Source organism: Pedobacter sp. KLB.chiD, from assembly GCF_047040275.1.
In the GTDB taxonomy this organism is placed as follows: Bacteria; Bacteroidota; Bacteroidia; order Sphingobacteriales; family Sphingobacteriaceae; genus Pedobacter.
In genome coordinates, this window is the sequence record NZ_CP178207.1 from 5,131,545 (window position 1) to 5,189,215 (window position 57,671).

At 40.1% G+C, this 57,671-nt stretch carries 35 protein-coding genes (2 of these 35 cut by a window edge); 28 read left to right on the plus strand and 7 right to left on the minus strand.

The genetic code is table 11. The features are described 5' to 3' along the window. The 13 genes from ACK1I8_RS21290 to ACK1I8_RS21350 form a co-directional block, all read left to right on the plus strand. Positions 1–176 carry the 3' end of a SulP family inorganic anion transporter gene (locus tag ACK1I8_RS21290; protein WP_412467258.1) on the plus strand. It extends 1,360 nt beyond the left edge of the window, so the window shows 176 of its 1,536 coding nt (coding positions 1,361–1,536); its start codon lies off the left edge, out of view; its stop codon occupies positions 174–176. A gap of 533 nt (positions 177–709) precedes the next feature. After that, positions 710–3,724: a SusC/RagA family TonB-linked outer membrane protein gene (locus ACK1I8_RS21295; protein WP_412467259.1), complete on the plus strand. Its 3,015-nt coding sequence runs from the start codon at positions 710–712 to the stop codon at positions 3,722–3,724. Between the two features lie 34 nt (positions 3,725–3,758). Then, complete coding sequence (locus tag ACK1I8_RS21300) at positions 3,759–5,276, plus strand: RagB/SusD family nutrient uptake outer membrane protein (RefSeq protein WP_412467260.1); 1,518 nt, start codon at positions 3,759–3,761, stop codon at positions 5,274–5,276. Between the two features lie 11 nt (positions 5,277–5,287). Continuing rightward, positions 5,288–6,397, plus strand: coding sequence for a discoidin domain-containing protein (locus ACK1I8_RS21305; RefSeq protein ID WP_412467261.1), 1,110 nt, complete (start codon positions 5,288–5,290; stop codon positions 6,395–6,397). Between the two features lie 36 nt (positions 6,398–6,433). Further along, on the plus strand, positions 6,434–7,525 hold the full coding sequence (locus ACK1I8_RS21310) for a DUF5007 domain-containing protein (RefSeq protein WP_412467262.1): 1,092 nt from the start codon (positions 6,434–6,436) through the stop codon (positions 7,523–7,525). 55 nt (positions 7,526–7,580) lie between these two features. Next, positions 7,581–10,694, plus strand: a complete 3,114-nt coding sequence (locus tag ACK1I8_RS21315; RefSeq protein ID WP_412467263.1) for a SusC/RagA family TonB-linked outer membrane protein — start codon at positions 7,581–7,583, stop codon at positions 10,692–10,694. An 11-nt stretch (positions 10,695–10,705) separates the two neighbouring features. Beyond that, positions 10,706–12,226, plus strand: a complete 1,521-nt coding sequence (locus ACK1I8_RS21320; protein WP_412467264.1) for a RagB/SusD family nutrient uptake outer membrane protein — start codon at positions 10,706–10,708, stop codon at positions 12,224–12,226. Positions 12,227–12,242: 16 nt separating this feature from the next. After that, positions 12,243–12,983, plus strand: a complete 741-nt coding sequence (locus ACK1I8_RS21325; RefSeq protein ID WP_412467265.1) for a hypothetical protein — start codon at positions 12,243–12,245, stop codon at positions 12,981–12,983. Positions 12,984–13,014: 31 nt separating this feature from the next. After that, the gene (locus ACK1I8_RS21330; protein WP_412467266.1) at positions 13,015–14,634 is read left to right on the plus strand and encodes a DUF5008 domain-containing protein; all 1,620 of its coding nucleotides are present in this window, start codon (positions 13,015–13,017) and stop codon (positions 14,632–14,634) included. Positions 14,635–14,669: 35 nt separating this feature from the next. Beyond that, a complete protein-coding gene (locus ACK1I8_RS21335) occupies positions 14,670–16,367 on the plus strand; it encodes a DUF4983 domain-containing protein (protein WP_412467267.1) in 1,698 nt (565 codons plus the stop codon). Between the two features lie 31 nt (positions 16,368–16,398). Then, positions 16,399–17,835: a PA14 domain-containing protein gene (locus ACK1I8_RS21340; RefSeq protein WP_412467268.1), complete on the plus strand. Its 1,437-nt coding sequence runs from the start codon at positions 16,399–16,401 to the stop codon at positions 17,833–17,835. A 13-nt stretch (positions 17,836–17,848) separates the two neighbouring features. Next, positions 17,849–18,682 carry a PKD domain-containing protein gene (locus ACK1I8_RS21345; protein ID WP_412467269.1) on the plus strand — a complete coding sequence of 278 codons (834 nt, stop codon included), beginning with the start codon at positions 17,849–17,851 and terminating at the stop codon, positions 18,680–18,682. A 301-nt stretch (positions 18,683–18,983) separates the two neighbouring features. Further along, positions 18,984–21,458 carry a glutaminase domain-containing protein gene (locus ACK1I8_RS21350; protein ID WP_412467270.1) on the plus strand — a complete coding sequence of 825 codons (2,475 nt, stop codon included), beginning with the start codon at positions 18,984–18,986 and terminating at the stop codon, positions 21,456–21,458. A 634-nt stretch (positions 21,459–22,092) separates the two neighbouring features. Here ACK1I8_RS21350 and dinB read toward each other — a convergent pair. After that, on the minus strand, positions 22,093–23,193 hold the full coding sequence (dinB, locus tag ACK1I8_RS21355; protein ID WP_412467271.1) for a DNA polymerase IV: 1,101 nt from the start codon (positions 23,191–23,193) through the stop codon (positions 22,093–22,095). Between the two features lie 65 nt (positions 23,194–23,258). Here dinB and ACK1I8_RS21360 point away from each other — a divergent pair, with 65 nt between their 5' ends. After that, positions 23,259–23,636 carry a DUF6717 family protein gene (locus ACK1I8_RS21360; protein WP_412467272.1) on the plus strand — a complete coding sequence of 126 codons (378 nt, stop codon included), beginning with the start codon at positions 23,259–23,261 and terminating at the stop codon, positions 23,634–23,636. 145 nt (positions 23,637–23,781) lie between these two features. On the opposite strand, the gene ACK1I8_RS21365 is transcribed toward ACK1I8_RS21360, so the two are convergent. Together ACK1I8_RS21365 and ACK1I8_RS21370 are read right to left on the minus strand one after the other, a co-directional pair. Then, a complete protein-coding gene (locus ACK1I8_RS21365) occupies positions 23,782–24,141 on the minus strand; it encodes a response regulator (protein ID WP_412467273.1) in 360 nt (119 codons plus the stop codon). Positions 24,142–24,328: 187 nt separating this feature from the next. Continuing rightward, positions 24,329–24,742: a LytR/AlgR family response regulator transcription factor gene (locus ACK1I8_RS21370; protein WP_412467274.1), complete on the minus strand. Its 414-nt coding sequence runs from the start codon at positions 24,740–24,742 to the stop codon at positions 24,329–24,331. Between the two features lie 113 nt (positions 24,743–24,855). Here ACK1I8_RS21370 and ACK1I8_RS21375 point away from each other — a divergent pair, with 113 nt between their 5' ends. The 13 genes from ACK1I8_RS21375 (at position 24,856) to ACK1I8_RS21435 (ending at position 47,941) form a co-directional block, all read left to right on the plus strand. Then, positions 24,856–26,901: an ATP-binding protein gene (locus ACK1I8_RS21375; protein WP_412467275.1), complete on the plus strand. Its 2,046-nt coding sequence runs from the start codon at positions 24,856–24,858 to the stop codon at positions 26,899–26,901. Between the two features lie 196 nt (positions 26,902–27,097). Beyond that, a complete protein-coding gene (locus ACK1I8_RS21380) occupies positions 27,098–28,108 on the plus strand; it encodes a LacI family DNA-binding transcriptional regulator (protein WP_412467276.1) in 1,011 nt (336 codons plus the stop codon). A gap of 437 nt (positions 28,109–28,545) precedes the next feature. Then, on the plus strand, positions 28,546–31,512 hold the full coding sequence (locus ACK1I8_RS21385) for a SusC/RagA family TonB-linked outer membrane protein (RefSeq protein ID WP_412467277.1): 2,967 nt from the start codon (positions 28,546–28,548) through the stop codon (positions 31,510–31,512). A 23-nt stretch (positions 31,513–31,535) separates the two neighbouring features. Then, positions 31,536–33,125, plus strand: a complete 1,590-nt coding sequence (locus ACK1I8_RS21390; RefSeq protein ID WP_412467278.1) for a RagB/SusD family nutrient uptake outer membrane protein — start codon at positions 31,536–31,538, stop codon at positions 33,123–33,125. 20 nt (positions 33,126–33,145) lie between these two features. Further along, entirely contained in the window at positions 33,146–34,162 is a 1,017-nt protein-coding gene (locus ACK1I8_RS21395) for a SusE domain-containing protein (RefSeq protein WP_412467279.1), read from the plus strand. 58 nt (positions 34,163–34,220) lie between these two features. After that, positions 34,221–36,134: a glycoside hydrolase family 13 protein gene (locus ACK1I8_RS21400; protein ID WP_412467280.1), complete on the plus strand. Its 1,914-nt coding sequence runs from the start codon at positions 34,221–34,223 to the stop codon at positions 36,132–36,134. A gap of 70 nt (positions 36,135–36,204) precedes the next feature. Further along, positions 36,205–36,903 (plus strand): beta-phosphoglucomutase, encoded by a 699-nt coding sequence (gene pgmB, locus ACK1I8_RS21405; RefSeq protein WP_412467281.1) that lies wholly within the window; start codon positions 36,205–36,207, stop codon positions 36,901–36,903. 99 nt (positions 36,904–37,002) lie between these two features. After that, positions 37,003–39,321: a glycoside hydrolase family 65 protein gene (locus ACK1I8_RS21410; RefSeq protein ID WP_412467282.1), complete on the plus strand. Its 2,319-nt coding sequence runs from the start codon at positions 37,003–37,005 to the stop codon at positions 39,319–39,321. A gap of 182 nt (positions 39,322–39,503) precedes the next feature. Then, positions 39,504–41,183: an alpha-amylase family protein gene (locus tag ACK1I8_RS21415; RefSeq protein WP_412467283.1), complete on the plus strand. Its 1,680-nt coding sequence runs from the start codon at positions 39,504–39,506 to the stop codon at positions 41,181–41,183. Between the two features lie 178 nt (positions 41,184–41,361). Next, complete coding sequence (locus ACK1I8_RS21420) at positions 41,362–42,738, plus strand: MFS transporter (protein ID WP_412467284.1); 1,377 nt, start codon at positions 41,362–41,364, stop codon at positions 42,736–42,738. A 148-nt stretch (positions 42,739–42,886) separates the two neighbouring features. After that, positions 42,887–44,818, plus strand: coding sequence for an alpha-amylase family glycosyl hydrolase (locus ACK1I8_RS21425; protein WP_412467285.1), 1,932 nt, complete (start codon positions 42,887–42,889; stop codon positions 44,816–44,818). A gap of 173 nt (positions 44,819–44,991) precedes the next feature. After that, entirely contained in the window at positions 44,992–46,551 is a 1,560-nt protein-coding gene (locus tag ACK1I8_RS21430) for a S10 family peptidase (protein WP_412467286.1), read from the plus strand. Positions 46,552–46,978: 427 nt separating this feature from the next. Continuing rightward, positions 46,979–47,941: an acetyl-CoA carboxylase carboxyltransferase subunit alpha gene (locus ACK1I8_RS21435; protein WP_412467287.1), complete on the plus strand. Its 963-nt coding sequence runs from the start codon at positions 46,979–46,981 to the stop codon at positions 47,939–47,941. 365 nt (positions 47,942–48,306) lie between these two features. Here ACK1I8_RS21435 and ACK1I8_RS21440 read toward each other — a convergent pair whose 3' ends face one another. From ACK1I8_RS21440 to ACK1I8_RS21455, 4 genes are all read right to left on the minus strand, one after another. Continuing rightward, the gene (locus tag ACK1I8_RS21440) at positions 48,307–48,861 is read right to left on the minus strand and encodes an REP-associated tyrosine transposase (protein WP_412467288.1); all 555 of its coding nucleotides are present in this window, start codon (positions 48,859–48,861) and stop codon (positions 48,307–48,309) included. Positions 48,862–49,232: 371 nt separating this feature from the next. Continuing rightward, the gene (locus tag ACK1I8_RS21445; RefSeq protein ID WP_412467289.1) at positions 49,233–50,564 is read right to left on the minus strand and encodes an IS4 family transposase; all 1,332 of its coding nucleotides are present in this window, start codon (positions 50,562–50,564) and stop codon (positions 49,233–49,235) included. Between the two features lie 290 nt (positions 50,565–50,854). Then, positions 50,855–53,893 carry a protein O-mannosyl-transferase family gene (locus ACK1I8_RS21450; RefSeq protein WP_412467290.1) on the minus strand — a complete coding sequence of 1,013 codons (3,039 nt, stop codon included), beginning with the start codon at positions 53,891–53,893 and terminating at the stop codon, positions 50,855–50,857. A 214-nt stretch (positions 53,894–54,107) separates the two neighbouring features. After that, positions 54,108–57,134, minus strand: coding sequence for a DUF2723 domain-containing protein (locus tag ACK1I8_RS21455; RefSeq protein ID WP_412467291.1), 3,027 nt, complete (start codon positions 57,132–57,134; stop codon positions 54,108–54,110). A 368-nt stretch (positions 57,135–57,502) separates the two neighbouring features. Here ACK1I8_RS21455 and ACK1I8_RS21460 point away from each other — a divergent pair, with 368 nt between their 5' ends. Beyond that, positions 57,503–57,671 carry the 5' portion of a ribose-phosphate pyrophosphokinase gene (locus tag ACK1I8_RS21460; RefSeq protein ID WP_293785480.1) on the plus strand. It continues 773 nt past the right edge of the window, so only the first 169 of its 942 coding nucleotides appear in the window; it begins with the start codon at positions 57,503–57,505; its stop codon lies off the right edge, out of view.

Below are 57,671 nucleotides of genomic sequence, written 5' to 3' on the forward strand. Positions count from 1 at the left end.
ATATGTCGGGCATTGATGCCCTGAATAAACTAACTGAGCGCTACCGGGCTGTTGACAAAAAACTTCAGTTAAAGCATTTAAGTAGCGACTGCAGGCGCTTGTTGAAAAATGCTGATCAGATTATTACAGTAAATATTATAGAAGATCCTACCTACCGGGTGGCAACCGAAAAATAAATTGTATAGATTTTCTTTTAGGCGTAGCTCCTTTTTCGGTTATATTAATTTCTTAAGCGCAATATAACCAGGGCTATACTAATATTCAAGCTATAGAGAAGCAATTAACGTTATCGCTTTTCTCAGATTTCCGGTTTTTTAATAAAACGTTTAAGTATTTCAAGTAAAAAGTAACAGAAAAATGTTCTGTATATTGTGTCTTCAGAAAAAAAAAGCCTTACATCCTGTTTTTTAAGATGTTACTTTTGCAAGATATGCTGATAATATTTATTTTTTTACCTGTCTGTTTGACAATTATTTTGATAGAATTAAATATTATTGTGGTGTTTTATAAAAATTTCATAAAAATGACAATTTGCTATTAAAACGTTTTAGCAAATTATATATTTGAATTAACCAAATACTAAATTTTATGAGAATCCCTTACTATTACTACCCAAGTACCTGTTCTTTTTATTTAAGACATGTCTTGCCGTTTCCGAAAAAATAAGTTTTAGCAATCATTTTTTTACCAATTAAAAGATCCATTAACTATGCGATACTTATGGGCGTGCCTTGCTTTTTTTGCAGCATTTACGTTAAACGTTTTACCGAATTATGCTACGGGCAAAAAAAATCATAAAGGCTTTGTAATTAACGATTTGATCTTTCAGGATACAACTAAAATAAAGATCGTATCGCCTAAAGACTCCTTAAGAAAGGATAGTCTTGAACAGATCAGGAAAAAAACACTTTACAACAAATTGTCTGGAGGTGTACAAAAAGATACCAGGGATTTGGCACTTTTCCCTGCAATATCATTGCAACAGAATTTAAAGGGCAATTATGCCGGCCTTTATGTTCAGGAACCGTCTGGCGAACCTGGTTCCATACAGAACATGTTCATAAGAGGAGCTGCAATGCCATTATTATCCAAAAAAGATCTGTACGATGCCCAGCCTTTGGTGGTACTCGATGGAATCCCTTTGGTACGTGAGCATCCTTTTGCCTTCGATATACAACAATTCGATTTTAATAGAATTGGTCCGGCAACCAATTTACTGACTGGTATCGATATGAATAATATTGCATCAGTAGAAGTGCTTAAAGATTTAGGTTCAACCTCTGTTTACGGGCCAAGAGGGGTTAATGGGGTAATTGTTTTAACCTCAAAAACAGCCGTTGGTAAATACCGCGCCATATCTTTCAATTCCTATATCGGCATGGTGCAAAAGCCATTTGTAAATACCATCAATGGTAAATATGAGAATGATTTCAGGCAGCGCTTTTATGATGTATATACCACAAACGGCAGGTATTCTGACGATGAAGAGTATCCGGTATATTTAAGCGATTCACTAAACAATGTGTATAGTGGAAAATCAGACTGGACCGATTTATATTATAAAAATGCGCTGGTATATGGCATTAATTTCTCACTTGCCGGTGGTACGGATCGGGCGAACTTTAGATTTGCATTAGGTAATACCAAAAGCGAAGGAGTAGCCGACCAAACGGGGATAGACCGTTATAGCGCTACTTTTAACATTAACATGAAGCCAACCAAATGGTTATTGTTTTCTACGATGATCAATGCGAACCGCTTAAACCGCGATAGAAATAAAACCTTACGCGACCGCTTTGCACAGCTTAATTATTTCCCTGATTTAAGTGCGCCTCTCCCGCCAAATAAAGATTTCTATGGTTCATATCTGGAACAGTACAAGAAAGGTTTCGATGATAATAAAACCAACTCTATTCAAGGTTATGCCAAATTAGAAGGGATTTTCGGCCAGTTTAAAGTGATCTCCTCTTTTAACGCCGATTACAGTGAGGGTTACAGGGATGTTTTCTATGCCCGAACGCTTTTACAGGGAAACAGTTATGCATCCAATTATTATGGCTTTAGCCAAAGGTTAATGATGGATAATAAGGTCACCTATGACTTAAACCTGAATAAAATCCATGATTTTCATTTTGCTTTAGGGCAAACCATGCAATGGGATATTTATAAATACAGCAATGCCTATGCTTATAAAGGTGTTAACGATTATATAAAAATCAACCTGCTTGATTCTAAACCTAAAAACGATGATGGTTCGGACAATGGAGGCTATTTAACTCCGGTTGCCTTTCCAAGAGAGTTAACCTATCGTTTTTTAGATAAAACTGAAGATAACTTATTGTCTTTCTATGGAAAAGCTGATTATTCATTTAGCGATAAATACTTCTTATCAGCCATATTGCGTTTGGATGGCTCCTCAAACGCACAACCCACAAGCAGGTGGTTTTATTCGCCAACGATCTCTGCCGCCTGGAATCTCAAAAACGAATTTTTGAAAGGTAACAGCTTAGTTGATGATTTGATATTACGGGCAAGTGTGGGCAGAATGGGGCGTACCTTCAGTTACGATAATTATACACAGGGGCCGCAGTACACCGCTTCAGTAGGCTATACGGGTAACCTAACGGTGCCGGGATATAATGCATTTGGGGTATTAACCCGCCCTTACCAGTTTGGCTGGGTAGGTTATGGTGTGCCCTGGTCATACTCAGATCAACTTAATATTGGTGCTGATGTGGCGATGTTAAAAAACCGTTTACATGTTTCGGTTGACCTTTACAGCAAAACCGATAAAAACCAATTGATCGGTATCCCGGCTTATGCAGAATATGGTTATAAACAAGCCATAGAAAGTGGCATGTCTGTAAATAACATGGGTATCGATTTTACCGTAAGTGCGCAGGTCATCGCAAAAAGTAAATTTTCATGGAATTCGGCATTAAACTTTAATCACAATGCCAATGAGTTAAAAGCACTGCCAAGAGGATTAGATCAGTTGGTAGTGGGTAACCGTTTTTTAAAAGTTGGACAGCCGGTAGATCAATATTGGTTATTGGAAAATAATGGCATTTATACGGCAGATGCCGATGTGCCAGCCGTTAACGGACAAAAATTAAAATACAAGGGAATTGTTTTAAAGGCAGGTGATCCACGCTGGAAAGACCAAAATGGAGATAACACCATTGATGATAACGATAAAGTATTGAAAGGTCACTCCTTACCAACTCTTTCAGGTGGTTTCGATAACAACTTCAGATATGGCAGTTGGAGTTTGGGTACCAGCTTCTACTTTAACCTGGGCAGAAAGCTAATTAATCAGGAGATGGCTAACCGTTTTGATTTTGTTAACCGCGAAGGCAATACTGATATCAGCTCTGTTAAAGAAATTACCTTCTGGGAGAAACGGGGAGATTACTCGAAATATCCACTTTACAACCCTTGGAGTACGGTAATCCCATACCGTGCAGATCAGGATCTCTTCCTGGAGAATGCTTCATTCTTAAAATTAAGACAGGTTTCATTGGGCTACGAACTGGGTAATTTGCTGAGTAGGAAGAACATCAAAATCAACAGGTTCTTCGTGTACGGTGCAGTAAGCAATATTTTCACCATCACGCCTTATACCGGCCAGGATCCCGAACTGGTGAGCTTCGACGGTATTGATACCGGTTATGGTCAACCCATTCCGCGAACATATACTCTGGGTGTTAAAATGGAGCTATAAGATGAAAACAAGAACGAACAAAACATCAAGTAAGATGAAAAATATATTTTACACACTACTGGTTTCTGTAATGGCCTTTTCGGGCTGTAATAAAGCTTTAGAAACCGATTCTACCAGGGTTGTAGGCGAAAAAAATGCCTGGAATACGGTAGAGGATGCCCGATCCGGAATTTTGGGGGTGTATGCTTTAACGCGTGCTGCATTATCAGATAACAACGGTCACTGGATTTATGGCGATGTAAGAACCGGAGAGTTTTTAAGTCCGAAGAGACAGGATTTAAAGGCCGTAATCAGTAATAATTTAAATGCCGCCTATCCTGTAATGGAGGCTTTGTCTGATTGGACGAGGTTTTATGCCATTGTTAACGGTGCCAATGTTTTTCTTGAAAATATTGCCCATGTAAGAGAAACTGATAAACGTTATACAAGCAATAACATGACGGTGGATATTGCGCAGGCCAGGTTTTTAAGGGCTTTTGCTTATTTCTACATGGTGAGAATATGGGGCGATGTTCCATTCATCACCTCATCAGACGAAGGCAAATTTACCAATAAAGCCCGCGAAAGCCAGGCCAGGATTTTAGCCTGGGCCGAGCAGGAGATACTAAAGGCAGCTGCCGATCTGCCCTTTATCTACAGCGGTGGTGATGTGCAACAGCCAACCGATTATTACAATGAAGGTTCGGGAAGATGGGGCGGTGCTTTGGCTACAAAAGTTACGGCGTACGCGGTTTTAGCTCATTTGGCAGCCTGGAATGGCGATTATACCAATGTTTCCAAATATGCCAAATTTGTTGAAGATAACTACGGCAGAAGCGCCGGCGGTTTTACCGGAAGTGCCGATTTATCGAACTCTAATGGATTTTTCTACAATAAAAATACCAGGCAGATGTTTGGCTTCAACTCTGATTATGGTCATGTGGATGGTTCATCAACCGGGCATATTGAAGAGTTGACTTTGGCTGAGCCGGTGATGACCAAGTCGGTTCCTGATATCTACCTTCCAAAAGATTCGATCCTGAAATATTTCAATCTTCCAAAAGATCAAAGGTTCGCGGTCGATACTTTAGGCCAGGCCAGATACGATGGACGATATTTTACCAACCTCAATGGTAAGTATCCTATTTTCAGCAAAATCAAAGTAATCCAGGGTGGGGGAACAGATCCAAACTTCAGGTATTTTACCAGTGCCTTGGTTTTTACCCGCCTGGAAGATATTATTCTGCTGCGTGCTGAGGCACTATCCGTATTGGGCGATCAAAACGGTGCAATAAATGAGTTGACAATTGTTCAGGCAAGAAGGTTTGAAGAGGGTACCACCTTCTCTTTTAATCTGGCTCAAGACGATATTATCAAACTAATCTTTGAGGAGCGCCACCGCGAGTTGCTGGGTGAAGGTTCCCGGTGGTATGATCTGATCCGATACAACAAAATCAAACAGAACGATGCCAGATTTATGAATCTCATTAATTCCGGCGGAATTTACTGGCCAATATCCAGAAAAATCCTTTCTCAAAACAGTTTATTAACCCAAAATGCTTACTGGCGCTAATGATTACGGATATGAAAAATTCAATAAAATATATAGGCGCATTGGCCATCTTATCGTTGCTAACGCTAATCAACCAGGCCTGCAAAAAGAATGGAGGATTTTATGATGCACCAGATCAGAATGTAACTTTTTCTGGTAATACTTACGATTACCTGAAAAGCAAGCCCGGCGTTTTCGATTCGCTTATTGTCGCTATTGACAGGATGGGTTTGAAAAAAACATTAACTGATAGCAATGTTACCTTATTTGCAGTCAGTAATCCAAGCTTTCAATTGGCGCTGAGGAATTTAAATACATTAAGGAAACTATCGGATAAAGATCCACTTTTTTTGGCCAATATCGATGCCGTGCAGTTAGATACCATGACCTCATATTACATTATAAGAGGCAAAAAAACAACTGATTCGTTAAAACTTCAGGATGGTTTAGACCTAAACAGCGTACGCATCGGTTATCCTATGCATGCGAGTGTAACCAAAATATCGGCTTCCGGCCAGGTTGGTGCCGGACCGGAGATCATTAATTTCGATAATACCAAAAAAAGCAAATTCGTTCGCAACTGGGCAACCAGTACCACATCATCCAATAACATTAGAACCAAAAATGGTATTGTACATGTGATCAGTGCCGATCACGTATTTGGCTTTAATGAATTTGTTACCCGGTTAACTTTTGTACCACCACCACCAAACCTTTATCTGGAGATAGGCGGTATATTTTCGTCCAACCGCGAAAATGGCGGAGGTATAACCAGTGGAGAAAATTCAAGAAAAGTAATTGATGGTGATGACCATACTAAATTCCTGGCCGATTTACAGGGCGAATTATGGATGAGGTTTGAACTTAAAACACCTGCTGTATCGTCTGTATATACCCTAACGTCTGCCAATGATGCCAACGAGAGAGATCCGAAAGCCTGGACTTACGAGGGCTCAATGGACGGCTCGAATTGGGTTGAACTGGATAGAAGGTCTAACTTCTTTTTTGAAGAAAGATATCAGCAAAAGGTATTCAGGTGTGCCAATACGGTTGCTTACAAGTTTTATCGTATTGTGATTACCGAACTCAGAAACAGCGGCACATTCCAGCTGGCTGAATTTACCATAAACAAAACGAAATAAGTGATGGGAAATAGAAACCTTAAAATAAATAGTCTGATGAAATCGATCATATATAAATATTTTGCACTCTTTTTAATTGCTGCAGCCCTTTTCAGTAGCTGTAAAAAGATTTTCAATTTACCTGATGAGAAAGATTATATCAGCAACAATGTAAATTTTAGCAATAAAATTCTCGAGCCAATCATCGGAAGAACCAACCTTATCGGGGGTTTTAACAGCGATAATTCAACCAACCCGATCACGTTTGAAATTGTAAACGTGAGGTTTGGTGATGGAAGGCCTGTAAATGATCTTTTTACAACGGCGCCAACTTATGTCTGGACCGCGCCATATACCGGGCTGGAAAAAAGCCTGGCGGAAATTGAGGCAAAAAGAAAAATCGAAACGCATCCTATATTTGAAATACGCTCATCAGGTGAATTCATTTTATGGCCATCGGCAACTAACCAGATCCTGAAACCCCGTCCGACTGACAGTACGAACTTTTCTCAGGATACCCGCTTTTTTGATGTTAAGGTTAAAAACTCTGGAGGAGAGCGGCTGATCAGAGACTTTCAGATCAGACCCTTTAGAGAGCGCCCTTACGAGCCATCGAATGATTTTAATGCCTATACCGGTTTGCCTGCACCTGATCCAAAATTCCCTTTAGACAAAAACCGGAGAGATTACATCCGTCCTTATCTGAATAATGTGATTGGTGCTACGTCAAATTTAAATCTGGTGAGTAACAATGATAAAAAGGATGTGGTGGTGTACATCCGTCCGTTTACCTCAGGCGGTAACGGCCATTCGTTACGCATAGTGGTTTTGGGCAAAGATTCATTACCGATCGATCCGAAATTTTTTAACGAAACGGTTTGGGATAAGATGATCCATGGTTTCAATATTCAAAAAACCGATAAGTATGTTCAGTACGATGTTGCTTATCCTATTCCATTGGTAGAAATCCCTACATCTTACGCCAGGGGCGGATCGAGGGCAAAAGCCGAACTGAGTTATTCCCGGATTGGCTTTGGAACTACACGTACAGTGGGCAGTTTCGGCGTCGATTTCGCTATTTATAAGGCTGGCGACTGGGAAATCGTCTTTCATTTCAAAAACGAGAACCCAAAATTTGCTAACGAATAGTTGATCAATAAAGTTAATTACGATGAAAAGAAATATACTTCTATATACATTACTTATGATAGGTATAGTATGTTGTACGAATGCCTATTCGCAAGAAAAAAATATTATTGTAAATGGTAGGGTACTCGATAAAGACACCAAACAGGGGGTGCCTGGCGTATCAGTTATTTTGCAAAGCACAAATAAAGGTTTGACGCAAACCAATGGCGACGGAAAGTTTTCGGTTAATGTACCGGTTGGCGGCACACTTTTATTTAAATTTTTGGGATACAATACCGCGTCGGCCAAAATCACCGGTCAAACCAATATTACGGTTACCATTAGCGAAGACCGTAAAGATCTGAATGATGTAATTATCGTCGCTTACCAGAACAGACCAAAAGAAACAACTGCCGGATCGGTAACAGTGCTTAGCGGTAAAGATGTATCTGACGTTCCGGTATCAAACATTGAAACCCTTTTACAGGGTAAAGTTCCAGGCTTAAACATCCAGAACAATACCGGTGCCCCGGGTTTTAGGGGATCCGTACAGCTTCGTGGTTTATCCAGCTTAAGCATTTCGGGAAGTGGTAACGATTCATTTTTACAACCCACTTCGCCATTATATATCATAGATGGTGTACCTCTAGATGCAGATAAGGCGGCAGAGTTTGGTTTTCAAACGCAGGGGCCTGGCGTGAGTCCGCTTTCGTTGATCCCGCAGGAAGATATTGAAAATATCCAGATCCTGAAAGATGCGCAGGCCACTTCCATGTACGGATCAAGAGGAGCTTATGGGGTAATCATCATCACCACCAAAAGAGGGAACTCTAAAGTGCCGCGGATTAAGTATGTATCTAACTTTTTCGTGAATGCGCCACCTAAATTACGCGAAACATTAGGCGGTAATTCTGAACGCCAGTTAAAAATCCAGCAGATTATTTTAAACGCGGAAACCATCAACCAGATCAGGGGAATCAGCAATACTCCTTTCCTTGCCGATAGTTTAAATGCCTATTACAATAACTCTACCGATTGGCAGGACGTGTTTTATCAAACTACTTTTAACCAGAGTCATAACCTGGCTTTAGATGGTGGCGACCAAAAATTTAATTACAAAGCCAATATGGGTTATTATGCCGAAAAAGGGGTAATTAAAAATACCGGTTATGACCGTTACAACTTAAATATGAACATGGAGTTTAAACCGAACGATAAATTTAGGTTTTTCGGTTTTGTGAATGGCTCGGTGGGTAAACAGAATAAAGGTAACGGTGCGGGATTACTTCAATCAGGTGTAGCGTCTAACGGTCAGGCGTCAACACTTTTACCTCCTCCATCTTTTTATCAGGCATCGGGCGGGGTATTATCTGCTTTGCAAACATTAAACGATAATAACTCAAGAAATTTAAGGGCAAACATTGATGCACGTTACGAATTTATACCCGGTTTGGCAGCATCATCTACCTTAAGTTACGATTATACATCAGATACCGAAACAACGTTTACACCGGCTGCGGCAAATGGATCATTTGCCAAGCTCTATGATTATAACGGCAGAAATTTTCAGTTGTATAACAGAAATGCCATTACCTATGCAAAAACATTGGGTGAAAAACACAATTTCTTCATCAATACCTTTAATGAAATTTATAAACTGGGTGCCCAATCATCCATCAGCAGGCAGGAAAGGATCCCAAATGATCAGCTTCAGGGGCCACTCGGCTACGATGGTTATTACTCAAGGGGTGGTGGTGTTTTAGGTACCTATAAAAACGCTACAATTGCCTCTTTTGCAGGATCGCTATCTTACGATTACGACAAAAAATACGTAGCCGAATTTTCTTACCGTTTAGATGGAACCTCGTCAAGCGGTTTGGAAAATCCTTATTCTAAAAACTCTTCAGTAGGTTTAAGATGGAATTTTAACAGAGAAAACTGGTTAATTGATCAGAAATGGCTAGACTATGGGAGTTTAAGGTTAACATGGGGCCAGAATATTGTGCCAACAGGCAATCTTCAAAGTATTTATGGTATTTATAACCTCAATGGCAATTATAACAATACACAAACCATTGGTATCAATTACGATTTAATTCCTAATCCTGCTTTAAAACCAACCACCACAAGTCAGTACAACATTGGTTTTGATATTGGTTTTCTAAACAGGTTCTCGATCGTTGTAGACAGTTATTTTAAAAAGGTAGATAATTTATTGTTCGATCGCGTTTTATCAAATACTACAGGTTTTAATAAATTGTCGAGTAACGATTTGGGTATCGCCAACTATGGTACCGAAGTCAACTTAATGGTGAAAGCCATTACCAGTAAGGATTTTGATTTATCTTTTTCCATAAACGGTGCGTATAACCGAGATGTGCTGTTAAAATTGCCTGAAGAGTATAACGGACAGTATATCCGCTTTGATGGTTCCGGTTACCTGCAGCACAATGTTTTCCGCGTAGGCAGAAATACCCTGTCAAATTATTTAAGAATTAACCAGGGGGTTTATAAAACGGATGCAGACGTACCGGTAGACCCTGTTACGGGGAAAAGATACCAAACAAACAATACTTTCTTTTATGGCGGCGACCCGATTTTGAAAGATGTAAATGGCGATTATATTCTGGATGGCCGGGATTATGAAATTACCGGAAACTCACAACCATTGCTAACGGGTGGTTTATCCTTAACCATGAGGTATAAAAAATGGGGTTTAAACGTGTATGCCAGTTATACCGCAGATAGAACAATCTTAAATAATGCCCTCGCAGATCGTATTGCCATCATGAGAGATCCTTATGCATTGAATGCGGTAGTACCCCTGGGCGATTTAAATATCTGGCAGAAACCCGGAGATGTAGCTAAATACCCTTACCCTTATGATTTTAGCCGTTATGGAAATATCCAACCCTTAAGGGCTGATCAAACCTTGTGGCAGGAAAGTGGCACCTATCTGAAAATTAACAATTTAACACTTTCTTACATGTTCGATAAGAAATTGATCCAGAGATTTGGTCTGGCTAATTTCAGGATATTTGCTTCAACCAATAACCTAATCACCTTTTCTAAGTATAGTGGCCCCAATCCGGAGAACGTAACCGCATTAGGCCGCGATATTTCTAATGGTTATCCTGTACCACGTACCTATAACATTGGTTTAAACTTAGAACTTAATACAGGCAACTAAAAATATTGATTATGAAAAAAGTTATTATTTACACTTTGGTTATTGCAGCATGTTTTTGCCTGCCTTCATGTAAAAAGTTTTTAAATGTACAGCCTTTAGATAAACTAACGGGGAACAACTATTTCCAGTCTAAAGATGATGTGGTTGCCAATATTTATGATTTATCAAGGATTGTTTTCAGTAAAATAAACGAAACGCATTATGTTGGTGCGGTTGGAGAATACAGATCTGGCGAAGTATTGCACGAAAGCCAGTCTGACAATGCCCCATCACGCGAATATGTAGAGTACCTGGGTAGAAACGATCTGTTAAACCTGATCAGGAGAGGGCAGCCCTGGGATTATTACAATTTTGACCGGATAACAGACTGGACCGGCTATTACAGGGCCATTCAGGGGGCCAATATACTGATTGCGAAATTAGAAGAGGGTGTTCCAGGGATTACTGAGGCAGAAAAAGGACAGTTTAAAGCCGAAGCCGCTTTTATCCGCTCGCTTTGTTATTTTACCATGGTGCGGTTATATGGTGATGTAGCGTATTATACTGACGCATTTCATTCTACATCATTACCCCGCGAAAATTTTGTATCGGTATTAAATAAATGTATTGCCGATTTAAACAGCTATAAAAATCAGATTCCTTTTACCTATAGCGACCCTGCTTTAAAAGGTGTTCGCGCAAGCAGGGGCAGTATCATTGCCTTGATGATGGAAATGAATATGTGGAATGCAGGTTTCGATAACGCTAATGCCAGAAAATATTATCAGGCTACTGCAGATTTGGGGAAAGAACTGGTTGCCAGTAACGCCTATCGCTTATTACCACTTTCAGATTGGTCAACGGTGATCAAAGGCCGTTCGGATGAAAGTTTATTCGAATTTTATCAGAGTATAAACTATGGAGACGCCGTACTCAATGTTGCACCTATTGCCGATATGTTTTTGCATTATCCATATAAAAGACCGGAGTATACCCACCGCGTAAGTTTTGCTTATTACCGGGGCGAGTACATGCAGAAACTTTTTCAGGATGGTGGCGATAAAAGGATCACTACCTGGTTTAATGAAGATATTTTTGCCGACAATGGCAAGTTTATGATGTTAAAATATGCCAAAAACTCCTTTATAGTGGGTGAGGAAGATGCCAATCCGGATAATACCTTTATGATTTTCAGGTACGGAGGCGAACTCTTGCTGGCGGCGGAAGCGCTGGCGAATATTGGTGAAGATGCTGAGGCTATAAAACTGGTAAATATGGTAAGAGGGCGCGCTGGTGCGTCTCCGTATACTCCTTCAAACGGAGATCTGAAAGAATTTATCTTTTACGAACGTTCAAGAGAGCTGATCGGCGAGGGGCATCATTACTTCGATTTGGTGAGAACCAAAAGAATTTTGAACAGCCAGTATTCTTACAACGTACTTACCTCAGATAAATTTAGTCGTGGAGCCTGGACCTGGCCAATCAATCAGAATGCGCTAAACAACAACCCATTTATGAAATTGAATGATTACTGGGTTAATGGTGGTAATTAATTATAATAAAAGAGATATGAAAAAGCTAATTTTTGCTTGTGCTGCTTTCCTGCTGGTATTAAATGCTTGTAAGCGCGATGAATATTATCGTGATGGAGGGCTGGCCAATCCTAACTTTAATGGAAATATGCTTCAATATTTACAGGCTAAAAAAGTACCTTTTGATACCATAGCCCAGATTGTAAAACTGGCAGGTATGGAAAGCACCTTTTCTAACGAAGACTTTACTTTTTTTGCCCTTGACGACGATGTGATCAAGAGGACGATCGGGACCATCAGAACTGACGGACTGAATAACCTGCTTTTTTACTCCGGAAAAGATACGGTTAAAACACTGGATCAGATTAGTCCGGTAATTTGGAAGAAATATCTGCAACGCTACATGTTTAAAGGTGTAAACCGGCTAAAAGACTATCAGCAAATAGATTTCGATGTGAGAAGCGTATATCCGGGCGGTTTATATTATTCTCTTGGTGGGAATATCTCCAACATTGGTGTTACCTATGGTACCGCCAACAACATCAAATATATTGGCTACCGCCAATTGGTTTTGACCTATATTCCGGATGCCTCCAAACCGAATGATAACTGGTTCATCAATAAGGTATCATCATCTGATATCAAACCCACCAACGGTGTAGTACATGCTTTGGCCTTTAATGACCTGATCGGTGGAGCTTATTTTGGATTTAACCGGAATGATTTTTTTAATGATGTGTATTACAGCGGTTTAATGCCTTCCAATTCTTCGAAATAATCCATCTCTGTATTACTCAAGAAATTAAATGATGAAAAAAATTAAATTAATATTCGCAATAATCACTTTGTTGGCTTTTGGCTTTCAAGGATGTAAAAAGGCAGACGATGTGATCCCTGATCCATATGCTGATGCTAAATCGCCTTTAGGCGTGGCCATTTCGCAAACCGATGTGCCTGTTCCTGCTGTTGGTATTGTAGGTACATCTGTAGTCGTCAAAGCTTCGGGTTTTGACAAATACAAAGATCAGTTAACCTTTATGTTCAACGGCGAAAAGGCTGAGGTAGTGAGTGTAACTGCCACAGAAATTACGGTTAAAGTTCCGGAAAGCGGAAGTACTGGCGTAACATCAATCGCCATTGGCGATCAGTTATTCATTGGTCCGACTTTTACTGTAAGAGGTCTTATTCAGATCGATCCTACTTTCAAAGCCATAGCAGGAACCAACGGTTATGTTAGTCAGGTGTACGAAATGCTTGATGGAAGGAATATCGTAGTTGGTAATTTTACAAATTTTGATAATAAGGGTGGTGTGGTTCCCATTAACAGGATAGCAAGAACTTCGCTAGACGGAGAGTACGACCGTACCTTCCGTACCGGAAGAGGATCTAATGGTGTTTTAGCCAGGATTTTAGAAATCGGCGGGCGTTTTATTATAGCAGGCGGTTTTACCGGCTTTAACCAACGTACCGAAAACATCAGCAACATTACCAGTTTATTTACCAGTGGAGCAATAGATACCATAAAAGTTCAAACCAAAAGGAAGCCAACACTCACCGATACCGTTACGCAGAAATGGTTTCCGAGGTTTAATGGTGGTACCAATGGTTTTATCAACCGTCTATATGCACATCAGGGAAAAATCTTGGCTACCGGCGATTTCAGATTTTATGTAAAAAGAACCTATGATAAGTTTAATTACGATTTATCAAGGGATACGGTCATATTGGATAGTACAGAAATCCGCCAGATTTTGCGTTTTAATTTAGATGGTAGTCTCGACAAGACATTCCGCTTTAACACCACCACCAATAAAGGAAAAGAAAGTGCAAACGGACGTGTAGACACTTACATGCATACCGATGCAGAAAAGTTAGAAAAACTGGTGGTGTTTGGTAATTTCACCACATTCGACGGTCAGCCGGCCAATCGCATTGTGAGGTTAAACCCTGATGGCAGCATTGATCCAACTTTTACGCCGGGTGCCGGAACGGATAATGTGATCTCATCCTGTACCTACAACACCACTACCAAAAAATATGTAATTACCGGAAACTTTACTCAATATAATGGCAAGCCAGCCCTCGGCGTAGCGGTTTTAAATGATAACGGTACTTTAGATGAAACCTTTGTTTCCAGATCATTTGAGGGTGGACTGCCAGGTTTTGCCAAACAGCTTAATAATGGGTTAATTGTAGTGAGTGGGTATTTTATAAAATACAATGGTATCACCAGAAATGGTTTTATGGTTTTAACGCCAACAGGAACTTTAGCTAAAGGATACAATTCTACAGGTCCTTTTAACGGTAGCCTGGCTGATGTGATCGAAACGAAATCGGCCGATGGTAAAAAGGCACTGCTCTTAATCGGCGACTTTAACCGTTTTGATAATTTGCCATTGTACAACATTATTAGAGTAACCATCGAATAACAGATTAAGCTAACCAGATATAAATTAAGATGAGTATGATGAAAAAATATAAATTATTGATTGGCTTAATCGCAACAATAACCATCACAGCCATATTTTCTTGCAATAAAGAATTTGAAAGAACAATCGGAGATAAGAATGCCAGTGATACCACAACCGTTAAATTTGGAAACCGTAAGGTACTTTATTTAGTGGTTGATGGGGCAAGGGGGCAATCGGTTTTAGACGCCAATACTCCAAATATAGATGCAATTTTACCGCATGCAATTTACTCTTGGGTAGGTTTAAGTGATCCCGAGGCAACTGCAAATGCAAGCAATTGGGCAAATATGTTAACCGGGGTTAAAAAGGAAAAACACAAGGTGACCAGTGATGCATTAACGAACAACAATCTGCAGAATTACCCGGTTATCTTCAACAGGATTAAAGAGGCAAGTGCAAAATCAAAAATTGTAACCTACACTCCTTCGGCAGTTTTTAAATCATTGAACGCTGGGGCCGATGCAAGTAATTTGGTGGCAGATGATGATGCTGTTAAAGCGGGTTTGATCAGCAATCTGGGCAGTGATACTGCATCGGTTATTGTAGGCCACTTTACCGGGGTTAATGCAGCAGGTGCAGCCACTGGATATGATGTTTCTTTTCCGGCTTATAAAGCAGCGATAGAAAAATTTGATACGGCTGTAGGTGAGATCCTTGCAGCACTAAAAAAACGTCCGGATTATAACAACGAGCAATGGCTCGTGGTTATCGCATCAAGTGCCGGTGGACAGTATACCTTACCTGCAAACGCTGATGACCAGACTATTTTTAGCCAGCCCAAAGCAAATTCATTTGTAATTTATTATGCACCAACCTACAATAAACGAATTTTAACCAAGCCATTTACAGGCAACAGGTATTTGGGCAAAACCATCCGTTTTAAGGGCGAAAATGTGCGGGCGCAGATTGATGCTGCTGATGCCAGTGTTTACAATATTGACGACACGACAAAGGTGACCATTGAGCTAAAGGTTAAAAAGAATGAAGACAGATTTTTCTGGCCAAGTGTGTTGGGTAAGCGTAACGAATGGTCTAGTGGTCACCCAAGCGTAGGCTGGGTAATCTATCTGGAAGAAGATTATTGGTATTTTGAATGGAGAGGTACTAAAGATGGAGATTACCACCAATGCAGGGGTGGAAGTTTTCCTAAGGGGAAATGGACAAACCTTACAGCAAAGATAGAAGTACGTAACGGACAACGGTTTGTACGTACCTATACCAATGGTACATTTAATAATGAGTTCGACATTACCGGTTCAGGCTCTTTGGCAAACTCTAATCCTTTGAAATTAGGATTTTTAAATGGAAATGGTCACGGCTCGCCCGATGTATATGTAAGCGACATCCGATTTTTTAAGTTTTCTGTTCCAGATGGAATGATCGGCAATTATGCCTGTCAAACTTCAATAGATCAAAGCCATCCCTATTTTAATTTTCTGGTAGGGTACTGGCCTGCTACCGATGGTAACGGTAATATCATGGCAGATATCAGTTCTCAGGCACATGACTTTAAATTTCAGGGAACCTACAACTGGGAGAGTTTTAACGATTTAATCTGCCCGCCGGCACCAGAAACACTGGCCATATTTGTTCCGCAAACCTCAGATATCCCGGCACAGATCATAAACTGGTTAAAAATTGCCAATAAGCAAGCCTGGGGGCTTGACGGCCGCGTTTGGTTAGATCAATAACAGATTTGCTGATCCTTTAAAATAGCATAAAATGAAAAAAATTATATATACCGCATTGATGAGTTTAGCCATAATTGGCATTTATTCTTGTCGCAAATCAAAAATAGAGGATTTAACATTGCCTGATCCCAATACCAGAAGTATAACAGGAGATGGTATTGTAGCCGGAAAAGTGTCCATAGATAACGAATACGTTAAGGTGCCTTTTAAAATTTCTTTAACCGGCGCTGCAGAAGAGGCTTTTCAGGTGGGGTTAACTTTAAATAACGATACCGTTGTACAGTTAATTAACAATGGAACCATTACAAATGCCGTAGTCATGCCATCTACAGCGGTAGAGTATCCAAATGTAATCAATGTAGCTTATGGAACCGATAACAGTGAAGGTATTGCCACTGTGCGCCGGTCTGTATTAGAGCGTAATTATGGTAAAAAAGTTGTTTTTGCCCTCAAACTTTCGGCTCCTGGCAAAGGAAATAAAATTGCTGCAGGTAAATCTACCATCATGGTAATCATCAATACTTCTGATCTGCTTAAATCTACCGATTTACACTACCTGACATTCAAAAATGCAGGTATCTATAACGTGGTGTACCAAGGCGATTACATTGTGGGGCCTGCCGGGGTAACCATTCCACTTATTGTAAATTTAGAAAACCAACCATCAACAGCTTTCAATATTAAAATTAAAGAGAATATTGATACCATTGCTACTTTGGTGGGTAAAGGAACGTTGCCGGCTGATGCCATACATTTGGCCGCTAAAGATTATAGCGTTGATACTTTGGTTAGGTTTGCCACAGGCGCTTCGAGTGCCGTTGTGCGGCTTCAGATTCCATGGCCGGTTTTCGATGCCAACATTGTGGCCAATAAGAAATTTGCATTCGCTTTCAGCATTAGTGAGGCAACCAACCATGTGATTCACCCTACTAAGAGCAAATTAATTGTGGTAGTAGACCCTAACGTAAATTTGGATAATAACTCTTACATTACTGGAAACGGTACAGGTTTAACGGCTAAATATTATACCAATACCCAGTTAGACCCGGATGACGGGCGCGCGCCATTTGTAACCAGGATAGATGGGACGATTAACTTTAGTGGAGATGGATGGCCTGACAATGTTAAAAATGCCTCAGGAACTCAATTAAGCAGGGATAACTTCGCTGTTAAATGGAAAGGTGAATTCCTGGCGCCCGTACGTGGTACCTATACTTTTTATCAAACCCGCTGGGATGATGGTTCGCGGTTATATGTAAATGGTGTTGCTTTGGTAAATGATTACACCACTCAATGGGATAAAGACACCCGAAAAGGCACCATATTTTTGGAACGTGGAAAACGTTACACCATTGAAGCACATCACCGTGAAAATGTGGGCGGGCAGCAGGCCTATCTGGAAATCGAAGTTCCGAATATTTTATCCAAAAGGGTAATATCTAAAACCCAGTTGTTTCCAACCCCTTAACTATTAATTAGATATGAAAAATAATGTAAAAAGATCATGCAGTATCCTATCTCTTTTAATACTTATTGTTATCACCACAGTAAAGTGTAAGAAAGATACAGAAGAGGTTGTACCCGTAGTGGAAGAGCCTAAACCAACGGCAGGTTTTACCTATGCGAGACCTGATACGGTAAAATTTTTAGAGTATCAGTTTACAGGTACTTCTACAAATTACAAAACTTTATTGTGGCAGTTTGGAGATGACAGTACCTCGGTTTTGGTTAATCCAAAACATACGTACAGGTTCCCCGGGAAATATAAGGTAACCTTAACCACCAGAAACGGCCAGGGTTATTCTGCGGCAAAAGAAGTGATTTTAAATATTGTCGATCCAAATTTCGACCCCACAAAAATCGGGGAAAATTATATGCAGACCGTTGGCGGTATATTCTCCGTAAACTTAGAAGCCGGTGCAGGCCCCAATTCAGCCGAGGGATCAAAAAAACTGGTGGATGGAGACATAACTACCAAATTTTTGCAGGCAGGTTTTGATGGTACGCAAAGGTGTACTTTCGAACTGGCAACACCACAGGTAGTTGGCGCTTACACCCTAACTTCAGGAAACGACGCCGAAGACAGAGACCCACGATACTGGATTTTACAGGGATCGATAGATGGTATTCAGTATACCGACCTACATACGGTAACCTCTTGCCCATGGGCCAATTCGGGCGAGAGACGCGTAACCAAAAGGTATTATTTTGATAATTTCGTAGCCTATAAATTCTACCGTCTCTACATCAAAGCCAATAGGGGAAGCCGTGTATTTCAGTTATCCGAATGGACCATCAATAAAAAACAACCTTAATAAGAGGGCGCTCCAAACCAATTGAAAAATACATGAAGCTTAACCACTTCATGTATTTTTAGTTTAGTGAAGTTGGGTTTTGCCAGGTTCATCATACCGAATTAGTTTCAATATCCATGATTAAATATAAAGAAGTTAAGTTTTCCTGGCGTTCAGGCAATTAAATGTGACTTCTTTTTAAATGTCAGAAAGACAATTAAAGTTTATCTTCTTTTGCGAAAATCAAATTATATTTTATACTTTAGTAAAACGTTTAACTAGTTTTAAATCTAACCAAAATATCAGATTCAATACACAAATTATGAACAGAATTAAAATTTTAAAGGCCTTAGTCATACTCAGCTGTTTGTTTGCAGGCAGTTTGCTCAAGGCACAGGAGCGAAAAGCTCCGGCTTATCCCTTAATTACGCACAATACCTATTTTAGCATCTGGTCTAATACCGACAAATTAAACGAATCTGCTACCCAACACTGGACAGGTGCTGATCATTCTCTTTTAGGGATGATAAATGTTGACGGCAGCATCTATCGCTTTTTAGGAAAAGAAAGCACCAGCTATAAAACGGTTGTGCCTGCATCAGACGAGAAGGCTTATGATGTAAAATATACAGAAACCGAACCTCAGGGCGATTGGAAAGCTGCAAACTATGCGGCTGGAAACTGGCAAACGGGTAATGCCCCAATAGGGGATGATGCCAAAAATGTAAAAACATTATGGAAATCGAACGATATCTGGGTGAGGAGAACCTTTAATGTCAATAACCCCACATCGATAAACGAGTTGTATCTAAAGATCAATCACGACGATAATATTGAGGTTTACCTGAACGGAAAGAGAATCTACACAAAGGAAGGCTGGACCAATGATTTCAAATATATTGCTTTAAGCAATAGCGATAAAAGTGCTTTGAAAGCCGGATCAAATGTGATGGCCATCCACCTGAAGAATACTGCCGGCGGTCGGTTCCTCGATTTTGGTTTGGTAGATAAATTAAAGGACAATTCCGAAAAAGTACAGATCGCCAAGCAAAAAAGCGTAGATATTAATGCTACGCAGACGATCTATAACTTTACCTGTGGTAAAATAGATCTAAAATTAACTTTCACTTCACCCTTATTGATGAATGATCTGGGTTTGTTTGCACGTCCGGTTTCTTACGTTTCGTACCAGGTGAAGGCAAATGATGGAAAAGCACACCAGGTAAAGGTATATCTCAGCGCAGCATCAAACATTGCCGTCTATCGCCCTACTCAAGAGGTAATAGCCACTAAATACAATACGGCCAAATTATCGGTGTTAAAAACAGGTACTGTAGAGCAGCCAATCCTGCAGAAAGCAAGTGATGATATGCGGATTGATTGGGGTTACTTTTATGTAGCTGCACCAAAAACCAGTAATGCCATCCAATTTGTAACCACTGAAAAAGACGCAGCTGATGCCTTTAGAAAAGGTAACTCCGCTTCAACCGCTAAACAGGGTAAAATGCTTGCCTTAAATACGGTTATCCCTTTCGGTACGGTTGGTAAAACTGCCGTAGAAAAATATGTTGAACTGGGCTATGATGAAATTTACAGTATTCAGTATTTCAATAAAAATTTAAGACCATGGTGGAATACCTCAGGGAAAGAAACCATTGAGGCACAATTAACGGCTGCGGCTGATGAATATAAAAAAGTAATAGCGAAGTGTGAAGCTTTTAATAAAACATTATATGCCGATGCCTTAAAATCGGGCGGTAAAGAATACGCCGATTTATGTGTTTTAGGTTATCGCCAGAGCATAGCCGCACATACTTTAGTGAAGAGTCCGCAAAACGAAATTTTATGGTTATCAAAAGAAAATAACAGTGGTGGTTTTATCAACACGGTAGATGTAACTTATCCGTCGGCACCATTATACCTGATTTATAATCCCGAGTTATTAAAGGGCATGTTGAATGGGATTTTCTATTTCAGCGAAAGCGGCAAATATCCCCATCCATGGGCCGCACACGATTTGGGTACTTACCCATTGGCCAACGGACAAACTTATGGCGAGCCGATGCCCGTTGAAGAATCTGGTAACATGGTTATTTTAACCGCTGCGATTGCCAAAGCACAGGGAAATGCCGATTATGCAAAAGCGCACTGGAAAACCTTGACCACCTGGGTTGATTACCTGACTAAAGAGGGCTTAGACCCAAAAACACAATTATGTACCGATGATTTTGCCGGTCACCTGGCCCGTAATGCCAACTTATCGGTAAAAGCCATTGTTGGGATAGCCTGTTACGCCCAGATGGCCCAAACATTGGGATATGATGATATCGCTAAAAAATATAGGGCTATTGCCGAAAGTATGGTGCCAAAATGGATGGAAATGGCTGATGCCGGTGATCATTATGCCCTGACCTTTAATAATAAAAATACCTGGAGCCAGAAATATAACCTGGTTTGGGATAAGGTATTAAACTTAAACCTGTTTCCACAGAAAATCTACGATACCGAAACCAAATATTACCTGACTAAACAAAATAAATACGGTATCCCATTGGATAGCAGAAAGGCCTACACTAAAAACGACTGGATATTGTGGACGGCTACCTTTGCACCAACACAAAAAGAATTCGAGGCACTGGTTCATCCGGTTTACAGGCATGCCATCGAAACTGAATCAAGAGTGCCTTTGAACGATTTTTATGACTCGAATACCGGAATCCGGGATAATTTTAAAGCCCGTAGTGTAGTGGGCGGTTTTTATATGAAAATGCTCGCTGATAAATTAAATCGTAAATAATAATTCCCCCCAATCAAATTGATGATCAAAGGCTCTGCATTAAGTTGTAGAGCCTTTTTTTTCCATCCCATTGATCTGTGTTCTCGAAGACGAATAAATAGCTTGATGTATACAAGCGAAAAGAACCAGTAAGCATTTATCAGAATCGGGAAATGAATGGCCTTTGTTTCTCGGCGTCTGCAGTCCCGCCAGGCCCTATAGCTCCGATGAAACCTGTGAAACAAGCAATCACACCATAAAACAATAAAAATAAGTGATTAAATCGGAGGCTGCCGCTATTGTCGGGTTTATTAACAATGGTTTCTGCTCCTTGCAACCTTACAAATGAAACACTGTTTTTGCCAATTAGCCCTCCTGCCCGTTGCAGGCGGGGGTTGAAGCGTTACCCTGCAGCAAGGGGGCACGAGGCAGCGAAGCGTAAAAGCGGAAAACAGGAAGAAACCTGATGTTTAATTCAGGCCTTGCGGTCAAAATAAACGGCTTAATCTATTCGTCATTTAGTGATCAGGGTTTTTCGCGCTCCAGATAAAATTGGCATTTAAACTTGGCAAAATACCAGCTAATGGATTCTTCAACAATTTGATCTCACATTTTTCCCGGCCGAAAAAGTTTTCTTTCGGTTCATAATTTATGATCAAAATTCAAACTCGAGTTGATTGCTTTCTGGTTTTTCGATCTCCACATCATCATAAAACCGTGATAAGGTAATGCCCAGCAACCTCACCTGGGTGGTGCCGATGGCCGCCTCTTCTAAAAGTTTCATCGCTTCAGCATAGATGACCGCTGCTTTGTTAATCGGCGTAGCGAAAGAGCGGCTTCGGGTAATGAGCTTAAAATCGGCAAATTTGATTTTCAACGTAACTGTTTTACCGCTTAACTGATGTTTTTCCAAACGTTTAGCCACCGTTTCACTGATCTGTTTCAGCAGATCGTGCATTACTGCATCTTCATTGGTATCTTCTGAAAAGGTATCTTCTGCACCTATTGATTTCGCTTCACGGTTTGCACGAACAGGCCGATCGTCTATTCCTCGGACGATTTTATAATAGAACCTTCCTGATTTTCCGAATTGTGCAACAAGCTGGGCTTCTGTCAGTTTTTTTAAATCTGCACCTGTATTAATTTGCATAGCCTTCATTTTGGCACTCGTAACTTTGCCTACTCCAAAGAATTTTTCTACAGGAAGTTTTTCCATAAAGGCTTCAATTTTGGAAGGACCAATAAAAGTTAAACCATCGGGTTTATTCATATCTGAAGCTACTTTTGCTACAAATTTATTGATCGATACGCCTGCTGATGCCGTTAAATTCAATTCATTTTTTATGGCATTTTTAATCGATTGCGCAATATCGATAGCCGATCCGATGCCGAGCTTGTCTTCCGTTACATCAAGGTAAGCTTCATCCAGCGAAAGTGGTTCTATGAGGTCGGTGTAGCGACTAAAAATTTCCCTGAGCGATTTTGAAACCGCAGTATAGGCATCAAAACGTGGATATACGAAAATAGCCGTTGGGCAGAGCTGGTAGGCTTTACTTGATGGCATTGCTGAGCGGATTCCATATTGCCTGGCTTCGTAACTGGCCGTAGAAACCACACCGCGACTATCTGGCTTGCCGCCAACCACCAAAGGCTTTCCACGGTATTCAGGAAAATCGCGTTGCTCTACAGATGCATAAAAAGCATCCATATCGATATGAATTATTTTTCTTAAAACCGGCAGATTTAAATCAGACATGTAATGATCTAAATTTCGTGTTTTTTATCAGGATTATTGGTCTGGATTTTTTTTCTTTACAAAATATGGAGAGAACAATCCGTTTTTATAAAAATGCAAAACACGAATGGTATGCCGATATACCCGAATGGGGTGGGGCTATTGAGGATTTGCAAATGGTTGAAGGTGCCGACGAGTTATTGAACTGGGTAGCTGCTTCAGAAAATGAATGTAAATTATTAATGGCTGATGAGCAGATACAAAATGCCGAAGTTTTAGACCTTGTTTATGCACGTGAAGAAAATTTGGGCGGTGGTGGCGACTATCTGTTAGAACAGTTTCGGGGAGAATTTAAGAACCATAAAATTTGGCTTTGTGGTGTAACAGCGTTTGTTTTTAAACAATTACCTGAAAGGATTTATTTTAAGGAAGTTGGTCACCCTTCCCGCGATTGTCATGTCTAGCAAACCCAGATAACGGTTGCGTGTAGCATAGTTTAGAAACACGCATTAATCAGCTGGCTAAATCTGTCTCAAGATAAATTAGCTGCTGTGTTTAGGTTAAGGATGACGATCATTCTTGCGAGTCTTACAACTCAAAGCTTTTAATCTAATTCAATAAAAATTCTACTCTATTTAGCAAAGAATCCATCTCAAATGGTTTCTCCATAAAATCATTTGCGCCAGCATCCAACGCAGATTGCCTGATATCTCTGCTGGCTGAAATCATTAAAATAGGAATATCCTTAAATTGAGGGCTGTTTTTAAGTTGTTTGCAGATATCCCTGCCATCATATCCACTCATCCATATATCAAGCATAATCAGATCGGGTCTGTTTTTTGCAGCCTCAATAACTGCCCCACCATCATATGTAAATTCAACATCATAGCCCATTACTTCCAAAATCATTGTGATCGCATCAACAATTCCTTCGTCGTCATCTGCAATGAGTATTTTCTTATTTCCCATTTTGTAATTTTATTTCATATCGTTTGTTTTTCAATTGGTAAATGAGGAGATGATTGATTGCGTATAGGTTATTAATGTGGCAAACAGGCTTTTTGTTTTAAAAAAAATAAATTTATTTAGAAAATATAATAGTAAGCTGATAACTGTTTTTGCTGCCGGATTTATTGAAGAAAAATCCAGGTTAAGATTAGGTTAATCCCTGTTGGCGGTTATTCTTTGCCAAAAGATCATTAAGACAAGAAATAAATTTGCTATAGTCAACCGGCTTGAGCAGAAATTGATCTGCATTTACCTGATGGGCATCCATCGCATACTGGCTATAGGCTGTAATAAATATCAGGTACTTCACAATGTCTCTCAACTTTACCGCTGCTTCAATACCCGAAATCCCATTCATTTTGATATCCAAAAACAAAAAATCAATATTTTGCTCTTTGCTTAACATTTGTATGGCCTGTGAGGCATTGTTAAAGCTACCAGCTAAGGTAAGTTCAGGTGTATCATTAATATAGGCTTCGAGAAGTTCGATGAGCAATGGGTCGTCATCAACAATCACGCAACTGTGCTTTTTATTTTTGATCATGTCTGTTTCTGTTTTCATACATCCTATAATTTTGATAAAGTTAGAGATTTGTTGACATGGCAACAATCGCCTTTGGCAAAACTATATTTTTTATTAGATTAGTCCGTCGCTATACCTGTAAATCTTGCTCGATGTACACTAAAATAAATTTTTACTATAACAGCTACAGAAGGTTTTTATACCTGTTCATATTGATGTTGTTTCTCATTAACCCAAACAACAAGGTAAGCGCAAAACTTCGGACAGATGCACCAGCCGACACAAGCAGGATAAACAGTTTACTAGACAGTATTTCGAAATATAGGTACCAGCCGGATTCAGTGCTAAAGTATGCAGATTTGGGAATTGCACATGCAAAATCGATAGCCTTTGATAAGGGCTTATCCAAGCTGCTACTAAGAAAAGGTATCGCGCTTATGAATAAGGGGTTAAAAAAAGAAAGTTTAACATCACTTGATGAAGCCGAGAAACTGGCAAATAAAAGCGGACAGCTGTTTGTTTTAGCCAATGTAAATAGGATAAGAGGTGTGCTTTATTATAAAAATGCAGATTATGAACAGGCTACAGCTAATATTTTAAGGGCTATTAGCTTTTATGAACGAAACAAAGTATACGTTGATTTGCCCATATGTTATTCGATACTTGCCTCCATTGGTGTAGCCACAGGCAATACTGCTGAAAGTTTTCGGTATTATTTTAAATCCTTTAATCTGATCCGTACGCTGCTCACCAAAGCTGAGTCTTCTTTTTCGAAAGAAGACTGGGATAAATTACATACCAATTATATTGATTTATGTGTCAACATTGGAAACTATTATGAGCTTTCGGGTAAAGTAGATACCGCTTTACATTATTACGAACTTGGTCTGTCCAAGCCTTTTGCCACTCCCAATTATAACGCCTATCTGATTTTGATGACCAATGCTTCCAAAATCTATTATGCCAAAGGAAATGTTGCAAAGGCGAGGAAAATGGCCCAACGTTCATTAAATTTGGCGAGGGAGGCCAATCTATATCGGGAACAATCTAACGCGCTTGATCACCTCGGAAGCTTTGCTGATCATTTTACACAGGCTAATCAATATTTTAGCGAGGCAATTGAGCTTGCCAAAAAATCGCAAGACAAAGATCTTTTGTGGAAGGTGTTAGAACATCGTGCCAATTCGGCGAAGAAGTTTGGTAACTATAAATTCGCATTAGAAGCTTACGAGGAATCGAGGGCCATCCGCGACAGTATTGTTACGCAGGAAAACAGGGTGGCGATTGACAACCTCATCTCCAATCATAAACTACAAGATTCGACCCAAAAACTTAAGCAGGTTGGGTTTGAGCGTTACAAGGCTAATCAGCGCAGTAATTTTTACCGGCTCTTGTTTGCCGCTACAGGGGTGATATTATTGATCACTTTTCTCTTTATTCTGCGAAACAGAAAACTAAATAAAGCTTTAAACTTACGAACAAGCCAACTTGGCGCGCTTAATACACATAAAGATAGAATTCTGTCTATAATGGGGCATGATCTTAAAGGTGCATTGTCTGCGCTGCATGCACTGGCCTTTCTTCTTAAGCGCAATATGGGTACGCCAAGACAGGAAGAACTTATTGAGCAGCTATCTAACGTACAGCAATCTGCAAATGAAATATTAGATAAACTGTTACTTTGGGGGGCTTTAGATATGCCTTACGATAATGTTATAGCGCCATTTTATCCATCACTAACGTTAAGCAGTACCATTAATTCTACCCGGGGTATCGCCACCGCCCGAAACATTACTTTGACGACCGATATACCGACAGATGTTGAAATTTTAGGAAACGAACATCACATCGAGTTTATTCTGCGAAACCTGTTGAGCAATGCCGTAAAGTATTCAGACGCAGATCAGTCTGTTCACATCAGGCTGATCAGAACAAATGCTGCAGCTATATTTGAAGTTGAAAACCATAATAAAACAGCCAACATCAGTTCGGTAAATGATTTCTATACAAATAGGCAAAGCATTTCAGAGGAAACTAAAGGGCATGGTATCGGTTTATTATTGTGCAAAATTCTGGCCGATCTGGATCATTATCAGTTAACAGCAAGCAAAGAAGGGGATGTAATCTGCATCCGGCTCATCATACCGGCAAATCCGGGAGCCTTGACAGTTGAAAATAACCATCGTGCCGCAATTTAATCGCGTTTGAACCCGATCAGCAAGAAAAACCTATTTTTTAACAGGATTATAACATGTTCAATTGTACCGTAACATTACGATTGCTAGCATGCAGTTTAAAGTAATTGGAGTATAATGTTCGAAAAAAATAGTTATTTCATTACGAGACATTATATTTACAGCGTTTATTCAAACGACTAGTGTTTAACGGCCAAAAATGGACAGCATTAATATTAAGAAGTTAGCAGAAGCATTAAATTTATCTACTTCTACAATTTCGAGGGCTTTTAGGGATAATAGTGACATTAATGTTGCTACTAAGGATCGCATATTAGCCAAGGCAAAGGAATTAAACTACCAGCCCAATCATTACGCCAGTAATTTAAGGGAGCAGAAAAGTAAAACCATTGCCGTTATTGTACCCGAACTGGCCAATAATTATTTCTCACAGGCTATACATGGTATTGAACGCATAGCGAGGGAAAATGGTTACCATATCCTTATTTATGTAACGGATGATGATTATCAGAAAGAAGTAAGCTTCATCCGGCACTTGCATAACGGCAGGGCCGATGGCATTATCATGTCGGTTTCCGGGGAGGCTAATGATCACAATTATCTCCACAAATTTGGCAGTAAAAGATTGCCATTGGTGTTTTTCGACCGGATTTACGAAGACATTGACACGCCAAGGGTAATTACCAATGATTATGACAGCAGTTTTCTGGCCACAGAACATTTAATAGAGCAAGGTTGTAGGAGTATTGCTTATCTGGTGGTGAATAAAAGTTTGTCAATAGGTAAAACACGTATGCAGGGTTATATTGATGCACTGGCTAAACACCAGATTCCTTTCGAAGAAAACCTGATTGTAGACTGCAGTAACAGTTACGAAGAAAATAGCATGATCATTAAAGAGGCTTTAACGCAATTAAAACCCGATGGTATTTTTACCTCGGTAGAGCGTTTGGCTTTCGCTACTTATTATGCCTGTTACGATCTTGATATTAATATTCCCGGTGATTTAAAGGTAATTAGTTTCTCCAGTCTGGAAATTGCGCCTTTGTTAAATCCTTCATTGACCACCATTACCCAGCCTGCTATTGAAATAGGCGAAGAAGCAGCTAAATTACTGTTTACCGTGCTGGATGATCAGGCCGGTAAAAACCGACCGAATGAGGTGGTTCTGACCTCCAAAATCATCAAGCGGAATTCGACCAATAAATAGATAAAAAGCGCCCCAAAAAATGAGCTCATTTCTGGCTTGAAATTTTCAAAAAAAATCTTCACTTAGTGTAAAATACGCAGAATTTTGATCGGTTTTCGGGAACGTTCCCGAAAGATGACGGAATTTTGATCTATTTTTTTCGGGAACGTTCCCGAAAAAAGGCTTAAAAATGGCTTAGTGTAATAATTACACTTTAAATTTAAATTTGACATTTTTAAGTTGCTGTTAATCAGTTTTTTAATAAAATAACAATTGTTTAATGTGATTTTTTAACCGTACAAAAAAGCTGATTTTCAGGTCGGTTTTTTTTCGCAAATGCTATCCCGAAATATATTTTTTAAATAAATTTTGAAATCTCATGAACAGCTGTAAATTAGGCCTATGTGTAAATCACTATAATATTTAACCAAATTTTTATACTTAAACGAGCTTCAAATATGAGAGTATTTTACCTGTTAAAACAGGGGCTTTTGGTGCTGTTGGTTTTTTCAGCATTGATGGTAAAAGCACAAACCGGATCGGTATCTGGAAAGGTGCTTGATGAAAGTGGCCTGCCATTGCCCGGTGCCTCTGTAATTGTTAAAGGTACAACCAGAAGTACATCAACCGATGTTGATGGTAATTTTAAACTTGCCGGTTTATCTAATGGGCAGATAACGTTATCTGCAAGTTTTATCGGTTATCAAACACTCGATAAAACGGTAAACGTTTCGGCAAATGTGACCGTTAGTTTTCAATTGGTACCCGATGCCCAAAAACTGAATGAAGTGGTGGTAATCGGTTATGGTACCGCTGAAAAGAAAAACCTGACGGGTTCAATCACAACCGTAAATTCGAAGGATTTTCAAAAAGGTACCATCACTACGCCTGAGCAATTGATTCAGGGTAAGGTAGCTGGTGTAAACATCGTTTCGGGTGGTGGTGCACCAGGTGGCGGTAGTACCATCCGTATTCGTGGTGGTGCCTCGCTCAATGCCAGTAATGATCCTTTGATCGTGGTAGATGGTGTTCCTTTTAGCGGTAACAGCATTGGTAACGCACCAAGTCCGCTGTCATTGATCAACCCTAATGATATTGAAACCTTTACGGTTTTGAAAGATGCTAACGCTACAGCTATTTACGGTTCAAGGGCATCTAATGGGGTAATCCTGATCACCACTAAAAAAGGGATATCAGGAGAACCTGTAATTAATTTCAGTACCAATAATTCCATTGCGAGCGTTGCCAAAAAAGTAAATGTGCTAACTGGCGATCAGGTTCGGGCTTTTGTAAATGCAAATGGTAACACTGCGCAAAAAGCATTATTGGGTACAGCCAATACCGATTGGCAGAATGAAATTTATCAGAACGCATTCTCCACCGATAATAATTTAAGTATTGCAGGGGCTTTGAAAGGAGTGCCTTACCGTGTATCAGCAGGTTATCTTGATCAGGACGGCGTGGTGATCACCAGTAAACTGAAAAGGGCCACAGGTGCCATATCTGTAGCGCCTAAATTTTTTACCGATCACCTGAAAGCCGAACTGAACCTGAAAGGTTCCCTGAGCCAATCGCAATATCCAAATGATGGTGCCATAGGGGCTGCAATTCAGTTTGATCCTACGCAACCCGTTTACGCAAACAATAACTATGGTGGCTATTTCGAATGGTTAAGCGCTACTGGCGTGCCTAACCCTAATGCACCACGTAATCCGGTAGCCCTGATCAGACAACAAGATAACCGGGGAAATGCTGCAAGAAGTTTTGGTAACCTCAAATTGGATTATTCTTTCCACTTTTTACCTGAATTGCATGCTGTGGTAAATGTGGGTTATGATTACTCAAAAGGTTACGGACGCACCATTGTGCCTATCTACGCCGCCCAGAGTGCATCAACAAGCGGATCGTATTCAAACAGGTTAAATACCGAGATGAATAAGTTTTCAGAAGCATACTTAAGTTATGCTAAAACCATTGAAAGCATTAAAAGCAGGTTTGACATAACTGCCGGTTATGGTTATTATGACGATGCGGTTACCAATTACAACTTCTCCACCTATAAAGGTACAGGCGAATTGTTAACCACACCTGTTTTCCCTTTTTCAGTTGAGCAGAACAAATTGCTTTCTTACTACGGACGTTTCAATTATACGTTGAACGAGAAATATATTTTATCAGGTACCATGAGGGCCGATGCTTCCTCTAAATTTGCCCAGAATAACCGTTGGGGTTATTTCCCATCGGTAGGTTTTACCTGGAGGATTATCGGAGAGAATTTCTTGAAAAACAGCGAAACCTTATCTGACCTGAAATTACGCTTAAGTTATGGTGAAACGGGTAACAAAGATGGTATCGGCAACTACGATTACCTTTCTAAATACTACGCCAGCACAAACAATGGACAATACCAGGTTGGTAATAATTTTTACAACTATTACAGTCCGGCGGGTTACGATCCCGACCTGAAATGGGAAACCACAACTACTTACAATGCCGGTTTGGATTATGGTTTTATAAAAGGAAGGTTATACGGAAGCATTGATGTTTATTATAAAAAAACTAAAGATCTGTTAAGTACTGTAACCATTCCGGTAGGAACCAACTTTACCAATGTATTAACCACCAATGTGGGTAATATGGATGTAAGGGGTGCTGAAGTAAGCTTAAATTATGTGGCCATTAAAACAGCCAATACCAATTGGGAACTGGGAATCAATGCTGCATACAACAAAAGAGAGGTGACCAACCTGACCTTAAATCCTAATTCAGGTTTCAAAATTGATGCGGGTGATATTACCGGAGGTACTGGTATCCACCTTAAATACAATGCGGTTAACCAGTTACCAGGTTCATTCTATGTGTACAAACAGGTATACAATGCCGATGGTAAGCCGTTAGAAGGTGTTTATCAGGATCTGAACGGCGATGGCAGCATTTCTGCCGCAGACCAGTATTTTTATAAATCACCTGATCCTAAAGTAATCCTTGGTTTCAACACCTCGTTTACCTATAAAAAATGGACAGCAAGCACCGTGTTAAGGGCCAATATCGGTAACTATGTTTACGACAATATTTCGTCAAACTTTGGTATCAGAAATAACGTGTTGAGTACTCAGGGAATTCTGAATAACTCTACCTCAGATTTATATGTAACCAACTTCTCAGGAAGTTCTGGCGTACAGTACCTGAGCGACTATTTTATCAAAAATGCTTCTTTCCTGAAAATGGATAACCTGGGTTTATCCTATAATGTTGGTAAACTGTCGAAAACCGGGAATGCAAACATGCGCATCTCCGCAAACTGCCAGAACGTGTTTGTGGTTTCCAAATACAAGGGTATAGATCCAGAACTGGTTTCGGGTATCGATTATAACCTTTACCCTCGTCCACGTACCTATACTTTGGGCTTAAATGTTGGTTTCTAATACTGAATAAAGAAATAGAGAAAATGAAAAATTCATTTAAAACAATATTAGCATTGGGTTTCCTGGCCATCAGTTTAAATGCTTGTAAAAAAGAAGATTTAAATCTGAGGCCTACCAATGATGTAACTGCCGAGAATGTTTATGCAACGCCTGCAGGTTACAAAAACAGCTTGGTAAAACTATACGCAACATATGCACTTACCAGTCCATCAGGATCAGATAATAGTGATGTTGGCGGTTTAAACGCAGGTTTTGCCGATTTTTTGAGGTTATTCTGGACTTCACAGGAACTGGTAACCGATGAGGCCATCTGTGCCTGGGGCGATGTGGGTATTCCGGAACTGGATTACGGTACACCAAGTCCGGATAACCAGTTTTTGCGCGGACTGTATTCGAGGAGTATTCTGCAGATCACTTTCTGCAACGAGTTTCTTCGTGAAAGTACCCCTGAGAAATTAGCCAGCAGAAATATCACCGGGGCCGATGCCACTGCAATTAATCGTTACCGTGCCGAGGCCCGTTTCTTACGTGCCTATCAATACTGGGTGCTGATGGATGCTTTCGGAAACCCTCCGTTTATTACCGAAGATGATGCCATTGGTAAGGTAAACCCCAAACAGATCCAAAGGGCCGCTTTATTTACCTATGTAGAATCGGAATTAAAAGCCATTGAAGGCGACTTGGCCGATGCGCGCACCAATGAATATGGACGTGCCGATAAGGGGGCTGACTGGGCTTTACTCGCAAGGTTATATCTAAATGCTCAGGTGTATACCGGAACTGCAAAATATACCGAGGCCATTACCTACTCAAGCAAGGTGATTAATGCCGGCTATAGCTTAAAAGCAAACTACATGGACTTGTTTAAAGCAGATAATGAATTGAACAATACCGAAAATATCCTAACTATCAATTACGATGGTATTAACGGTACGAATTATGGTGGTACAACATTTTTGATCAATGCGGCTATCAATGGTGATATGAACCCAACGTCTTATGGCGTGCCAAATGGCGGCTGGGGTGGTAACAGGACCAGGCAAAACCTTCCTGCACTTTTTCCTGATGCCAATGGAAACCAGGATAAACGCGGTGTATTTTTCGGTACAAAAAGAAACGTTGATGCTGTAGGTGAGTTTACAGATGGTTTGCGCGTAACTAAATTCAAAAATGTAACATCTACAGGTGCAATGGGCCGATCACTGAATGGAACTTTCAGCTCCCTTGATTTTGCCTTATTCCGTTTGGCCGAACAATACTTAATTTATGGCGAAGCAGTAGCCCGCGGAGGTTCTGGAGGCAGTGCTGCACAGGCATTAACTTATGTAAATCTTTTGCGTCAGCGTGCCTATGGCAATACCAGTGGAAATGTATCGGTAGCAGCGCTGACGGTTGATTTTTATCTTGACGAGCGTGCCCGTGAATTATATTGGGAAGGTCATCGCCGTACCGACCTGGTCCGCTATGGGAAATTTACAGGCTCCGCTTATTTGTGGCCTTTTAAAGGGGGTGTACAGGCTGGAGCATCGTTACCCGCTTATCGTAATTTGTATCCGCTTCCTTTAGCAGATCTGATTGCAAACCCGAATTTGATTCAAAACACAGGTTATTAATCTTAATTTTTTAATAAGAGATGAAATCAATATTATTCAAATCCCTCGCAGTTGGCCTTATGGCGATCTCGCTCTGGTCATGTAAAAAAGACGAAACGCAGACCGTTTCAACTATTAGCCCTGCAGGAACGCTAACCACATCAGCAACCACGCTTAACCTGGTACAATCTAATGCCTCGCAAGTGGCATTTACCTTAAGCTACCCACTTGCTACTTCAACCGGATACGTGGTGCCGGTAAACACCAGCTTACAGTTTGGTTTAAAAGGCACTAATTTTTCTCCGGTTAGAGAAGTGACCGTAACTACCAAAACCTATGCTCCAACCGTTACTGAGGTAAACAATATGATCTTGGCGCTGGGGGGCAAGGTAGGAACTGCAGCACAGATTGAAGTGAGACTAAAATCGGGTGCGGCAGCAAACGATCTAACTTATTCAAACGTGATCACGTTAACAGCCACACCTTATCTTGCTTCGGCATGGGTGTATGTTCCTGGGGCATACCAGGGGTGGAATCCGTCAACTGCCGATAGTTTGATCTCCGTTTCAAGTAATGGCATTTATACCGGAATGATTGCGTTTACACCGGGCAACCTCGAATTTAAAGTTACCCCGGCAAAAAAATGGGATGTAGCTTATGGTGATGCCGGAGGAGGTAAAATCAGCAGCAGTGCAGGCGATAACCTTAAATCACCTGATGCAGTAGTCAAACAGGTAACTGTTGATCTGAATGCAGGTACTTATACCATCGGTGTTCCGAAAGAATGGTCGATTATTGGCGACGCAACCGCAGGTGGCTGGGGCAATGATACCGATATGAAAGTAACCAATGATGGTAAAGCTAATTTATATACCATTAAAACCACTTTAACTACCGGAGCTTTCAAATTCAGGTTTGCGCATGATTGGACTACAAACCTTGGTGGTAGCTTAAGCACCCTTACAAACGGAGGTGATAATATTGCAGTTACCACTGCTGGAACCTACACCATCACGTTAGACGTGGCTGCTAAAAAAGCCACTATGGTTAAAAACTAATTTTTTATACATACCGCCCTGCAGCATTTATTGTTGTAGGGCATTTTTAAGTTTTAGCATGATCATAATCCATACCCTTAAAAAATTTCCGTTGCTATTTAATGCTCATACTAACACTTTTTTCAATAAAGTAAGCGGCACCATTGTGCTTTTACTTATCCTTTCTTTTAATAGCCTTTATGCGCAAAAACTTGAGCGTATCGAACCAATGTTCTGGTTTACCGGGATGCATAATCCTAAACTACAATTGCTGGTACACGGCGAAAATATTGCTTCAAGCACGGTTTCTTTAACTTATCCGGGGGTAAAGCTCCTAAAGGTAAACAAAGTCGAAAACCCGAATTATTTATTTCTCGATTTAACAATTGCCGCTGCCGCAAAACCTGGAAATTTCCCGATTAATTTTTCAGTAAATGGCAAAAAGATATTTAGTTACACCTACGAATTAAAAACACGAGATAAAAGTGGAGACAGGATTCAAGGGGTAACACATAAAGATTTTATTTATCTGCTGATGCCCGATCGTTTTTCGAATGGCGATAAAAGCAACGATGTGGTTCAGGGTTTAACTGAAACGACATTAAACCGCGATAGCATGTACTATCGCCATGGTGGCGATATCCAGGGCGTCATTAACCACCTTGATTACCTAAAAGATTTAGGCGTAACTGCTGTTTGGATGACACCGGAGGTAGAAAACGATATGCCACAGGCTTCTTACCATGGTTATGCCGTAACTGATCATTATAAAATAGATCCGCGTTACGGAACAAATGCACTTTACAAAAAATATGTAGAGATTGCTCATGCCAAAGGATTAAAGGTAATTAAAGACGTTGTACACAACCACATTGGCACTCATCATTGGTTTTATAAAGATTTACCCATGAAAAGCTGGCTAAACCAATGGCCAAAATATACGCAAACCAGCTATCGCGATCAAACCGTGATGGATATTTATGCTTCTGCTGCCGATCGCAAACAGATGCTCGATGGCTGGTTTGTACCTACAATGCCCGATTTAAACCAACGTAATCCATATGTGCAGAATTATCTTACGCAAAACCACATCTGGTGGATTGAATATGCGGGTATAGACGGTTTACGTTTGGATACATACGGATATAACGATCCGGTTTACATGGCCGATTGGGCTTTAAAAGTCCAGGCAGAATTCCCGCATCTTTCTGTTTTTGGCGAAACATTGGTGACCGCTGTAGCGAACCAAGCCTTTTTTACAGGTGGCAATACCGTTAATCGCGGTTTTGATACCCATTTGCAAGGTATTACAGATGCTACTTTAAAAGATGCCATTTATGAAGGAATAAATGGCAAAAATGGTTGGGTTGACGGCATTAACCGTTTATATGCTACCCTGGCACACGATTTTCTGTATAAAAATCCAAATACCAACTGCATCTTTTTAGATAACCACGATATGAGCCGCTTTTATTCGATGGTTGGCGAAGATTTCGACAAATACAAGATGGGCATGAGTATCCTGTTAACCATGCGTGGCATTCCGCAGATGTATTATGGGACAGAGATCCTGATGAAAAATTTTTCCAATCCGGATGGTTTGATCCGTTCTGATTTTCCCGGAGGCTGGGAGGGTGATAAAAAAGATAAGTTCGTCGCTGACGGACGTACCAAAAAAGAAAATGAGGCTTTCGATTTTGTTAAAACGCTGGCTAACTTTCGTAAAAATAGTCCGGCTTTACAAACAGGCAAATTGATGCAGTTTGTACCTCAGGATGATATTTATGTTTATTTCCGATACACTACAGAACCAAAAGGCACTGTGATGGTTATTGTAAACAATACAGAAAAAGAAAAAACATTAGGTACAGATCGTTTTGCCGAGAGAACAGCCGGGATTACAGCAGCAAAAAATGTGGTTACCGGCGAAAATATCGAATTTAAAAACATTAAAGTTCCAGCTAAGACTACGCTGGTTCTTGAATTAAGGTAGAAAGTAAGAGGTATAGAGTGATATCTTGATACTCAATGCTAATTACAGGATACTAAAAAATATAACAAAGATGCAAAATTATAATCATTCAGAACCTTCCGCCGTTCACCCTTCACCTCCCGCCACAATAAAGGCTTGTCTATTTGATTTAGACGGTGTATTGGTAGATACTGCGGTTTACCACTACAAAGCCTGGAAACGATTGGCTAATACGTTGGGTTTCGACTTTACAGAAGAGCAGAATGAACAGTTAAAAGGTGTGAGTAGGGTAGAAAGTTTGAACAAGATTCTGGCTTGGGGTGCTGTAGAAAAAACCGACGTAGAAAAAGAAGAGCTTGCTGCCTTAAAAAACGGCTGGTATGTAGATATGATTACTAAAATGACACCCGCAGAAGTTTTGCCCGGAACAGTCGATTTCTTAACGGCGATTCACAAAGCTGGTTATAAACTCGCTTTGGGTTCTGCGAGCAAAAATTCGGGGATTATTTTAGAAAAAACAGATCTTGCCCATTTCTTCGATGAAATCGTCGATGGAAATATGGTCACTAAATCAAAACCCGATCCGGAGGTATTTTTAAAGGGGGCAGAACTCTTAGGCTTCGCACCCGAAGAATGTGTGGTTTTTGAAGATGCTGTTGCAGGGGTAGAAGCAGCAAAAAGAGGAGGAATGAAAGCCATCGGGATCGGTGAAAAAAGTGTGCTTGCCCAGGCTGATCTGGTAGTAAGCGGATTGGATAAATTAACAGTTAAAGACTTAGAAGCGTTGTAAAGGAGTAGCAGGTACTGAGTACAAGTATCAAGTTTTAAAAATTTATCTTGATACCTGATACTTATTACTTGATACAGGTTACGCTACTTGATACGAAATATGAAAAACTACATTAAAGCAGACGAGTGGAATATTATCGAAGAAGGCTTTGATCCACATCTAAATAAAATTTCGGAAAGTATTTTCAGTTTGGGGAACGGCCGTATGGGCCAACGCGCCAATTTTGAGGAAACTTATACCGGGGAATCCCTGCTCGGAAATTACGTTGCAGGTGTATATTACCCTGATAAAACCCGAGTGGGGTGGTGGAAAAACGGTTACCCTGAATATTTTGCCAAAGTTTTAAATGCAGCAAACTGGGTAGGTATTGAAGTAAAAATCGATGATGAAATTCTTGATCTGGCAACAGCTGAGGTAAGTGATTTTAAACGCGTATTGAACATGCATGCCGGTTACCTGGAACGTACTTTCATCGCCAAGCTAAAAAGCGGTAAAATGCTGAAGGTTAAATCAACACGCTTTTGTAGTATTGCTGATGATGAAGTTGGTGCCATCCGTTATAGCGTTACGCCATTAAATTTTGATGGCAGGTTAACTTTGATGCCTTTTATTGATGGTGATGTCAAAAATCAGGATAGCAACTATGATGAAAAATTCTGGGATAAAGTATCAGATGAAATCACGGGTACTGAAACTTATATCAAACTGAGAACCAAGAAAACTGAATTTGAAGTTTGCACCGGGAGTAACGTCGAACTGTATAAGAATGCAGAAAAGTTGACGATCAGTCCGGAGCCTGTGCGTAAAGAGAAATTCGTAGGACAGACTTTTTCTGTAAATGTTAAAGCAAACGAAGAGGTTACCCTGGTTAAAATTGCCGCAAATTTATCTTCAGAAAATTATCCTAAAGAATCACTTTTAAAAGAAACAAAATCGGTAATAGCCAAAGCAACTGCGAAGGGATTTGATACTTTATTAAAAGAACAAAGTAACGCATGGGCAACAAAGTGGGAAGAGAGTGATATCATTATCGAAGGCGATGTTTCCGCACAACAGGCGATCCGTTTTAATATTTTCCAGCTTTTTCAAACCTACACCGGTAAAGATGACCGCTTGAATATTGGTCCGAAGGGCTTTACAGGTGAAAAATATGGTGGCTCTACTTATTGGGATACAGAGGCCTATTGTGTGCCTTTTTATCTGGCAACTGCTCCGCAGGAAGTAAGTAAAAACCTGTTGGTATACCGCCATAAACAGTTGGGCAAAGCCATTGAAAATGCAGCTAAATTAGGTTTTAAAAATGGCGCTGCCTTATATCCGATGGTAACCATGAACGGTGAGGAATGTCATAATGAATGGGAGATTACTTTCGAAGAAATCCACCGTAACGGAGCCATCGCTTTTGCTATTTTTAATTATATCCGTTACACTGGTGATGAAAGTTATCTTTCCGATTATGGTTTAGAAGTATTGATCGCTATTGCCCGTTTCTGGAAACAGCGCGTAAACTGGAGCAATGATAAACAACAATATGTGATGCTTGGCGTAACCGGTCCAAATGAATACGAAAACAACGTGAATAATAACTGGTACACCAATATTTTGGCTACATGGTGTATGAAATATGCAACCGAAGCAGCCGGAATTGTGAAAGCACAGCAGCCTGGGAAATATGAAAGCCTGTTAAAAAGCTTGAATTTTGATCAAAAGGAATTTGCGGATTGGGCTGGTATCATCGAGAAAATGTACTATCCAAAAGATGAAAAACTGGGTATCTTCCTGCAACAGGACGGATATTTAGATAAAGAACAAACTTTGGTGAAGGATCTTCCGGCCAGCGAACGTCCGATTAATCAAAAATGGAGTTGGGACAGGATTTTACGTTCGTGTTTTATTAAACAGGCTGATGTTTTACAGGGATTGTATTTCTTTGAGGAAGATTATGATTTAGCAACCATCAGAAGCAACTTTGATTTTTATGAACCCCGCACGGTGCATGAAAGTTCATTATCGCCCTGCGTACACAGCATTTTAGCAGCGAAATTAAATGACGAGGCACGAGCCTACGAATTCTATCTGCGTACTGCACGTTTAGATCTGGATGATTATAATAACGACACCGAAGATGGGCTTCACATCACTTCGATGGCAGGAACCTGGATGAGTGTGGTAGAAGGTTTTGCTGGTATGCGCGTGCGTGATGGTAAATTATATTTTAATCCTTTCTTGCCGGGCAAATGGAAATCTTTTTCGTTCACCATCGGTTTCAGGGGAGCTACCTTAAAGGTAAATATTACCGAGAACAGTATCAATATCAAAAACAATGCTGGTATTGATCTGGAAATTGGCATCAGAAACCAGCTTTATCAACTGGCCGGAAATACAGAGATTGAAGTAAATAATGCTGCTTTGGTATGAGAAAGGAAAGGGATATGAAGATGGAGAGCAGAGGGCTGAAATTTAAAACTTTATCTGATAGAAGATGTTATTCTGCTCAAAGCTTATTCGTGTTTAAAAGCAATAAAGGGTGCTTATTTACACTTTTATTGACTTTCATCGTACTCCCTATATCATCCTTTGCACAAAAACAGCATACAAAAATGAATGATAAACAGATCATTATATATCAGCTACTGCCCCGTTTGTTCGGGAATAAAAATACCACGAATATCCCTTACGGAACCATTGAACAAAATGGTTCCGGTAAGTTTAACGACATTACCGATAAAGCATTAGACGGGATAAAAGAACTTCATGTAAACTATATTTGGTATACCGGGGTATTGGCCCATGCGAGTTTAACCGATTACAGTGCCTACGGAATCAAGCCTGACGATGCTGACGTGGTAAAAGGAAGGGCGGGTTCGCCTTATGCCATCCGTGATTACTACGATGTAGATCCCGATCTGGCTGTTGATGTCAGAAACAGGATGAAAGAGTTTGAAGCACTGGTGAAAAGAACACACGCTAAAAACTTAAAAGTGCTGATCGATTTTATACCCAATCATGTGGCCAGAAGTTACCATTCTGGCGCAAAGCCAAAAAATGTTGTGGATTTTGGTTCCCAGGATGATGTGTCAAAAGCTTTTAGCGCTAAAAATGATTTTTATTATATTCCGGGTCAGGCTTTAGTGGTCCCGACAAGCGGACAAAAAACACCACTTTCGGTACTTCAGGATGGCAAGTTTGCGGAGGACCCGGCAAAAGCAACTGGTAATAACGTATTTTCAGCACAGCCCAAATACGACGATTGGTACGAAACGATTAAGTTAAATTATGGTATAGATTATCAGAACGGTGAAAAACAATACTTTGATCCCATTCCACCTGTTTGGTTAAAAATGCGTGATATTTTAATCTTTTGGACCCGTAAGGGCGTAGATGGTTTTAGGTGCGATATGGCCGAAATGGTACCCATAGCTTTTTGGAACTGGGTAATCCCTCAGGTTAAAAGAGTAAACCCCGGTTTAATTTTTATCGGAGAGGCCTATAATCCAAAAGTTTACAAACAATACCTGGATGAAGGTAAATTCGATTACCTCTACGATAAAGTAGGTTTATATGATGGCCTCAAAAAATTAATCAGAAATGAACCAACTGCAGATGTAACTGCGATTAGAAACGTGTGGCAGGTAGAAAGTGCTGGTTTTGGCAAACACATGTTACGCTTTTTAGAAAATCACGATGAAGAACGCATCGCATCAGCAGGATTTGCAGGTAAAGCTGAACTGGCTTTACCTGCAATGGTTGTTTCGGCCGCATTGGGCGAAGGTCCGGTGATGCTTTATTTTGGTCAGGAAGTAGGCGAACCTGGAAAAGGACAGGAAGGTTTTGGTGGAGATGATAACCGAACAACCATTTTCGATTATTGGGGCGTTCCGAACCATCAGAAATGGATGAACGGAGGTTTGTTTGACGGTCATAAACTAAGTGCTGCACAACAGAATTTAAGGGCTTATTACAAGCAATTGTTAAAGGTGACCTCATCAAGTGATGCCATAGCTAATGGTAAAATTTACGAAGTACCCCTTACCGGGAACATGAACAAACGCATGTATGCCTTTATCCGTTACTCGGGCAGGCAGCGTTTATTGGTCGTGGCCAATTTTGATCGAAACCAAACGTTAACCGCCAACATTGAAATTCCAGAAGAAGTGTTAAAGATTAAAAGTTCAGTGCCGGTTACCGACCTATTAACAGATAAAAAACTGAATATCCCCGCGGGAACAAATATTCCCGTAAACCTGGCACCAGTGAGTGCACAGGTAATAGAATTTTAAGACAATTAACCACAGCGCTCACAAAGTAGAATCACAGAGCAACACAAAGAATAATTATACCCCGTCGTATAACTCGGTGCCCTCTTTGGTGAAAATGACGCACTAGTGAGCACAGAATTTATTAATGCAATAGAAAATAACGCTGGGCGCCCTGCGCTAAGCGTATAAACTAAACAAAATGAGCTTGAAAACAATATTCGAAAACCCAAAACTTACACTCGCTCAGATTATCAACATGAGCGTCGGGTTTTTCGGGATCCAGTTTGGTTGGGATTTGCAACGGGCCAATATGGGGCGTATTTACGAAAACCTGGGGGCCAATCCGGATCAGGTTCCGCTATTGTTTTTGGCAGCTCCATTAACTGGTTTATTGGTACAGCCGATAATAGGTTACCTGAGCGATCGTACCTGGCATCCAACATGGGGCAGAAGAAGACCTTATTTTATGCTGGGAGCCATCGTAAGTAGTATTGCCTTAATTTTCATGCCTCATAGTAGTGTGCTGTGGATGGCAGCTGGTTTACTCTGGATTTTAGATGTTTTTGGAAATATTGCCATGGAACCTTTTCGTGCTTTTGTGACAGATAAATTGCCCGATAGCCAGGTTAACCGGGGTTTTATTATGCAAAGCATGATGATCGGTTTAGGCGGCAGTGTGGCCTCGGCCTTGCCGTGGATCATGAACAATATATTTCACTTAACCAATACTGCCGAACAGGGAAATATTCCGGAAAACGTAAAATTTTCTTTTTACATTGGTGCTTTTTTCTTCTTTGCTGCAGTATTATGGACCGTTTTAACCACTAAAGAATATCCGCCTCAGGATATAGATTTCAAAGAAAAAATTAAAGAAAGCAATAAAGGCTTTGGTGGTGGCGCAATGGAAATCTTTTACGCACTAAGGAATATGCCAAAAAGGATGCAGATTGTATCACTGGTTCAGTTTTTTACCTGGCCAGGGCTGTTTTTAATGTGGTTTTATTATACCACAGCTGTTGCCGTAAATGTTTTTGGGGGAAAAGATGCTGCTGATCCGGTTTATGCACATGGAGCCGATTTTGGCAGTTTAACACTTGCTTATTATAGTGTGATCACTTTCCTGTTTGCACTGGTATTACCAAAAATTGCCGACGCACTGGGCCGTAAAACTACACATGCCCTTTGTTTAATCTGTGGGGCCATAGGCTTAATCAGCGTAGCCTGGGTACACGATAAAAACATGCTGTATTTATGTATGACGGGTGTTGGGATTGCCTGGGCAAGTATCCTTTCTATGCCATATGCCATGTTAAGCGGTTCGTTGCCAAAAGATAAAATTGGTATTTATATGGGCATTTTCAACTTTTTTATTGTACTGCCCGAAATTATTGCATCATTGGGCTTTGGCTGGCTGATGCGTAATGTACTCAATAACGATAGGCTTTTAGCAGTACAATTGGGTGGCGGACTGATGATTTTGGCCGCCCTGATTTGTTATGTATTTATTCGCGAACCTAAGAAAACAAATGAAGTTTTAGCTTCAAAGCTTGGATTAGAAGAAAATAGATCAGTATAAAACACTAACCCGTGGACTGTGTCCTCACAGATTACCGGTATAATTTCGGTCGGTGAGACAAAGATCGATAGAAAAAATTCATAAGTATGGTTCGGTGGTGACACGAACCATGGCGTATAACCCATAAAATCCAAAATAACCTAACCAAATGAAGAAAAATATTAACTGCCATGGTTCGTACCTGCACGAAATAAAAAGAGTCAAAACGATTATTTACCTGTTGCTATTATTAACAGTATTTAATACCGCCTGTAAAAAAGCGTCAGATGGCGGTTTGGCACCGATACCAACTGATCTGAAAGCTGATCTGCCAGCAGGGGCTAAAGATGGTGTAGTTTTTATCAATAATGGAACATCGGCCATTGTAACCTTGTATGCGCCCAATAAAAAATCAGTTACACTGATAGGCGAGTTTAATAATTGGTCTACCAGTGCAACGCCAATGAAAAATACTAGCGATGGGAATTACTGGTGGATTCAGGTTGATAACTTAAATCCATCTACAGAGTATGCTTATCAGTTTTATGTTGACGGGAACCTGAAAGTTGCAGATCCGTATTGTGAGAAGGTGCTTGATCCTGATAACGATCAATATATTAGCGCAGCAACATACCCCAACTTAAAAGCCTATCCAACAGGTAAAACAACTGGAATTGTAAGTGTAATGCAGGCTAATCAGCCCGTGTATACCTGGAAAAATGCCAGTTTTAGCCGCCCTGAAAAAAACAACCTGGTGATTTACGAATTATTGATACGTGATTTTACCGCCGAACATAATTATGCCTCAACTTTGGCCAAACTCGATTATTTAAGCGGTTTAGGTATTAATGCAATCGAATTAATGCCGGTAAACGAATTTGAAGGAAATTTGAGCTGGGGCTATAATCCATCATTTTATTTTGCGCCCGATAAATATTATGGTACCAAAACCGCGTTGCAGAATTTTATCGACGAATGCCATGGCCGCGGTATTGCAGTAATTATGGATATGGTGTTAAACCATTCTTTCGGTCAGTCGCCGATGGTACAATTGTACTTTGATGGCTCAAAACCTTTGGCAAATAGTCCATGGTTTAATGTGGATGCCAAACATCCGTTCAATGTAGGTTACGATTTTAACCATGAAAGTGCTGCTACCAGGAAATTCTCGAAAGATGTAATAAAATTCTGGATGCAGCAATATAAAATTGATGGGTTTCGTTTCGATCTCTCGAAGGGATTTACACAGAAACAATCGACTGATGATGCACAGTTCAGGATTTACGATGCCGGCCGAATTGCCATTTGGAAAGATTACAATGGTTATATCAAAAGTTTAGACCCTAGTTTTTATGTGATTTTGGAACACTTTGCCGAAGAATCTGAAGAAAAAGTACTGGCTGATGATGGCATGATGCTCTGGAACAATATGAATTATAACATGAATGAAGCTACGATGGGCTGGCTGGATAATTCTAATTTTCAATGGGGGTTTTATGCCAATCATGGCTTTGCTAAATCAGAAAATTTAGTTGGTTATGGCGAAAGTCACGACGAGGAGCGGTTAAATTTTAAGAATATTACCTATGGTAACGCTTCCGGAAATTATGTAATTAAGGGAAACCTGGCCACCTCTTTAAAAAGGGAAGAACTTGTAGCCGCATTTTTATTCAGTATCCCAGGGCCCAAAATGGTTTGGCAATTTGGCGAACTGGGTTACGATATCAACATCGACTTTAATGGCAGGACCGGTGAAAAACCCATTAAATGGGATTATTACAGCGACCCTAATCGTAAGGCTTTGTATGACGCTTATGCCAAATTCATCAGGTTGAAAAAGAATAACAGTATTTTTAATTCAAGCAATTCAACCTATAACCTTGCCGGTGGCATCAAATATATCAAGTTAACAGAAGGCGCTAATACCGTTGTGGTGGTGGGTAATTTTGATGTGGTGAGTCAGACGGCGAATATCGATTTCGGTACAGCTGGAACGTGGACAGATGCAGTTGGTACCAGTATTAACCTGTCTAACAATACTTATCTGAAGACTTTGGCACCTGGAGAATACCATATTTTTAGTAAAACAGCATTAAAGTAATTCAATTTTGCATCCAAACGGTGCAGGATTTCAAGCCCTGCGCCTTTTCCTCCATTTATTAGAATTTCCAGCTAGCCATTCTATAACCTCTGTTCTTTTTATGGTAACATTTCTAATGCGCTTTTTTGATTAGCGCAATAATAGTTTGATATTTAGGGTTCAAACCAAACTTCATGAAATTCAGATTTATACTTGCTACCCTGTTGAGCATCGGTATCTCCGCATACGCGCAACAAGGTTCCGGAAAAAACCAATCTAAAGAAACCGTAACCACTACACAGGTAACGGTTAAAGACGAACCTAAAACTTCAGCTAATGAAAGGAACATTAAAGTAGAAAGCTCGGTGGTTACCAATCACACCGTGAACATTGACGGCAAAGCGGTTCCGTATAAGGCCACTACCGGTACCTTGCCGGTTTGGGATGAGGATGGCAAAGCGATTGCTGGTTTATTTTATACTTATTACGAACGCAGCGATGTAAAAAATCGCGATAGGCGACCTTTAGTCATCTCTTTTAATGGTGGTCCGGGGTCTGCTTCGGTTTGGATGCATATTGCCTATACCGGTCCGGTGGTTTTGAATATTGATGATGAAGGGTATCCTGTTCAGCCCTATGGTTATAAGGAGAATCCTTATTCTATTTTAGATGTGGCAGATATTGTATACATCGATCCGGTTAATACAGGCTATTCGAGAGCGGTGAGCAAAGATATTCCAACCAATAAGTTTTTTGGGGTTCGTGCCGATATTAAATACCTGGCCGAGTGGATCAACACCTTTGTAACCCGCAATAACCGATGGGCCTCACCTAAATTTTTAATTGGAGAAAGTTATGGCACTACCCGTGTTTCGGGCTTGGCTTTAGAATTACAGAACAGCCAGTGGATGTATCTGAACGGTGTAGTACTGGTTTCGCCAACCGAATTGGGCATTGAACGTAGCGGCCCTGTGGATGCTGCTTTGCGTTTGCCTTATTTTGCCGCTACTGCTTGGTACCATAAAGCTTTGCCAGCCGATTTACAGAGCAAAGATTTAACCACGATGCTTCCGGAGGTAGAAACTTTTACGATTAACGAGCTTATCCCGGCCATTTCGCAAGGAGGAATGTTGAGTGCGGATAAAAAGAAAGCCATTGCCCTGAAAATGGCCCGTTATTCGGGGCTTTCTGAAAAAGTAATTTTAGATTATAACCTTAATGTTCCAACAGATTTTTTTTGGAAAGAATTATTGCGAGATAAGGGATTTACCGTTGGACGTTTGGATTCGCGCTACCGTGGTATAGATAAAATGGGGGCTGGCGAAAGCCCCGATTATAATGCCGAACTCACCTCCTGGCTGCATTCTTTTACACCAGCCATCAATATGTACATCCGCAACGAGCTGAATTATAAAACCGACTTGAAATACAATATGTTCGGTTCGGTTTACCCCTGGGATAAATCCGGAGATCAGACCGGCGATAATCTCCGCCAGGCGATGGCGCAGAACCCATACTTACATTTATTGGTGCAATCAGGCTATTACGATGGTGCTTGCGATTATTTTAATGCCAAATATAGCATGTGGCAGTTAGATGCCGCGGGTAAACTGCAAGACCGTATGAGCTGGGAAGGTTACCGCAGCGGGCACATGATGTACCTGCGGAAAGACGATCTGAAAACGGCGAATAACCATATCCGCGAGTTTATTAAAAAAGCTTTGCCGAAAGCAGGAGAAGCCGCTAAATTCTAAATTTAGTATTTACAAACTTCTTAAGCACTATTATTTGTCAATGCTTTTGGGTTTATAGGAGCGCACTTGTATTGCAATAATTATCGTTAGTCCTGCTTTGCATTACAAGTCCGCACTCGTGCCTCGCTTGCGTGCTTTCCATTGCAATCAGGGCTAAATAGGCTAGGGCGCTGGCACGGAAACCCGCATAGTTGCAGAAACCGGAATAAATAAACCTGATCGGACAGATGCTGATTTTTCATCAGCAGGAGGGAGAGCAGGACGGAACAAAGCCTATCAACCACTGCAATTGCTTTCCAAAAAAAGAAATAATCGTATTTTGCCTTTCTTTTATCTGTAAAGCTGGTGCGATTTCTCTACCTAAACACTTAAACAAAAAACTGTTGGTTACAAACTAAAAATAATTACTTATTTTTGTGGTTCAATTATGCAGCAGATAAAAACATCATTCGATTTTGAAAAACCTATTGCCGATTTGGTTCAGCAGATAGAAAAGGTTAAGCAAGTTGCCGAAAAAACCAAGGTAGATATGTCTGCCACTTTGGACGAGCTTGATGGTAAATTAGATGAAACTACCAATAATTTATATAAAAATTTAACCGGTTGGAACAAGGTTCAGATGAGCCGTCACCCGGATCGCCCGCAAACTCTTGATTACATCAATATGATCTGCGATGATTTTATTGAAATGCACGGTGATAGAACGGTTAAAGATGATAAAGCTATTGTTGGCGGTTTTGCTTCTATAAATGGTCAGACGGTGATGGTTATTGGTCACCAAAAAGGTAAAAATACCAAAGAGCGCCAGTTTCGCAATTTTGGGATGGCCAACCCGGAAGGTTACCGCAAAGCGCTGCGTTTAATGCGTTTGGCCGAAAAATTCAACAAGCCGGTGATCTCTTTCATCGATACGATGGGCGCTTACCCCGGCTTAGAGGCTGAAGAGCGTGGGCAAGGTGAAGCGATTGCCAGAAATTTATTGGAAATGTCGGTTTTACGCGTGCCGATTATCTGCATTGTTGTAGGGGAAGGTGCTTCGGGTGGTGCTTTGGGTATCGGTATCGGAGATAAGGTATATATGTTAGAACACACCTGGTATTCGGTAATTTCTCCGGAATCTTGTTCCTCTATTTTATGGAGAAGCTGGGATTTTAAAGAGAAAGCTGCCGAATGTTTGAAGTTGACCGCTGATGATATGTTTGGAAACAAACTGATTGATGGCATCATTCCTGAGCCACTTGGTGGTGCTCACCAGGATCCGGAGTTAATGGGCAAAACATTAAAAGAATATATTGTGAAAGATTTGGCTGCTTTGGGCAAATTAAAAACAGATAAGATGATTGAGCAAAGGATTGAGAAATTCTGTGAAATGGGTGTAGTAAACGAATAATCATTAACTAAAATAAACTTGAATCCTGTTTGGCCATGCTAAACGGGATTTTTTTTGCGCTGCGTGCGTGCGCGCTCACGCTCGTTTGTAACGAGCGTGTAAATATGAAGTCGTATTCACGACTTTAGATATCGTTTATTATCGTAGTGATTTTTACGATAAAATCGTAAAGCTATCGCTGCACTCGTTAGAAACGAGCGCAAACATTTCCTGATCGCTCACGCTCGTTTGTAACGAGCGTGTAAATAGCTTGTCGTATCTACGACTTTAGAAGCATACCCCACGTTGAGCAATCTTTTACGATAAAATCATAAAGCTATCATTTCACTTGTTGGAAACGGGTACAAGTAAAAAACCAGTTTGTATTAATCAAAATCCAATAATTCCACGTCTATCGGACCGTTCAAATCACAATAATTAGATGCTGAGCTATACGTGTAATGTTCCGCTTCAGATACTATTCCGGCCCTAACTGGATTTTGATGAATATAATTTAGCTTTTGGTATGTAAATTCAGGACTTACCAGTTCAACCGCATGGTAACCGTCTTGCCAAACCTTATAATGCTCAATTCTTGTCAGATATCTTCCCGCGAATTCAAATTTATTCAGCAGCCACTTTTTTCTGCTTTCATTTCCTGAATAGATCTCTTCGATGATTGCCCTATTTGTAAACTTTTTAAAATCTCTTACAATTTCAAAAAGCTTTATACTACCGCTGGCTGACGCAATGAGGTGTATATGATTCGTCATTAAGCAATAAGCGTAAAGTGTTAATCCTTTTTTTTCTTGACAGTATTTTAGTGAGCTGATTATAATCTCTTTATAGGATAAACGTGTGAATATATCCACCCAATCCACGATGGTAAAGGTTAGAAAGTAAATTCCATACGGATCCCGGGCTTGATATTGGTCTGACATACATAAAGATATTTATTTATTCAGAAAAATCACAAAACCGTCTTTATGTTTGCGCTTGCTCACGCTCGTTTGTGACGAGCGTGTAAATAGCTTGTCGTATTTACGACTTTAGAAGCATATCACACGTTGAGCAATCTTTTTATGATAAAATCGTAAAGCTATCGCTGCTCGTTATGCTTGCGCTTGCTCACGCTCGTTTGTAACGAGCGTGTAAATAGCTTGTCGTATCTACGACTTTAGAAGCATATCACACGTTGAGCAATCTTTTACGATAAAATCGTAAAGCTATCGCTGCACTCGTTAGAAAAGAGCGCAAACATTTCCTGATCGTTCACGCCCCGCTCACGCTCGTTCAATGTCGTTAAGTTAAGCTATATCCCTCTGTACATCAAAGGTTTTCTCTTTTCTTTATAGACCTTAATTCTTTTGAAGCTTCTATTGGATCTAACTATATCCGTGCAATTCTTTAATAACTTTAGGATTTTCTGGACCGAACAGACTATGTCGTTTCTGTAAAATATGTCAATCAAAAAGTCTTTAACTTTGGTTACTACCTGAGTTTTATTGATTTGTACGGCATGCTTGTGTCCTTTATCTTTTTGTCCGGCTTTTTCGATCTGCACTCCTATCATTGCTGAAATATTTAATAAAATTATCCTTGCATAAAAATCCTGTTGAATAGCATGTACCGTTCTCCCTGAAAAATATTCCATTTGTGCTACCTGTTTAATGCGCTTGTAACATTCTTCCACTCCCCATCTCATGTGGTATAGTTCTTTGATTGCTTGGACTGGGTATACATCTCTGTTACACAAACTGGTAAGTAGAACTTCCTGTTCACCATCAGGTAAATCTACCGATAGCAGCCTTAGCCCCTCAACTTTGGTCTGGAGGTTGTAGCTCCTCAATTTCCCGTATTCTTGCGAGGGACGCTTTTTTAGCTCAAAGTCAATATCTTTTTCTATGCTTGAATTTAGAGTTTCATGGGCAGTTTTCCATGCTGTACTCAACCTGAAACAAAAATCAAACCCCTCTTTCTTTAGGTAAGAAATTAGCCAAAGACTGGGATATCCCCGGTCAAAAACAAGAATATCAGTTTCACTATTTAAATTCTTCAAGTGATTTTTGGCCATCTCTTTCTCATCATCGTGCTGTGTATGGCCAATCAGCGCGTCCAGGATAATATTATTGCAGACATCATAAGCAATTGATATCCTGGCACCTGCAGAAATAGTTTTGTTTTGATTCGAAAAGTTACCAAATTTCTCTATTAAGCATTTTTCGTTTGGCAGTACAAGAAAACTTCCATCAATAGCGACAACCCTCTTGCCCTTCCAGTTTCTTTGAGAAGGGCTATTGTTTTTAAAATAATCTAAAAGAGATTGGTTTAAACAGATGAAACTCTCTGGCCTTAATTTTTGCCGAGCCTGAGTAAACGCACTTTTAGAAAAGGTGGTGATTTCTGAACCTGTACCGGAAAGGGATTTGAAGAACCTGTCAAGTTCGGTTCGGACGGAGGCACGGCTAAAGCCCAGGATATTGACAACAAGGTCCTTAAAGGAAAACTTACGCTTCCTTGTAAAATCACTAGAAACAGTTTTAGAGGAGACTCTAAAATCTTCATTTTCAATGTGATTAATAGTGTGTAAAAAAGCCCTTCTATAAACTGGAAAAAGTTCGCCTTCCTTTATAAGGGCTGACATAAAGATACTGGTTAAATCCTTTCTTTGCAATGTTTTTCCTTAACTTAACGACATTGCACGCTCGTTTGTAACGAGCGTGTAAATAGCTTGTCGTATTTACGACTTTAGAAGCATATCACACGTTGAGCAATCTTTTACGATAAAATCGTAAAGCTATCGCTGCACTCGTTAGAAACGAGCGCAAACATTTCCTGATCGTTCACGCTCATCTGAAACGAGCGCAAGCGCAGATAAAAAAAGCAGCTACATATGAATGCAGCTGCTTGGTAAGCTATTTTCAGATCCGTTTATTATTGCGGACCTTGTTGTGGGAAGAACATGGATAAACGACCTTCCAGGTTGTTGAAGATTTTCTGCAGCTTATCACTCAACTTATCCTGACCAGCAGCTTTACTTGTTTTAATCATTCGATCTAAATAGTATAAGCCGGTTTGAATATTCTGCGATCCGGTTAAACCTTTCGATTGTGAAATATCAGCCAGATAGGTCAATTCCTTATTGATATAATCGCCTGATTTATCTAAAATGTCATTGGCTCTGGCCGTTTCACCTAACTTATATAGGTTTTCAGCCATATAGAATTTTACAACAACTGTACGGATGCCAAAGAATCTTTCCGGCATTACCGCATAATATTTATCCACGACTTTTCTAGCCTCATCCATTTTACCTTCTTTAATCAGGCTATTGGTTAAGCTACTGAAGATATTGGTAAAAATGAAAGTATCATCTGATGATTGCGGGTCTAAATATTTAGCCGTTTTCATATTTCCCCACTTAAACTTATTCATCACATTATTGTACAAAACAGGGGTATTCAACTGTTCCTGTCTGTCTTCAGATGCAGTTGTATCAGGTTTAAGCGGTAATAAACGTAAGGCTAAACCTTCGCTGTATAAATATTTATCTAAACCGTTGTATTGCTCAGAAGGAACAGTAGATGCAAAATAAATCGGGCGTTTCCAATTGTTATGTGCCAGGATATCGAACATGGCCAAAGTTCCTTTAGTCACATAACCTTTATTAAATTTCCAATCCATGGTAGTGGCAATTTTTGAAGCATCAGCTGCAGGCACAGTTCCGGTACTGATTACCTGCTGAGGATCTACCGTGATTTTGAGGTTTTTAGTAGGCAGGAAATTAGATTTTGTTCCATCTTGCATCGGTACTTTATCGCTTTCATCGTTTGATAACAATAAATCAACTACATTTTTAAGTTCAACACTGCCCGCAATTTTATAATCATCATATGGCATTACATCCCGCTCACCCTGTACATATTGCTCAGGTTTCATGGTAATTGGCAATGGAGCAGATTCGTTTTGTTTTTGTCTTAAACCATTGATGTACCAATCTGTGTCAAATAAACTTAAGTTTACAATACGAACATCAGGGCGTACATTTTCTACCTCCTGGATATACCAAAGCGGGTAGGTATCATTATCGCCATAAGTAAATAAGATGGCATTTGGTGCACAGGATTGCAAGTAATCATAAGCAATATCATGTGGAACCAGTTTGGTAGAACGGTCATGGTCATCCCATCCCTGCTCGGCCATAATTACAGGTGCAGCCAGTAAACCAATTACGGTGGCACCAATGGCCCCGGCAGTTGGGGTCAGTTTTTTAAACAGCCACTCTTTAATTCCTAGCGCCCCCAATCCAATCCATATCGCAAAGGCGTAGAAAGATCCAACATAAGCATAATCCCGTTCACGTGGCTCTAAAGGCTTTTGATTTAAGTACAATACAATCGCGATACCGGTAAAAAAGAACAACAAAGCCACTACGCCGGCATCTTTCTGGTTGCGTTTAAAGTGCCAAAGTGCGCCAATTATGCCCATAATCAATGGTAAAAAGAAGAAACGGTTGTAAGCTTTGTTATCAACAGTTGATGGCGGTAAATGACTTTGATCCCCACGTAACCAGCTGTCAAATGGTTTAATACCGCTAATCCATTCGCCTTCAAATCCGCTGCCCTGACCTTGCTCATCGTTCTGGCGGCCAACGAAATTCCAGAAAAAATAACGCATATACATGTAACCGATCTGGTAACTGGCTAAAAAGCCTACATTATCCACTACATTCGGATGCTTACCATCATCTAAATGCATCCACTCCTTATAAAAGTCAGCATGTCTGGGATCATCACTATACATACGTGGCAGTAAAGTATTGTTGTTATATTCGTAATCGGTTTTTTTGCCAGCCACTTCATATTTGTCTTTACCTTTTCTCCAGATGGTTTTACCTTCTGTTACACCTGTTCTTTCAGAGTTGTAGTTTGGTCCATAGGCCAGTGGTCTATCACCATATTGTTCACGGTTTAAGTAACTTAAGAAAGAGAAAGCATCTTTAGGTGCGCTGTTATTTAAGTTTGGATCTGCCTTTGCCCTGATGATGATCATGGAGAAAGAGGCATAACCGAAAATAATTAAAACAGTAGAGATCAAACCTAAATTTAATAGTTTTTTCTGATGCTTGATGGAATAAAGGATTCCCCAAACCAGGGCACCGATTAATAAAATAGCAAAGAATAAAACACCAGTTCCAAAACCAAGGCCTAAAGTATTTACAAAAAACAGATCGAAATAAGCACCGAACGAAACCAGGTACTGGATAATGCCATATTGGATAACCGCCAGGATTAGGATACCCACCAGAAGTGTTTTAATAATTCCTGCGGTAGTTGCTTTATCGGTTCTTTTAAAATAATAAACAAAGGCAAGTGCTGGTATAGTTAAAAGGTTTAGTAAGTGGATACCAATTGATAAACCCATAATATAGGCAATAAATAATAACCAACGGTCGGCCCTTGGCTCATCGGCATGCGCCTCCCACTTCAATATAGCCCAGAATACAATAGCAGTAAACAAGGATGATTGAGCATATACCTCAGATTCTACAGCAGAAAACCAAAAACTATCAGAGAAAGTATAAGCCAACGCACCAACGGCGCCTGCGCCCATAATACTGATTAATTTGCCCGTAGTTAATTCCTCACCGGCTTTTAATATTGTTTTTTTAGCCAATGCAGTGATTGTCCAAAATAAGAATAAGATGGTTGCTCCGCTGGAAACGGCCGAACCCACGTTCATCCAATAAGCGATTTTGGTTAAATCCCCAGCTGCAAAAATGGAGAAGAAACGTTGGATCATTAAGAATAAAGGTGCACCAGGCTGGTGAACAACCTGCATTCTAAATGCCGATGCGATAAATTCACCGCAGTCCCAAAAACTAGCTGAAGGCTCTAAGGTTAAAACGTAAGTTAGTGTAGCAATTAAAAAGCAGATCCAGCCTACTATATTATTAACTTTTGAATAATTCATTGGTTTGTTTAATGATATTAAAAATTGTTTTCACATAAAAATGCTGCCGAAATTAACTATTCTCGTCGATAAAACGGTTAAATTTTTGCATCGATTTAACAATTTTTAACGGCTTGAGAACTTTCTCATAAAGGATTTTAATTTGTTTGAAAGCAAAAACCCATAGGCAGAACGTTAAAATCCGCCTATGGGTTAAATTTAGGATGTTTTTTGCCTATCCTGCCGCAAAAGGGGTAAACCTTGTAATCAGATCGTTATATTGTTTTTCGAGGTTTTTGCTCAGGCTTACCTGTTTAAATGCATCTGTTAACTTTACCATCTGGCCTAAATAACCCAGATATAAACGCACATCCTGTTCTGACGATAGCTGGTTTTTGCTTTCGGATACATCGGCCAGGTGGGTGAGTTCCTTACCTATATAATCGGCGGTTTTTTTGATCATGGCATTTGCACGGTTTAAATCATTTAACCGATAAAGGTTTTCGGTAAAATAATAGGTGCTCATTACCTGACGCATGCTGTAAAATTTCGCCGGAATCACTTCAAAGTATTTATCCGTTACTTTTTTGCTCTCGGCAATTTTACCTTCTTTAATCAGCCCGGTTAATAAACCATTAAACATATTCGATAACATGGTTACATCATCTGCAGATTGTCTGTCGAGATGGTTTGCATATTTGATGTTGCCAAAGCCATATACCTTCATCAGGTTATTGTACATCGGTTTCAGGTTTACGCGATCAAAATCCTGTGTAATGGCAGTATCAGGTTTTAATGGGAGTAATCTTTTGTTTAAACCTTCAGAATAGAGATACTTGTTAAGCCCTACGTACTGCTCGTTTGGCATGGCGCCACTAAAATAAATCGGCCGTTCCCAGTTATTGTGTGCCAGGATATCAAACAAAGCTAATGTGCCTTTAGTTACAAAATTCGAATTATAAGTCCATTCCATACTGTCTGCTATTTTACCGGCATCTTCTTTTGGTACAGTTCCCGTATCCAGTACCTGCTGCGGACTCACGGCCAGTTTAAGGTTTTTGGTCGGTAGCACATTGTATTTAGAGCCATCGGTCATGGTTACTTTATCTTCATCATGATCGGATAGGAGTACATCTAAAATTTCTTTTAATTCGATATGCTGGGCGATCTTATAATCCTGGTAGTACATGATATCCCGCGTACCTTCAACATATTGCTCATGTTTTAGCGTAATGGGCAAGGGAGCAGATTCATTTTGCTTTTTTCGCATTCCATCGATATACCAGTCGGCAGTAAATAAGCTTAAATTCACCACCCGCACGTCCGGACGGATGTTTTCTACTTCCTGTGCACACCAAACCGGGTAGGTATCATTGTCGCCATAGGTAAACAAGATGGCATTAGGTGCGCACGATTTGAGGTAATTGACAGACATATCTCTTGCCATGTAACTGTCAGAACGGTCGTGGTCGTCCCAGCCCTGGTTGGCCATAATGATCGGGGCACCAAATAAAGCGATAACTGTAGCAACGATACTTGCGCGCAAAGGTGTCAATTTTTGTGAAAACCATTCCTTTAACCCCAAAACCCCTAAACCGATCCAGATGGCAAAAGCATAAAACGAACCTACATAAGCATAATCTCTTTCGCGGGGTTCAACAGGAACAGAGTTGAGGTACATCACTATGGCCACGCCGGTAAATACAAAAAGTAAACCGATAATACCTGCGTCTTTCTGGTTGCGCTTAAAATGCCAAATGGCGCCAATTAAACCGATTATCAGCGGTAAAAAGAAAAATCTATTGTATGCTTTATTCTCCAGGATGGACGGTGGAAGGTTTTTTTGATCGCCTAGCCTGATGGCATCCAACGGTTTTATACCACTGAGCCAATTGCCATCTTTTCCACCAAACTGTCCATCTTCATTATCCTGTCTGCCTGCAAAATTCCACATAAAATAACGCATGTACATTTGTCCGGTCTGGAAAGAAAATAGGTATTTCAAATTATCCAGCAAAGTAGGTTTATGTTCATCATCAAAACCCATGTAGCTTTTGTAAAAATTAACATGTTCAGGTTTATCACTGTACATGCGGGGCAGTAAAGTTTTATCGGCAAAAATATAGGCTGATTTGGTGCCTGCTGGTTCGTATTTTTTGTCGCCTTTACGGATAATCTGGCCCGTTTCTTTGACGCCGATTTTTTCTGAATTGTAGTTTTCGCCATAAAGCAGCGGCCTGTCACCGTATTGGTCGCGACTCACATATCTTGAAAACGAGAATACGTTATCTACATTATAGTTGTTTAAATTTGGTTTAGCCTGTGCCCTGATGATGAGCAACGCAAAAGAACTATAGCCAAAAAGTAGCAAGACGGTAAACAACATCACCAGGTTCAAAACCCTTTTCTTTTTAAGGATGGAATAGCGGATACCGTAAACCAGTCCCCCGATTAGGAGTGTTGCAAAGAACAATATGCCTGTTCCAAAGCCTAAACCCAGGGTGTTTACAAAAAAGTAATCGAAGCCTGCGGCAAAAGAAATGATATATTGAATAATGCCAAATTGAACCACTGCCAGAACAGCAATGGAAACGAAAAATACTTTTAATATACTTTGCCAGTTTGTTGATGGGTTCTTTTTAAAATAATAAACAAATATTAATGCAGGGATGGTAAGGAGGTTTAAGATGTGTACACCAATAGAAATCCCCATTATGTAGGCCACAAAAAGTAACCAACGGTCTGATTTTGGTTCTTCAGCCTGCGATTCCCATTTTAATATGCCCCAGAATACAATCGCGTTGCAGAGCGACGACATGGCATAAACTTCGGCTTCTACAGCAGAAAACCAGAAACTGTCAGAAAAAGCATAAGCCAAAGCACCAACAAAACCTGCACCCATAATCCCGATGATTTTTTGATTGGTGATTTCTTCGCCATTTTTAACGACTGTCTTCCTGGCCAGTGCAGTAATGGTCCAGAATAAAAAGAGGATAGTGCCTGCACTTGCAAGCGCAGAGGATATATTAATGAAATAGGCGACCTTGGTTTTATCGCCAAAAGCAAATATTGAAAATAACCTTTGGATCATGGAGACTATTGGCGCACCTGGTTGGTGAACCACTTCCATTCGGAAGGCAGAAGAAATGAATTCCCCACAGTCCCAGAAACTTACAGATTGATCCAAAGTTAAAATGTATGTGACTGCAGCAATAATAAAACAGAGCCAGCCTCCAATGGTGTTTATCCTTGAGTAATTCATAGTTTAATTTTAGTCTTTTGATAATAAATGATTTAGGTGGTTAGTGGTAAAAAAAGTCGTATAAAAAAATAAAATGTTGCACGCTATATGATGATTTTTTTATCTTTGCATCGCAAACAGGAACAGCAGGAAAGAAATTAAAAATATTTTAAAATCAGTCTTGCATATTTAAAATAAGGTTCCTACATTTGCATTCCCTTTCGAGGAGAATATCCTTGAGAAGCTTGTCCGATAGTATAAGGGTAGTACAACGGTTTTTGGTACCGTTTGTCTTGGTTCGAATCCAGGTCGGACAACTAAAATTTAATAACGGATCATGTTTTAAATAGGCATGATCCGATTTTTTTTAACCGTAACTACACGAACCCATGCCATTGCAGTTTAACCCGGTAAAGCTTTTTTCCGGAACAGGTTCTAAAGGATTATCACTTAAAATTGCCGAACATTACGGCAAGCCACTTGGTAGCGTAACCATTCACAAATTCAGTGATGGAGAATTTCAACCTTCCTTTGATGAGTCAATCCGTGGTAGTGATG

Bases quoted from the DNA above. Each gene is read 5' to 3' on its own strand.
- ACK1I8_RS21385 (WP_412467277.1), top strand. From the start codon at position 28,546: ATGAGAGTATTTTACCTGTTAAAACAGGGGCTTTTGGTGCTGTTGGTT.
- ACK1I8_RS21415 (WP_412467283.1), top strand. From the start codon at position 39,504: ATGAATGATAAACAGATCATTATATATCAGCTACTGCCCCGTTTGTTC.
- pgmB (WP_412467281.1), top strand. From the start codon at position 36,205: ATGCAAAATTATAATCATTCAGAACCTTCCGCCGTTCACCCTTCACCT.
- ACK1I8_RS21345 (WP_412467269.1), top strand. From the start codon at position 17,849: ATGAAAAATAATGTAAAAAGATCATGCAGTATCCTATCTCTTTTAATA.
- ACK1I8_RS21410 (WP_412467282.1), top strand. From the start codon at position 37,003: ATGAAAAACTACATTAAAGCAGACGAGTGGAATATTATCGAAGAAGGC.
- ACK1I8_RS21310 (WP_412467262.1), top strand. From the start codon at position 6,434: ATGAAATCGATCATATATAAATATTTTGCACTCTTTTTAATTGCTGCA.
- ACK1I8_RS21360 (WP_412467272.1), top strand. From the start codon at position 23,259: ATGGAGAGAACAATCCGTTTTTATAAAAATGCAAAACACGAATGGTAT.
- ACK1I8_RS21300 (WP_412467260.1), top strand. From the start codon at position 3,759: ATGAAAAATATATTTTACACACTACTGGTTTCTGTAATGGCCTTTTCG.
- ACK1I8_RS21370 (WP_412467274.1), bottom strand. From the start codon at position 24,742: ATGAAAACAGAAACAGACATGATCAAAAATAAAAAGCACAGTTGCGTG.
- ACK1I8_RS21440 (WP_412467288.1), bottom strand. From the start codon at position 48,861: ATGTCAGACCAATATCAAGCCCGGGATCCGTATGGAATTTACTTTCTA.
- ACK1I8_RS21390 (WP_412467278.1), top strand. From the start codon at position 31,536: ATGAAAAATTCATTTAAAACAATATTAGCATTGGGTTTCCTGGCCATC.
- ACK1I8_RS21430 (WP_412467286.1), top strand. From the start codon at position 44,992: ATGAAATTCAGATTTATACTTGCTACCCTGTTGAGCATCGGTATCTCC.
- ACK1I8_RS21395 (WP_412467279.1), top strand. From the start codon at position 33,146: ATGAAATCAATATTATTCAAATCCCTCGCAGTTGGCCTTATGGCGATC.
- ACK1I8_RS21295 (WP_412467259.1), top strand. From the start codon at position 710: ATGCGATACTTATGGGCGTGCCTTGCTTTTTTTGCAGCATTTACGTTA.
- ACK1I8_RS21400 (WP_412467280.1), top strand. From the start codon at position 34,221: ATGATCATAATCCATACCCTTAAAAAATTTCCGTTGCTATTTAATGCT.
- ACK1I8_RS21425 (WP_412467285.1), top strand. From the start codon at position 42,887: ATGAAGAAAAATATTAACTGCCATGGTTCGTACCTGCACGAAATAAAA.
- ACK1I8_RS21450 (WP_412467290.1), bottom strand. From the start codon at position 53,893: ATGAATTATTCAAAAGTTAATAATATAGTAGGCTGGATCTGCTTTTTA.
- ACK1I8_RS21305 (WP_412467261.1), top strand. From the start codon at position 5,288: ATGAAAAATTCAATAAAATATATAGGCGCATTGGCCATCTTATCGTTG.
- dinB (WP_412467271.1), bottom strand. From the start codon at position 23,193: ATGTCTGATTTAAATCTGCCGGTTTTAAGAAAAATAATTCATATCGAT.
- ACK1I8_RS21350 (WP_412467270.1), top strand. From the start codon at position 18,984: ATGAACAGAATTAAAATTTTAAAGGCCTTAGTCATACTCAGCTGTTTG.
- ACK1I8_RS21340 (WP_412467268.1), top strand. From the start codon at position 16,399: ATGAAAAAAATTATATATACCGCATTGATGAGTTTAGCCATAATTGGC.
- ACK1I8_RS21420 (WP_412467284.1), top strand. From the start codon at position 41,362: ATGAGCTTGAAAACAATATTCGAAAACCCAAAACTTACACTCGCTCAG.
- ACK1I8_RS21445 (WP_412467289.1), bottom strand. From the start codon at position 50,564: ATGTCAGCCCTTATAAAGGAAGGCGAACTTTTTCCAGTTTATAGAAGG.
- ACK1I8_RS21315 (WP_412467263.1), top strand. From the start codon at position 7,581: ATGATAGGTATAGTATGTTGTACGAATGCCTATTCGCAAGAAAAAAAT.
- ACK1I8_RS21330 (WP_412467266.1), top strand. From the start codon at position 13,015: ATGAAAAAAATTAAATTAATATTCGCAATAATCACTTTGTTGGCTTTT.
- ACK1I8_RS21455 (WP_412467291.1), bottom strand. From the start codon at position 57,134: ATGAATTACTCAAGGATAAACACCATTGGAGGCTGGCTCTGTTTTATT.
- ACK1I8_RS21375 (WP_412467275.1), top strand. From the start codon at position 24,856: ATGTACACTAAAATAAATTTTTACTATAACAGCTACAGAAGGTTTTTA.
- ACK1I8_RS21325 (WP_412467265.1), top strand. From the start codon at position 12,243: ATGAAAAAGCTAATTTTTGCTTGTGCTGCTTTCCTGCTGGTATTAAAT.
- ACK1I8_RS21435 (WP_412467287.1), top strand. From the start codon at position 46,979: ATGCAGCAGATAAAAACATCATTCGATTTTGAAAAACCTATTGCCGAT.
- ACK1I8_RS21335 (WP_412467267.1), top strand. From the start codon at position 14,670: ATGATGAAAAAATATAAATTATTGATTGGCTTAATCGCAACAATAACC.
- ACK1I8_RS21380 (WP_412467276.1), top strand. From the start codon at position 27,098: ATGGACAGCATTAATATTAAGAAGTTAGCAGAAGCATTAAATTTATCT.
- ACK1I8_RS21320 (WP_412467264.1), top strand. From the start codon at position 10,706: ATGAAAAAAGTTATTATTTACACTTTGGTTATTGCAGCATGTTTTTGC.
- ACK1I8_RS21365 (WP_412467273.1), bottom strand. From the start codon at position 24,141: ATGGGAAATAAGAAAATACTCATTGCAGATGACGACGAAGGAATTGTT.